Source organism: Nostoc sp. FACHB-892 (genome assembly GCF_014698795.1).
Taxonomy (GTDB): Bacteria; Cyanobacteriota; Cyanobacteriia; order Cyanobacteriales; family Nostocaceae; genus Nostoc.
This window is the reverse complement of the sequence record NZ_JACJTR010000011.1, coordinates 173,015-226,408: the sequence shown is the minus strand read 5'-3', so window position 1 is coordinate 226,408 and position 53,394 is coordinate 173,015. Positions and strand designations below refer to the sequence as shown.

The window sequence follows — 53,394 nt, the reverse complement described above, 5'->3', positions numbered from 1 at the left end:
GCTCTATTGGTTGGTCCTGATCCTGGGGTCCAAATTACTGCCATGATTGATTCTCCTAATTCTGGATTTCTAAGTGAACAATGAGCTACTAGTAGTTCAGTTTTAAGAAAAGTATGAAAATACTAGTTTCTATTTATGAACTACAAAACTTAATAGCTTTTAGCTGCTAAGTATTACTCAGGGGTGTATTCCTTTTTTATGCAGAATATTGGTTTTTGGAAAACTTCCTTACTATAAAACCATATGGTTAAGGTAAGGCTAAAAGTCTGTTATCAAAGTCAATTTTTTAACGTAGATGCCACAGGCTTCTGCTAACGAGCAGCGTCTTGCAGAGAAGGCGCAGAGAGAAGAAATAAATGTTTAATACGAGTATATTATACTATGACATTTGCAGACAGAACTTACTACATACTGAATTTTTAGGTCATGTAGAAAAGAAAAATGGCTCGTAAATGCCTTTGCTGAAGAGGCTTTCAGCTAATTGAATGATTTTAAATAAAGTTTGAACAATAAATAAGAATTAAATAGTAACCCGTGCTTATGTTGTGATTTTATTGACAAATAATTAATGAATTAACAGTATTAATAAGTGAGTATTTATCTGTAAAATATAGTGAGTTTTTATCCATAGTATATAAAAGTGCCAGTGATCTAAACGCAAGTATGAATTGGTATTCATACTTTTACTAAGGAAGGGTTTTTACTGAAGATTGAAGCATTCGTTTTTGCATTTACTCTCAAATGAGCATTTATTTAAGGAGTAAAATGTAATACTTTAAATATAATTAAATATTTTTTTCTAAAGTTAGTTCTAGTGGAGTGATATCATGTTCAGTAAATTGCTTTTCATTGTCGAAGAACCCCACCAAAGCTGTGCTTTATATCCCTTCATAGTTTGCAGGGAGCAGATTTATTTCATACGAAAAAAGAAAAATACATAAGTCTTGATTTCTCGTTTTGTGGCATAGCTTTTTACCCCGCTTCCATTCCTCTCCTCCACGGGGGGAGAGGCTTTGAAACGCAGTTTTAATTTTTCTCTGCTTGTATGAAACCACCCTGCTTCCCAGTTTCCAGGGAGGGGTTGGGTGTGGGGTGTTAAGATATGCAGCGATATAATAAGTAGTCAACCGAACTTGATATGAAGCGCCACTGAACGCACCACTTTATCGTTGCAAAGTACCTAGAGGTTGATAACCTGCAACTTGGGTTGATGATTAATTTTTGATGTTTTTATGGAGCGGTTATAAAATTATTGGCATTTTCTCATTCCCTGGCTGACAACCAGAGAATGAGAGAAACTAACTCGCGGCTAAATTGCCCCAACCCACGTAGGGTAATTTTGCAGCCGTTACCCGAACTTGGTCAGCATTCGCCACCAACTGACCGCAAGCGTCCCAAGTCCCAGAAATAAATGTGCTTCTTGTTCCTTCACCGATCGCAACTGAGGCAGTGTAATCACCAATTTGCACTTGCAAGGTTTCCAGATTTACTGTGACGGCGGCTTGGGGATTGGCAGCCACTAACTCTTGCAGTTGTTTAACAGTAACAGCATCGGCACTCACGCAAGGTATGCCCATTGCTACACAGTTACCGAAAAAGATTTCCGCGAAGCTTTCACCGATTAAAGCTTGGATTCCCCATTTTGCGATCGCTTGGGGTGCGTGTTCTCGTGATGAACCACAGCCAAAGTTGCGGTTGACTATTAAAATATTCGCGCCTTGGTACTGGGGTTGGTCAAAGGGGTGTTCACCTTTAAGTGCTGTCCGGTCATCAATAAATGCACCTTCACCTAACCCATCAAAGGTAACGGCTTTCAAATATCGCGCGGGAATGATGCGATCGGTATCTATATCATTCCCTACTAAGGGTATACCCCGCCCTGAAACTGTTTTAACTTCACTCACCATAAACTTTATTTACCCATCATTTCAATGACAGCCTGTTAATTTCTACAAATGACCAATGACAAATGACAAATGACAAATGACAAAAAAATTACAGCAACTCGCGTACATCAGAGACTTCGCCTTTTATCGCAGCAGTAGCGACCATTGCCGGACTCATTAACAATGTTCGACCGGAAGAGGAACCTTGTCTTCCTTTAAAGTTGCGGTTGGAGGAAGAAGCGCTGATTTGTCTTCCTTGTAGCTTATCGGGGTTCATGGCTAGACACATGGAACATCCCGGTTCACGCCACTCAAATCCGGCTTCCTGAAAGATTTTATCTAATCCTTCAGCTTCCGCCTCTTCTTTTACCCTTTCAGAACCAGGAACAACGAAGGCTTTGATTCCCTCCGCGACGTGGCGACCTTTGGCGATTTTCGCAGCTTCTCGCAAATCGCTAATTCTGCCGTTGGTGCAACTGCCAATAAAGCAGACATCTATTTTAGTGCCCTTGATCGGTTGACCAGGATATAAATCCATGTAGCGGTAAGCTTCTTCGGCAATAAATCGGTCTTCTTCTAGTAGTTCTTCCGGTTGAGGCACTGACTGGTTGACACCAATACCTTGACCGGGAGTAATCCCCCAGGTAACAGTAGGAGGAATTTCTGTAGCGTCGAATATCACCACATTATCGTACTGGGCATCAGCATCGCTTTTAATGGAATCCCACCAAACCACTGCTTTATCCCAATCTGCATCAATGGGTGCAAAATCTCTGCCTTTGAGGTAATCGTAGGTGACTTGATCTGGATTGACATAGCCGCATCTAGCACCGCCTTCGATCGCCATATTGCAGACAGTCATCCTCTCTTCCATGTTCATTTGCTCAAATGTCGTACCTGCAAATTCGTAAGCATAGCCCACGCCACCTTTAACACCAAGGGTGCGGATGATATGCAAGATGACATCTTTGGCGTAAACTCCTGGGTTGAGGGTGCCATTAACTTCGATTCTGCGGACTTTCAGTTTTGATAGGGCAAGCGTTTGGGAAGCGAGAACATCCCGGACTTGACTAGTACCAATACCAAATGCGATCGCACCAAATGCTCCATGACTGGAAGTGTGGCTATCTCCACAAGCGATCGTCATTCCTGGCTGAGTCAGCCCAAGTTCTGGAGCGATTACATGAACTATACCCTGACTACCAGAACCGATATTGTAAAAAGTTATGTTATTTTCTTGACAGTTATTTTCCAGCGCCTGAATCATTTCCTCTGCCAAGCTATCCACAAAAGGACGCGCCTGATTTTCTGTCGGCACAATATGATCGACAGTGGCAACAGTCCGTTCTGGAAATAGTACTTTTAGACTCCTCTCACGTAACATAGCAAAGGCCTGGGGACTGGTGACTTCATGAATTAGGTGAAGCCCGATAAATAGTTGCGTCAGTCCTGAGGGAAGTGTACCAACGGTGTGTAAGTCCCAAACTTTATCAAACAGGGTACCTTTGCTCATACGTCAATCAATATTTCAAGAGTCCGGTCTTAAATAGTATCAAAAAAAATCTCGGTTTTTGCAGATCACTTAAATATTACTTACAGTTTTGTACTCTTAATTTCTCTGTGCCTCTGTGGTTTTATTCTTCCTTAACGAACCGCAGAGGCGCTGAGAACACAGAGGAAGAGAGGTAAAAGCGAAAATTCTCCGAAATAGTGAGATGCAATGATGTAAGTAACTTTATCCTTTGGCACAAGGATATGTTAATAAAATACGAGATAGTTGCACTACCAGCATTATGCCCATAGATTTACGGGAATTTTATCAGGCTAGCGATCCCAGCAGAACTCTGTTTGTCAACCATAGCTCTGATAGCAAGTATTATATAGATTTTTCCTCAGTCCGAGGTGGTGATATTCTTGGCAAACTGAAGCAGAAGATTACTTTTTTTAAGCCTAATGAACCCACTTGCACGTTATTTACTGGGCATATTGGTTGTGGAAAATCGACAGAACTATTGCGATTACAAGCAGAACTAGAAAAGTTAGGCTTCCATGTGGTCTATTTTGAGTCCAGTGACGATTTGGAAATGACCGATGTTGATATTGCTGATGTGCTGCTAGCGATCGCTCGGCGTGTAAGTCAAAGTCTGGATAAAATTACTCTAGAGTCACCCAACAAGTTTAATGAGTTGCTGCAAGGTGCTTGGAAGGTCTTAAACTCCGAGGTGACTGGGGCAAAAGTTAAGGTTCCGGTGCTTGGTGATGTTGGTTTATCCGCAGATAAAGAAAAACTTTCTTTGTCTATGGGCATTGGTGAAATCACTAGCAAGATGAAAAATGACCCAACCCTGCGAGAAAAACTTAATCAGTATTTAGCACCGCAAAAAACTAAGCTGCTAGAAGCGATTAATCAAGAATTATTAGAACCTGCCGTGGCTAAACTCAAACAGCAGGGTAAAAATGGTCTAGTGGTAATTGTCGATAATCTTGACCGCATAGATAATCGTGTCAAACCTTGGGGTCGTCCGCAGCAGGAATATTTATTTGTCGATCAAGGTGAGTTTTTGACCAAGCTGAATTGTCATCTCATCTACACCATGCCCTTGTCTTTGAAGTTTTCCAATGATTACGGAATGCTGACTCAGCGTTTCCCAGAAGACCCCAAAGTGTTACCAATGGTACCTGTACAAAAGACTGATGGCAGTGTTCATACACAAGGAATGGCACTCATGCAGCAGATGGTACTTGCTAGAGCTTTTCCTGACATAACACCAGAGGAGCGTTTAAATAAAGTTACCGAAATTTTTGATAGTGCTGCTAGCCTAGAACGCTTGTGTCAAATGAGCGGTGGTCATGTGCGGGATGTGCTGAGGCTCCTAAATACCTGGATTATGGAAGAGATGAGCCTTCCCTTAACCCGTGAAACCTTAGAGGAAGTGATTCGTTCTCGGCGGAATGAAATCATGTTGCCAATTTCTGATGATGAGTGGCAATTGTTACGCCATGTCAAGGAAAGGAAAAAGGTGAGTGATGACCACGGATATCAAAAACTGATCCGCAGTCGGTTTGTCTTTGAATATCGGGATGGTGGCCAGTCTTGGTTTGATGTTAATCCCATCTTGGCGGAAGCGAAGGAGTTGCAGTGAAAACAATCCAAGAGTTAAAGACTCGGATTAAAGAACTCAGTCAACAAGCTGTTGAATTTAGTAGAAAAGCATCTGAAGTATGCTTAAGTAACCGTCAGCAAGCCAAGTATTTTAGACAACAAGCAAGAGAAGCTAGCAAACGCGCTCAAGTATTAATACAGGAGTTAAAATGCCAGGAAGTTTAATTTTGTAGTCAACTTAGAGCCTCCGGCATGCTGACGCGAACGTGGCTATACAAACATAGACGCTTTGCGGCTTCCCGGAGGGTAGTCCACAGAGGTGGACTAAGAAAAAATCAAGGGTTTGAAACCCACGGAGGTGGGTTTTGCCTGTGTAGACGCGGTTTCTAACCGCCCTTTTAACTTTTAACTTATGACAGACTCGCAATCACCAAAAAATGACCATATAAACAGCGATGTCTACGACGGGCTACGCCAACGCTCTCTGAAACAATTAGCTTGGGCGATCGAATCCTCCGTGGGACAGTTTAAGCTGATTTTGGCACGGTGTAATTATGCTAGCTTGCGCGATCGCTTAATCTCTAGACTGCGGGAAATTTGTCAAGTTGAAATTCGTGTCTTGGCAGTGCAGCAATCTAACAAAACTCTTTATACTGCGATTCAGGAAGAATTTGGCGCAGAAATACCAGCCTGTGTAATGGTTGTGGGTTTAGAATCAGTGCAGAATTTATCTGTGATGTTAACTTCTGCAAATCAGGTGCGGGAAGACTTTCGCAAGAATTTTGCTTTCCCCTTAGTATTGTGGATTGACGATGAAATCTACAAGCAACTAATACAGCTTGCACCAGATTTGGAAAGTTGGGCAACTACAAGAGATTTTGCCATATCAACACAGGAATTGATAGATTTTATCAGCGAAACGGCTAATCAATGGTTTAGTAATAACTTAAAGTTTAGTGTTGATGTATATATTAAACTGGAGAAGGAGTTAGAAGCAGCGCGTAAATATTTACTCAGCAAGCCAGATATTTATAATTTAGAAACTCAAGCTAATTTAGAATCTTTATTAGGATTTGTTAAACAAATAAATAATCAAAAAGATTCGGCATTAGAGCATTATCACAAAGCTTTAGAACTTTGGCAGCAAAATCATAATTTAGAACGACAGACAAAAATCCTTGGTGAGATTGGCTTTTGTTATTATTTAAAAGCTTTTAAACATCAAGATATCAATCATTCAGATTGGCAAACGACTTGGCATTATATTCAAGAGTATATAAATTTTATTAGCCAGTTTAGAAGTCCAGATTTAATTGCTAATGCAGTAGTTAAATTTGGTGATATCTTGCGAGAATTGCAAAAGTGGGAAACATTACAAAGTCTTTCAGAACAAGCTTTAGTAATCCATCGAAATAACAATCAATTAAGAGAACTAGCCAAAGATTACGGTTTTTTAGCTGAAGTGGCTTTGGCTCAAAATAATTGGGTTCAAGCAAATCAGTTAGTTAAGCAAGCCTTGGAAGTTTTTGCGGCAATTCCTAATCTGGAATCAGCGAATATATCAGGGGTTTTAGCTGCTGACTTTTCACAGGATCTGAAAAACCTCTCTCCAAACCTCTCTCCTGCAAGGAGAGAGGCTTTGAATTCTCCCCCTTCCCTCGTAGGGAAGGCGGCTGGGGGGTTAGGTTTCGCGGATGAGGTGAAAAGTCAGGTTTTATCTGATATTCCTGAAAGAGATTTCAAGTCAAAAGATTTGAGTTTATATCAGTTTATTTTAAGTCGTTCTCAATACCATTTAGGTCAAACTCAACAGGCAACTCTCAGCTTAGAAACTGCTAGGGATGTGGGTAATCCCCTAGAAGATGTCAGGCTTTACTTGGATATTCTCAGGTTTTTGCAGCAGCTTTACTTTGAGCAAAAAGAATATCTCAAAGCATACAACATCAAACAGCAACAGCGTTCTATTGAACAGCAATTTGGCTTGCGGGCTTTTATTGGTGCGGGTAGATTAGAAGCTACCAAACAGGCATTTGTAGAGACATTGCGCTCAAACTCTCCGCAAGGAAACATTGCCCCAGAAATTGCTGCATCTGGTCGCCTATTGGATGTAGAACGTTTAATTGAACGCATGGGTCGCCCTGATTATAAGTTGATAGTAATTCATGGGCAATCGGGTGTCGGCAAAAGTTCTCTGGTAAATGCGGGATTAATACCAGCTTTAAAGAATAAAGCGATCGGTATTCAAGATTATTTGCCCGTAGTAATGCGAGTTTACACCAACTGGGTAGAAGAATTAAGCAGGCTTTTAAGAAAAAGTGAGGAATCGAGAGTTTGTAGAGACGCGATTCATCGCGTCTTTCCTGATTGGCGACAGTCAGAACTCGGCACTTCAACCTCAGAACTCGGCACTTCAACCTCAGAACTCGGCACTTCGACCTCAGAACTCGGCACTTCAACCTCAGAACTCGGAACTTCAACCTCAGAATTCGGAACTTCAACCTCAGAACTCGGCACTTCGACCTCAGAACTCGGAACTTCAACCTCAGAACTCGGAACTTCGACTTCAGAACTCGGAACTTCGACCTTTGATATTCAAAATACCCACTCCTTAGTTCTCTCGTCTTCTTCACGTCCTAGTGCAGACGCGATGAATCGCGTCTCTACAAAGTTTCTAATCACTCAATTACGGGAAAACGAACAGCGCAACCTGCGAACGGTGCTAATTTTCGATCAATTTGAGGAATTTTTCTTTGTTTACACCGAACCTGCACAAAGAAAGCAATTCTTTGAGTTTTTGGGAGAGTGTCTGAATGTTCTATCGGTGAAAGTTATCTTATCACTGCGGGTAGATTACATCCATTACTTGCTAGAGTGCAATGATTTGTCCAGCCTCAAGATTATTGGCAATGACATTCTCAGTAATAATGTGCTTTACAAGTTGGGGAATTTCTCGCGTGCTGATGCGAAGTCAATTATTCAGCGTTTAACTGAAAATACTAGTTTCCGCTTGGAATGTGCTTTAGTTCAACAACTGGTGCAAGATTTAGCCGGGGAATTGGGTGAAGTTCGTCCCATTGAGTTGCAGGTTGTGGGGGCGCAACTGCAAACGGAGAATATTACAACTCTGGCAGAATATCGCAAGGGTGGCACTAAAGACGAATTGGTTAAGCGTTATTTGAATGAAGTTGTTAATGATTGCGGTGAAGAAAATCAGCAAGCAGCAGACATATTACTCTATTTGCTGACCGATGAAAAAGGAACTCGCCCTCTGAAGACTCGCGCTGAATTGGAACGCGATTTGTTGCCGTACTTATCGGAGATCCCCCCAACCCCCCTTAAAAAGGGGGGCTTTATTCTTTCTACCCCCTTTTTAACAACATTTGAGCGTTTAATTCCCCTACCTCAACCAATAGTATCTTTTGCAGTTAAGTTCAAATCTCCATTCCAAAACTTAATTACGAATTACGAATTACGAATTACGAATTATTTAAAGGCGGGGGGATCAGAGGCTAGGGCGGAACAAGCTTCTGAAATCAGTAAATTAGATTTAGTGTTAGAGATTTTTGTCCAATCTGGCTTGGTGGTTTTGCTACCAGAAAACCCCGCCGACCGTTATCAACTGGTACATGACTACATCGCCGCCTTTATCCGCCAGCAACAAGAACCGAAGTTAAAGCAGGTAATGGCGGAACTGGAAAAAGAACGAGAACAAAGAAAAATTAGTGAAGCGAAACTAAATAACTTTCTCAAACGCGCCTTTTTTGGTTCAGTTGCAGCCGGATTAGTCTTAGCTGGACTAACATTTACAGCCTGGGATGCAGCACAAAGGGCAGAAAAGGAAAAAAAACAAGCTGAAATCAGTGAAATTAACGCCCTTGTTAACTCTTCAGCCACCTTTTCTGCCTCTGGACAAACCTGGGATGCACTGACAGAAAGCTTAAAAGCACGCGGAAAACTGAAAAATGCCGGGAAGGTGGCGGTAGATACCCAGATGCGGGTTGTGGGAACATTGCGGAAAGCTGTGTACTTACAACCAGAAAACAAATTCCAAGAACTGAATACATTAGAAGGGCATAACAGTTCGGTCAGTAGCGTGGTGTTCAGCTCCGATGGGCAAAGGCTGGCTTCTGCAAGTGTTGACAACACCATCAAACTCTGGGATGTCGCCAGTGGTAAAGCTGTGCAAACCCTGACTGGGCATAGCAGTGCGGTCATTAGCGTGGTGTTCAGCCCCGATGGGCAAAGGCTGGCTTCTGCAAGTGCTGACAACACCATCAAACTCTGGGATGTCGCCAGTGGTAAAGCTGTGCAAACCCTGACTGGGCATAGCAGTGCGGTCTATAGCGTGGTGTTCAGCCCCGATGGGCAAAGGCTGGCTTCTGCAAGTGCTGACAACACCATCAAACTCTGGGATGTCGCCAGTGGTAAAGCTGTGCAAACCTTGACTGGGCATAGCAGTTGGGTCTATAGCGTGGTGTTCAGCCCCAATGGGCAAAGGCTGGCTTCTGCAAGTGTTGACAACACCATCAAACTCTGGGATGTCGCCACTGGCAAAGCTGTGCAAACCCTGACTGGGCATAGCAATACGGTCATTAGCGTGGTGTTCAGCCCCGATGGGCAAAGGCTGGCTTCTGCAAGTGCTGACAACACCATCAAACTCTGGGATGTCGCCAGTGGTAAAGCTGTGCAAACCCTGACTGGGCATAGCAGTTGGGTCTATAGCGTGGTGTTCAGCCCCGATGGGCAAAGGCTGGCTTCTGCAAGTTATGACAACACCATCAAACTCTGGGATGTCGCCAGTGGCAAAGCTGTGCAAACCCTGACTGGGCATAGCAGTTCGGTCTATAGCGTGGTGTTCAGCCCCGATGGGCAAAGGCTGGCTTCTGCAAGTTATGACAACACCATCAAACTCTGGGATGTCGCCACAGGCAAAGCTGTGCAAACCCTGACTGGGCATAGCAGTTCGGTCTATAGCGTGGTGTTCAGCCCCGATGGGCAAAGGCTGGCTTCTGCAAGTGCTGATAACACCATCAAACTCTGGCATGTCGCCACTGGCAAAGCTGTGCAAACCCTGACTGGGCATAGCAGTCCGGTCATTAGCGTGGTGTTCAGCCCCGATGAGCAAAGGCTGGCTTCTGCAAGTGCTGATAAGACGATAATTATATGGAATTTGGATTTAAATAAGTTAGTCAAAGATGGTTGTGGCTTGCTCAACAATTATTTGGTTGTCTATCCTGAAGTCCTGCAAGAACTAACAGAATGCCAAACTCCGCCTCGGCTGGTGCAAGCCGCTACAGTATTAGTCATCCAAGGTGAGAAATTAGCGCGAAATGAAGACATTGATAATGCTGTTGTCAAATTCCGCAAAGCACAGCAGTGGGATGCTAATTTAAGATTTGAACCTAACGTAAAAGCACAAGAGTTTCTCAACAAAGGCAAAGCTGAACGCTCAGTTGCTGAAGGAAATAGTCGCTTACAAGAGAACAAGTTTAAAGAAACACTAGCAGCTTATACCGCAGCCCTCAAGCTTGATCCAAAAGTCGAAATTCCTGCTGATTCTTGGAATACACTATGCTGGCGCGGGAGTCTGCAAAAACAAGCCGCCGATGTTTTACCAGCCTGTGAACAAGCCGTTGCCCTTGCACCTGAAGATGGCAATATTCGTAGTGTTCGTGGCTTGGCTAGGGCGCTAACAGGCAACTATCAAGGAGCAATTGAAGACTTTGAGGCATACATCGCCCAAACTGAAGATAAAGATAGTAAAGCACAACGGCAACGCTGGGTGAAAGATTTACGCGCCGGGAAGAATCCGTTTACAGATGCAGAGATTAAGAAGCTACAGAATTAGAGAATTGAGCCAAAAATTAAGTCATCTCACTTTTGCAAAAATAAGTCTATGACCTCTCCCCTAAGAGGGGAGAGGCTTTGAGTCTTACTCCCATTCCTTTGTAGGGAAGAGGGGTTGGGGGTTAGGTCTCTATTGAACTCAACCCAGAAGCGCTATAGATAATCACAAGGTGGAAGGATGCTATACAGCGATTTTAGTCTCGCTAAGGTGAAAAAGAGTTTTGACTTAACACTCGATGAAACTCGGAATTTATTTGCTGATACAAAACCTGTTATGGCGGTTCCCATTCAGATGCGGTACAAGATTATATTGCAAGGTGTAGGGGCACGGCACTGCCGTGCCCTTACGGGTGTACTCTCAAAACGATTTTAATAGATTACATCCCTTTAGCAACTGCAATCTCAACCGAAAAAGCAAGGTCGGAGTTTTTAATTGCACCAATCCTCGCAGAGGTCAGACGATTATTAAATAATAAAATCTCACTGTTCTCTGGAAATGAATTTAATGTTGATGCAACTCAAGGCTTACAAGGCTTTTGCGATTACATCATCAGCAATTCGCAAGAGCAATTATTTATTTCTGCTCCGGTAATGTTTATTTTTGAAACGAAAAAAGAAGATATTATCGGCGGTCTGGGTCAATGTGTAGCAGCGATGATTGCCGCGCAACTGTTCAATTAAAATCAAGGTAATGAAGTTGGGCGGATTTATGGCTCGGTTACTAGTGGAACTAACTGGAAGTTTTTATTTTTAGAAGATGCGACTGTTTATATAGATTTGACTGAATACTATATTAAAGAAGTTGATAAAATTTTGGCTATTTTATTGCAACCTTTTCAGCCTGTTTTAACTGCTATTTGAATACATATAGGAATCCTATAGCAGTCCTATTTGATTCGTGAAAAATATAAATAAGAAAACGTAGACGCATTCGCGGAGCGTCTCGTAGAGAAGCGGCTTGCCGCAGGCTACCGCAAAGTACTGGCTTTGGGCGCAAAGGGAAGAAAGAAGAAAGAGATATATAATTTTCACAAATGATTTAGGATTGCTATATGAGTCTATATTGTCTAGTTCACGGTGCTTTCCAGGCTACTTGGTGTTGGGATTTGCTAATTCCCTACTTAGAAACACAGGGTCACAAAGCCGTAGCAATGGATTTGCCAATTGAAAATGCATCTGCTACTTTGTCTCAATTTGCAGATACAGTAATTCAAGCGCTGCCAAAAACTGATGATGATATTGTCCTAGTCGGTCACTCAATGGCTGGTAGTATCATTCCCCTGGTTGCTGAAGCGGTAAAAGTGCGTCAACTAGTGTTTGTGGCTGCGCTGATACCTTATCCCGGAATCAGTACACTCGACCAATTTGCTCATCGTCTTGATTCTGATACGCTCAAATCATTCAATTACCAGCCAAAAGAGCCAAGTAAACTCCAACAGTTCTACGATGAGCCTGATATGTTTGAACCAGCTTCCGTAGGCAAAGATTATTCAGACGAAGCAGTATTAAGGGAGTTTTTCTATCATGATTGTCAACCGGATGTAGCACAGTGGGCAATCTCGAAAAGTCGTTCGCAACAATCTATGGCATATATATTTGAAACTAACTCTTTAAAAGCTTTGCCGCATATTGAACGTAAATATATTGTCTGTACCAATGACCGAATCTTGTCTCCTACATGGTCACGCTACGCTGCACGAAAACGCTTAGGAGTCGATGCCATTGAGCTACCTTCTGGACATTGCCCGCATCTGTCTTGTCCTGACCTTCTTGCTTCAGTATTAACTACTGATTAATTGTTTTAGGAGAGTCTAATTATTTTTTATGCCCTATCGGCAAGAGCAAGCATTCTCTATTCTGAAGATATGGAAGATGGGTTAGTAGTGGCTGGTTAATTAAATATTGCGAATCCATTTAAAAAAGACTAGAAACCACATATAAGTTGTTTCTAGCCTTAATTGACTTAATGGGCAGTACCAGACTCGAACTGATGACATCCTGCTTGTAAGGCAGGCGCTCTACCAACTGAGCTAACCGCCCGTTTGACTAATCCTTAATTAATATAGCAAAAGATTTCGCATTGCGCTAGTAGTTTTAAGAAATTCTTTTTTTCTCTTATACTGACTCATTATTCTGTTACTCAGAGAGGAAGGATTTAAGATGCCCTCTGGCCGAACGCACGATCGCATTACTATGTATACTCTGCCGTTCGTGGCGGGCATTACTTTCTGGCAAACTCGCAGTAGTAATGCGACTTTGTTAGTTGCAGCTGGGTTTCTCTTTGGCGGGCTGATGTTTGGCCCCGATTTGGATATTTACTCTGTGCAATTTCAACGCTGGGGTTTCTTGCGCTGGATTTGGCTACCTTATCAAAAAAGTCTGCGGCATCGTTCTTTTTTATCCCACGGGCCGATTATTGGCACGATTCTACGGATACTTTATCTGGGGTGTTTGCTTGCTATTGTGGCAATTTTCGTTTTGGCGGTCGCCGAAAGGTTATGGAATCTAAGCTTTACTTGGCAAGATTTGGGACAAAGTGTGGGGCGATCGCTCGTGCAATACGATACTGAATACATCGCCCTGTTTTTGGGGTTGGAACTCGGTGCAATGAGTCATTCTCTGAGCGATTGGGGGAGTTCGGCTTATAAGCGTTTTAAAAAGCAGGGGGTTCGGGGGTTGCTTCCTAGTGGCAAAATTAAGAGGCGGAAAGTGAGGGGTGGTGGTCGTCGGGTAAGAGTAAAGAAATAATTTTTTTAACGCAAAGGGACGCAAAGGAAAGCGCAGAGGTACGCAGAGGTATGGAAAATAAAAATGAGAGTTTGGCGGCGTTGCAGGAGTTGATTGAGGTGGTGGCGAAGTTGCGATCGCCTAATGGTGGTTGTCCTTGGGATTTGGCGCAAACTCCTGAAACTCTTACTCCTTATGTGATTGAGGAAGCTTATGAGGTGGTGGATGCAATTAAGAGTGGGGATAAGGGTGCGATCGCAGAGGAGTTAGGCGATTTATTATTACAGGTGGTATTGCAAGCCCAAATTGCTAGCGAATCTGGACAATTTTCTTTGAAAGAAATAACTCAGGGGATTTCCCAAAAGTTGATTCGCCGTCATCCCCATGTTTTTGGTGATGTTTCGGTGACAAGTGTGGATGAGGTGCGGCAAAATTGGGAACAAATCAAAGCTGCAGAAAAAGGCGAAGCATCTCCAGAGGCGCAAAAACTTAGTGCTAAACTCGGTCGTTATGGGCGCACTCTTCCCCCACTGACGGCGGCGATGAAAATTTCTCAAAAGGCTGCGGCTATCGGGTTTGAATGGGAGAATATTCAGGGCGTTTGGGATAAGTTTCATGAAGAGTTGGGGGAGTTTCAACAGGCTTTAGCTGAGGAAACACCAGAACGACAAGAAGCAGAATTAGGCGATTTACTGTTTGCAGTTATTCAGCTAGCCCGTTGGCATAATCTTGATCCTAGTGCTGCTTTGCAAGGCACAAATCAGCGATTTGTCCAGCGATTAGAAAAAATAGAGGCAGTTGTTGACCGCCCCCTTTCTGATTACAGTTTAGATGAGTTAGAAAAGTTGTGGCAACAGGCAAAAGCCCAACTTGCCAAAGAAAGTTGATGATTGACACTCGCCGTCAATAAATTGACGGCGATTCTAGCGGTTGTCTTAGCGGGGGATAAATCCACCCGCTAAGACGCAACGCCAGTTAACGGACTGTCATTGACCGCACCCTCTACATCAACTGTAGCCATTGCAACCACAGTTTCCTTAAGACCCAGAGGGCATGAAAAACCTAACCATTGACCAGTATTCTGAAAAGCATTCCAATCAGCATTGCACCTATAGCCATCAAATCCCCTAAACCAATCTCCATTTCGGACTTTGAGTACACCATTGCGGTGATCTGATTTACTGGTATATGGTGCTGGTACAGACTCAACAGGTATGCCTGCACGAATTGCTTTATATCTAGCAAACAATTCAAGCTGATAGAATGCCCATGCATCACGATTATTTGCAGCAGACGCTCGAAGACTCGCTACCGCTTCGCTATCAGATTTTGTCTTTTTATTTTGCCTCATCGTCTGACGACAACCAGACAAATCTTCAAACCGCAATCCCATTCCAAAATCAATAGCAAACTGTACTAATCCTTTTGAAATGACAATTTTTAATTTGGTGGCCCCAATTTAGGAGGGAGTTTGAATCCCCTACAAAACATTGAACCTCCTGCCTTCTGCCAACTGCCTCCTGCCTCCTTCAATCTTCTCCCTCCTGCCTCCTGCCTTGTCTACGACACGCTGCGCGATCTGCCTCTTGCCTCAAAACCAGTGACTTTGTACCTCATGCAAAAGAAAACTGCTGCATTGAAATTCTGCTACAGCCAGTTATTTACTCACTTCTGAAAAAATATTGTGCTACATTCCGTAAAATCTCATAATCAAGCTGTATCTAACATAAAGCCTCGTTTTCACCAGCCCAGCCATACCCGAGGATTTCATCCAGTCAAAGCTTGACTGGTGCAAACTTTAGACAAACGATACCAGAGTAAAAAAAGTATGCAAGATTGACAATTCCTAACTACTAACACCATTTTCCGAAAATCATGATCAGTTACCTTCACTTTGTTAGCTGCCACTCCAACTGCAACGCATGAGCAAGAAGAGACAAACGCTCAAAGCCACTCCCAAAGGTTTAGAACAAGCTGAGAAAGCTCTTAAAAGATTGCATGGAACACAATTAAGTTTTGCTAATTACTTAGCAGGTGTAGTCGGTCGCAGTACTATTCAAAAATTTTTTCAAGGACAGGAAATTAAAGTTGACAAGTTTAAAGAAATTTGTAAAGCACTAACGCTTGAGTCTGATTGGGAAGTAATCGCAGATTTGACCGATTTTCCTGACCAATTTGATTTCCCAGATAATCAGCCACCCAAAAATGGAAGTTTATAGGGAAACGATGGCTCAGTCTAGTACGTTACGGCATAAATAGAGCAACGATTGAAAATCCTCAAAGAACTTATCCTATAGTACTTTTGACTTTTGACTTCCGTCTTGTGGTACTAGGCTCCTCTTCCAAGCAGGGATTTTGACAAAATTAACCCCATATACTACTTATTGCTTACGTTTAGCAGCTTAGAGATATTGCTTGTAATTAAGCAATTGGAGCATAGTCTAATCAGTCAGGTTTCAGGTTATTACGCAAATGAGATATAGCAAAATATAAAGAATACATCAAGCTCAGGGCTTGTATAGTAAGTAAGTAAGCGAGAATAAATCAAACTATATTAAGTAATATAAAATATCTTGAAATTAGCTTTTATGTAAGAATTTCGCCCGCATTTAAGCACTAAGATTATCATTGTAAACCTTTAATTATTTACGCCAACATACTTAGATTTATTAGCCATAACATAAAGATTCTGCAAACATCTTTATTGAAATATAGACATACAAACAAGTTTTCGGTATTTAACTATTATCAGGTTATTTGGATGTTTCCTATTTTCAAGTGTCGAATAATAGATTATTTTTCTTTATTAACACTCTTAAAGAATGTTTTAAAATTTCCGAAGCGTATAATTTTGCACTTCTTACTTAAAACAACTGCAAGAAAAAATCTAGGTTTCAGCCATATACTGAGATGTTTTTTTGTGTTGGCATTTGAAAGCAAAAGACTTGAGTGCCAATGGGTACTAACACCGACGGCGGTGATTTTAGCAATTCAGGCACAGGTAACTACCTAACTATTTAGGTCATCTGCAAAAGCCCACGAAAAATCTAACCCCCTTCCCGATAGCAGAAGCAGAAAATTCAAAATTTCTCTTCTTCTATGAGAAAGATTTTCCAAATCCCGTGAAATTCAGATATAAAACGACCCAGGGTCGTTTTATTTTACACCGCCAAAAACATTGGAGTAACCTCAGTGTCTATATTTACCGTTACTAACGCCAAGAACAGTGATGCAGGTTCACTACGGCAGGCAATTCTAGATGCTAATGCCTTAGCAGGAAAAGACATCATCAATTTTGGTGGGCTGTTTAATGATGGACTCGCTCATACCATCAGTTTGAGTGGTAGTAGTCTGAGTATCACAGATGACTTGACTATTCAAGGCACAAATCCAGACTTACTAACTATTAGTAGTGATAGTGCTTCTCGTGTTTTTGACATTGGCAATGGTGTAACAGCTGCAATTAGCGGGCTGAATATTACCAATAGCTACAAAAAGGTTGGAGGAGGCGGTGCCATCTCTAATCAAGGCATCTTTAACTTGAGCAACAGTACTATTACTGGCAACACTGCGGAATACGGCAGTGGTATCTTCAACTCTGGCACCCTATCGGTGAGCAACAGCACCATTACTGGCAACTCGGCAACAAACAATGGTGGCGGCATCTTCAATTCTGGTACCCTATCGGTGGATAAAAGCACCATCGCTGACAACAACGCCAATCAGGGTGGCGGTATCTTCAACTATATCTTTAAGGAAGACGGCAGCCCCAATATCGGTATTGTTACTGTGAGTAACAGCACCATCAGGGGCAACACTGCGGAATACGACGGTGGCGGCATTTATGGTTCCGAATTTGGCACCATAACAGTGAATAACAGCCTCATCAAGGGTAATAGTGTCAACTTCCGATCCAGCTATTACGGTGGTGGCGGCATCTTCAGCTCTGGCATTCTATCAGTGGATAAAAGCAGCATCACTGGCAACACTGCGGAATACGGCGGCGGTATCTATGGTATCTATGAAGGCGCTATAACCGTGAGTAACAGCAGTATTACTGGCAATCACGCCAGCAACGGCGGCGGCATCTACAGTAGTGTTACTCTCACAGTGGATGAAAGCAGCATCACTGGCAACACTGCGGAATACGGCGGCGGTATCTATAATGGCGGTGGTGTCTATGAGGGTATCAGTCTTAACGAGGGTAATGGCATTATAACCGTGAGTAGCAGCACCATTACTGGCAACATTGCGGAATATGGCGGCGGTATCTATATTGGCGGCACTGCAATCGGTGGCACTACAATTGGTGGCACTATAACTGTGAGTAGCAGCACCATCACTGGCAACTCAGCGACAAACAACGGCGGCGGGGTTTACAGCGAAGGTACTATAACCGTTAGTAACAGCACCATTAATGACAACTCGGCAACAAATAACGGTGGCGGCATCTATAACGCAGGCGAGATCATCTTTGGTTACCGTGGACCAGATGTACTAATCTATGGCAGCGTTACGCTGGAAAATAGCACCATCAGTGATAATAATGCATCTACTGGAGGCGGCATCTATAACGCAGGCAGCCTATCCGTGAGTAAAAGCACCATCCGTAATAACTATGCCAATGATGAAGGCGGCGGCATCTATAATTCTAATTCTGCTCCGGGAGACGGCTACAATTTTGGCATCCTTGACGTGAGTTATAGCAGCATTAGCGGCAATCAGGCACATCTTGGCGGTGGCATCTATAATGATGCCACCCTAACAGTGGGCAATAGCACTATCAAACACAATAAAGCCTTCGGGATTGAACTTATCTCTGGTAGTTACGAGTCTGGGCATGGTGGCGGCATTTTCAACTCTAGCCCTGGTAATGCCACACTAGACTACAGCAGCATTGTTTCTAACTTTGAGATCCTACAACAGGATTCAACTAAGGTTATCAAGCTTGATAATCTCGTTGGTAAATTCATCACCCTAGGCTCATTCATGAGAGTTGAAAACAATAGCGCCAGGTCTTAAAGCTCAGTTAATGCCCTGATAGAGGAGTCGCACAGAAGCCTACACTTACCTGTTCGCGTAGCGTCTCGCAGAGAAGGAAAGTGTAGGGGATTTCACAGCTTGGATGGACTGAGAAATGCTTTGACAGCAGACTAGCTGCTCAACAACATAATCAAGACCACTCCCACGATAATTGATCCACCGCCAAGGATGAATGACCAGAAGCGATGGTAACTGTTGACAATAGTGCCATTTTTACTTTGGAGTTGAATCAGATCCATCCAAGGTGCAACACCTCGACGGAACCAACCCACAGCCCCTACTTGTTCACCAATCAAGCTTTGGACTCTCTTCATCCCAAACAGGAAATTGCCGATTGGCCCAAAGCGTGAGGCGTAGTGGAGATAAAGCATCCCACTACGATCCTGAATTTTTAAATCGGAACCAAACTTATAACCAGCGTCGCCACGACCAATTAGTAGACCTTCAAGTTTTGCTGGTTGTCCACGCAACGGACTGGCGTAAGGGTCTGACATCAGAGTGAGAATGTCAGTTTCTGGCGCTTGCTTGTAGTCGGGGAACATCACCAAGGCTTTAACAATAATCCCCATTCCTAAGCCAATAAATGGCGCACCAATTGCTAAACCTGTATTTGGCGAACTTGACCACAGAATCACACCCATTACCAAGCCAACGAAGAAACCTATAGTTTCAGCACCATACAGCACAACGTCTAAAAAGAAATTGCCGTAAAGCCTACTCTTACTCAGAGTTTTACCTTCTCCAATAACTCGCCCCATATCAAACTCAGTCGGTAAACCCAATTGTTCGGCATAGGTGCTCAAAGCACGAACTCGTTTACCTGTCAATGGGTGAGTTGAATTCAATTCCATCCACCAGCCCCAAGGGTTAAACATATCCCACAGAAAGACGCGACCAATTTTTTGCGTATCGGATGCAAGGCGGTAGGCGGTTCCTGTGGAAGCGGCGGCTTTATGGTCATAGATACCCAAGGCGCGAGTCCCTTCAATTAAACGACTGGGTTCTTGTGTCCGCGAACCTTCTTCTAATATCCCATAGGCAATCTTTACCAAAGCGCGAGATAATGCATTGGGATTACCTGTACTTTCGGCTGCAAAATGGTCAGCAAAGTATTCTCGTGTCCGAGAGAGGTACAGCAGTAGATAAGTACCAATGATATAAAATATGTAGGCAACTAGACCAGCAGTTTGCATAGCATCTTTAATTTTGCTATCGCCACCACGCCCAAATCTTCTGGCTGTGCTGTAAATTAGGTAGCAAATTTGCACTAAGGTAGAAGCTACAGTCATCACTGCAAAATCCCAGTGAACGATATGCCCTAATTCGTGGGCATAAACGGTAGCAATTTCATCGTCATCCAGATAAGTGAAAAGTCCTTGACTGACGACTAAACGGGCGCTGTTAGGTAACGAACCATAAGTAAAAGCCGTGGGGTTTTGGTCGTTAATGATTCCTAGTCGTGGGGTTTTCAGGTTTTTCTGCTGACAGACTTGGCGAATAACTTTAGCTGTCTCTGGACTGAGGGTTTCAACTTCTGCTAACTCTACCCAGCGAGTTTGGTAAAGCCATTTTTGGGTTAAGTCCATGAGAAAGGGAGACAGGAAAAAGGCAGCAATATTAAAAACTAGGGTAAAACCAATAGCGATCGCTAACCCTTGGAGTGGATCGTTACTACCCAAAATAAATACTAAACTCAAACCTAAAGCCAAGACCATGCCAAATAGTAAGGTCATGGTGACACCAGAAGCTAACACTAAACTACCACCCACACCGCCCATCGCTAATTTTATTCCAGTAGTAGTGGCGCGACCAGCTTTTTGTCCGGCGTTAGATTTGGTTGCTGAGGTTTGGCGGAAGGATTGACTAGCTTGTTCTGCCCAACTACGAGCCTGTGGGTTTTCACTCATCATTAACTTTTGACACAGCATCTTGGCTTTTTCGATTTCGCCTATGGCTTGATAGGCTTTCATCAGCCACATCTGTGCTGAAAGATAATCTGAGGAATCTTGCTCAACACAATCGCGGCAGAATTGTTCTAGTAATTCAACCGCTTCTTGATAACGTTTTTGTTTTAAGGCGTTTAATCCAGATTGCAATGACATAGGATCTCCCTAGCAAAGGAGTGGTATTTGATCTATCAATACTCAATAGATCCAGCGATCGTCACTGCAATTTCGTAAAAATTTAAATAATGGCGGTATAAATTATTTACTTAAGTAAAAAGGCTAGAAAAACATAAATTACGATGTCTCTCTAGCCCCTGGTACGCATAAATCATTTTTAATTTTTCAAATAAACTCTGCAATAATACCTAAAATATTTAAATAATGGTGAAGTTATCACCTCGTATTTCCCTGTGTTCGATAATCACAGAATAAATTTTTTGAACCAAGTCTTGCTTCACCCGATCAGAGTAATTATTGATTACCCAAATGGTTCACCCGATTGGGGGAAGACGATAAGCAATGATGAACTCACATTGATAAGATGAAGAAAAGGTAAAGATTTGTGCTATGACTATTTTTAACATTGCTACTCCCCTAATTGCGATCGCAGGACAAACTCGCCAAGCTGCAAGTAAGTTGGCAATTCTCTCGACTGAAGCAAAAAATCAAGCACTTGTTGCGATCGCTCAAGCTTTAGAATCAGCTAGAGATGAAATTTTACAAGCAAATATTGCTGATTGTGAAGCTGCTACTTCCGAAGGAATTCCTAAACCACTTTATAAACGCTTACAGTTGGATGAACATAAATTAAGAGACGCGATCGCTGGAGTAAGAGATGTTGGTAAACTAGCCGATCCAATTGGTAAAGTACAGATTCACCGCGAACTTGATACTGGCTTAATTCTCAAGCGGATTACTTGTCCTTTAGGTGTTTTGGGGATTATTTTTGAAGCACGTCCAGAGGCGGCGATTCAAATTGTCTCCTTGGCGATCAAATCGGGAAATGGTGTAATCCTCAAATGTGGAAAGGAAGCGGTGCGTTCTTGCGAAGCGATAGTTAAGGCAATTAAGCAAGGATTATCTCAAACTGCCGTTAACCCTGATGCGGTACAGTTGCTGACAACTAGAGAAGAAACTTTAGAACTTTTGAAGTTAGATAAATATGTAGATTTAATTATTCCTAGAGGTTCTAATTACTTTGTGCGGTTTGTGCAAGAAAATACACGGATTCCTGTATTGGGCCACGCGGACGGGATTTGTCATCTTTATATAGATAAAGCGGCTGATATTTCTAAAGCAGTTCCGATTACCGTTGATGCCAAAGCTCAATATCCTGCTGTTTGTAATGCAATTGAAACTTTGCTAGTTCACCAATCAATTGCTATAGAGTTTTTACCAAAAGTTGCTGAGGCTTTGCAAGAACGTCATGTAGAATTAAGAGGTGATAAACGCACCTTAGAACTTTTGCCTAATATCGTAGCTGCAACAGAGCAAGACTGGGAAACAGAATACAGCGATTTTATTTTGTCGATAAAGATTGTAGATTCTTTAGAAGGTGCGATCACGCATATTAACGAATATGGTTCTCGTCATACTGACGCGATTATTACTGAAGATTCAACATCTGTGGAAACTTTCTTTGGATTAGTAAATTCAGCTAATATATTTCACAATTGTTCTACCAGATTTGCTGATGGTTTCCGCTATGGTTTCGGTGCAGAAGTAGGGATTAGTACGCAACAAATGCCTCCCCGTGGCCCCGTTGGTTTAGAAGGGTTAGTGACATACAAATATCAAATGGCTGGTGATGGACATATTGTAGCTACTTACACTGGGGCCAATGCTAAAGCTTTTACTCATCAGGATTTAGTGTAAGATATCATCAAAAGTATATGCTTTAGTAATGCTAGAAATACACCGATTTCTCCGGTGTATTTTTTATATTAAATAGTTTATTTGAGTTGTCAAAAGTTTTAATTGGGCCATGCCATCGTTCATCATTTAAGAAAGCCTCTTTAAAAGCTCCATTAGTGTATTGACTAATTACCTTACTCCAAAAAGCTTGTGCGCCTAAGTTAAAAGCAGTCTGCCGTACCTCCCAATTGCCAAGAAACTGGTCGAAAATGTGAGTAGCTACTTGTTTACCAATATTCTGACTTCGATACTTCTTGAGGATAAAGAACTCAGCAATAGACATAGCATTGTTATCTTGATGAAGGCAAGTATGCTGATTAACAAGTACAAACCCTGCCAGTTTCTCATCAACTTTAACTAGAAATGGGTGTCGCTCAGGTTCTGTCCAATAGTAATCAAGATATCGATAGCCAAATAAGCCGCAGGCATCTACATCTTTAGCTTCTATCTCACTTAAATCATACTGGTATAGTTCCATTAAATTACACAGTACTGACTTCTGTTGTTGAGTAGCTTTTACCACTTCAATTTTCATAAAGCATCTACAATACTGGAACTAAAAGATATGCTTTCATGCAGAGAAATCTTTGGATGTTTTTTAATTTGGAAGTCTCTTTAAACTAACGCTTTCAATAACGCCTGAAGTTTCAGTTGCACCTCTGCAAACTCCTTATCAGGATCGGAGCCAGCCACGATACCAGCACCAGCATACAATCTCGCGCGATCGCCATCAATCAAGGCTGAACGAATTCCCACAATAAACTCGCAGTTCCCTTGAGAATCTATCCAACCCAGAGGCGCAGCATACAAACCCCTCTCAAAGTTTTCATAACGACGAATTTCAGCACAAGCAACATCTCGTGTTGCACCGGCAACGGCTGGTGTAGGATGCAACTGAGCAACAATCTTTAATGGATGGATGTTAGCGGGAACCATAGCACTTATTGGTGTCCATAAATGCTGGATATTCGATAATTGTCGCAGCCGTGGTGCTAATATCTGTGGTAACAAACCTAGTTGACATAGGCGTTGTGTAATGAAATCAAGTACCAGCGAATGTTCGTGCTTTTCTTTTTCACTATTAAGTAAGCGATTGGCATTAGCTGCATCTTCAGCAGGGGTTTTACCTCGTGGTGCAGAACCAGCCAAAGCATCCGTAATTAACTGTTGATTATTAATACTAATTAATCTTTCTGGACTTGCCCCAATAAAGTTTTGTCCTTTGCCATTACTTGTAGAAAAGATATAACAATTAGGATGTATTTGCCTAAGATTATTTAAGGATTGAACTAAGTCAAACTGATTGCTTGATTTTACATCTAATATATCTGCTAAGACAATCTTGCTTAAATGACTAGACCGAATTTTTTCCAAAACAGATGTTACTGAACGTTTAAATTGGGCAGGATTTGTGACGGATTTCTTGTATAACTTTGCTGAAAAAGGATTAATATTAGGAGAGTAATATTCTAAAGATTGGACAAAATCAATTTTATTTTGCACATTCTCCAATAATCTTTGAATATTTACACTTTTATTGATAATTATATTTGTTACTAATATGCAACGCTGATTTTTAACAGCTACTTGCCAGCGTGGAAGAAAGATGGTAGCAGATGGAAATGGATAATCTACTTGGGCATTTTTATCAAAAAAGCTGAAATAACAAAAAAAGTGAGGGCCAGAAAAACCTTGGCTAGTGTTACCAAAATTAATTATATTTTTTAGACAAGATTTGATAAAATGTTCAGCTTGAGTAAAACGATCTGCACCATCAATTTGTAACTTTGCTACAGCATCAATTGCTGCTATCGCTTCTCCTTTACTTTTGTCCTCAAAGTAAAAATTTATTTCATTTGCTTGTGTAAGTTTATCTAGTACAAGTAAAGGGTCAACTAAATCGATCTCCTGAGAGATACTGACAATTTGCCTGCAATTATTTTTGACGCACTTTTCTTGCACCGCTACCAAAAATTGATATAAATCTTTGTCCTCTACAAAGAGGTTGCTACGACATGGTGAAACTGTCATGGCTCTATAGTAAATTTTTTTTAAGTTAACTTCCTAAAGTGTAATAAATCGTGGTCGTATTTCTACAGGTAACATATTAAGTTGCTATTTCACCAGCGTAGAGTTTACCTTGTTTGTGGTGTTCCTAGACCCGGACAAGACAGTTCCAGCCTTAGACTGCCAAGGTGAGGGTGGAATGTTAACAACGCGATGTGAACGAGCCACAGTCAAAGTAGTAGTTGTTTTTAGCTCATGTATATCTAGCATCTCTTTAAATCATAAAATCTCAAGAGTGAGTAATATTCCGGCAATTTAATTAATCACAACTGATGACTACCAAGCAAATTTTATATCCCAACACTAAGTTATGGATGGCAGCGATTAAACCGCCAATGTACAGCGTTGCCATTATGCCCATTTGGGTAGGAACAGCAGTAGCATTTGCAGAAACTAAAATGTTCAATAGTACAGTATTTTCTACTTTTGTAGCTGCTGCGATTTTAATTCTTGCCTGGGAAAATATCAGTAATGATGTCTTTGATTCAGAAACAGGTATTGATCAAAATAAGCACCATTCTCTGGTTAATTTAACAGGCGATAAGCTATTAGTATTTTGGTTAGGAAACTTGTGTTTAGGTTTGGGATTGCTGGGCATACTAGCAATCACCTTTTGGCAACAAGACCTAACTGTTATCGGCATAATTCTACTATGCTGCGGATTGGGCTATATGTACCAAGGGCCTCCCTTTCGCTTAGGATATCAGGGTTTAGGCGAGATTCTTTGCTTTTTTGCCTTTGGTCCCTTAGCAGTAGAGGCAGCCTACTACAGCCAAACCCAAACTTGGTCACTCACAAGTTTAGCAGCCTCAGTGATTGTCGGGATTGCCACAACCTTAGTCTTGTTTTGCTCCCACTTTCACCAAGTTAAGGATGACATAGCCGCAGGTAAGCGATCGCCTATCGTCCGTCTAGGAACCCAAAAAGGGGCGCAACTCCTAGTTTGGTTCACTGGTAGCATTTATCCCCTCACCTTGCTGTTTGTACTGTGGGGGATTTCTCCAATTTGGACATTGCTGAGTTGGGTGAGTTTACCCTTTGCCTTCAAATTATGCCGCCACGTTCAAGAAAATCATAATCAACCAGATAAAGTTAGTAACTGTAAATTCATCGCTGTAGCCGTGCATTTCTGGGCTTGCTTGCTGTTCGGACTGGGATTTATTCTTTAGTTGGGCATGGGGCATGGGGCATTGGGCATTGAAACAAAGGGAAAATAACTAATGACTAATGACTAATGACTACAGATTTGAATTTCGTCCATATCAGCGAAAGTTTTTGCGATCGCTGACTACCAATCATGGTAAGTGGGATATTCGTGAAGGTATTATTCTTCGCCTTACCGATGAATCAGGTAAAGTCGGGTGGGGAGAAATTGCCCCTATTAGTTGGTTTGGTTCCGAAACCCTAGAACAAGCCTTAGACTTTTGTTGCCAACTCCCAGAAGAAATCACAGACAAGATAATTTTCTCCATCCCAGATAAATTACCTGCTTGTCAATTTGGCTTTGAGTCAGCGCAAGAGTGGGGGAGTGAGGCAAATATCATAACTCCTAACTTCTCACTCTTAACTCCTAATTCACTCTTCTACAGTGCTTTATTACCAGCCGGTGAAGCGGCTTTAAATCAGTGGGAAACTTTGTGGGAGCAGGGATATCACACATTTAAGTGGAAAATTGGTGTGTATGCGATCGCTAATGAACTAGAAATTTTTGAGTCATTAATACAGACATTACCAGCCTTTACCAAACTGCGATTAGATGCCAACGGTGGACTCAGCTATGACGAAGCAAACTTATGGCTGCGGACTTGCGACAATTTTAAGGCAAATCCAGAACTACCCCTAGAAATTGAATTTATCGAACAACCGCTACCCGTGGAGCAATTTCAGCAAATGTTGGAATTGAGTACGAGTTATGAAACTGCGATCGCTTTAGATGAATCTGTCGCCACACTTGGGCAACTCGCCTCCTGTTATCAACAAGGTTGGCGAGGAATTTTTGTCATAAAGCCTGGAATAGTTGGATCACCATCTCGGCTGAGAAAGTTTTGCCACCAACATCAAATTGATACTGTATTTTCTTCAGTATTTGAAACTGCGATCGGTAGACTTGCAGCACTCCAACTCGCAGCCGAATTATCCCGAAACAACAGGGCAATTGGTTTTGGTATCGACCATTTTTTTGAACAAGAAGAAACGTGGTTTCAAAGTTTATGGAACGACCTTTAGACTGCCTTAACAATCTGGCTCAGGATGATTGGCTTATTGGTTATGACAGCCGTCAATTTAATCAAATAGCTCAAAAATTATATTTAGAACTAACACAACTATCAGCGTCTGGAACACCACCAAAAATCATCTTAGCCGAACGCGAACCAGTGCGGTTTTTAGCAAGTTTTATTGCCGCTTGTGCAGCTAGTTGTCCAGTTTTTCTTTGTAACCCCGACTGGGGAACACAAGAATGGCAACAAGTCTTTGATTTAGTACAACCAGATATTATTTTGGGAATGGGGAATGGGGCATGGTGCATGGGGCATGGAAATAATAATATCCAATGCCCAATTCCCAATAGCATAATGATTCCTACAGGTGGTTCATCAGGAGAAATTAAATTTGCCATTCACACTTGGGAAACTTTCATAGCATCTGTAAAAGGATTTACTGAATACTTTCAACTAAAGCGAGTTAATTCATTTTGTGTATTACCGCTATATCATGTTAGTGGTTTGATGCAATTTATGCGTTCTTTCACCACCAAAGGTAAAGTAGCTATTCAACCATTTAAAGCCGTAGAATCTAGTCAAATATTAAATATTAAACAATCAGAATTTTTCATATCTTTAGTACCAACACAGTTACAACGCCTCCTGCAAAATCCAGAATTAACTGAATGGTTATCTCAATTTAATACCGTACTTTTAGGAGGTGCGCCAGCATGGAACGAACTACTAGAAAAAGCCAGATTTCATCGCATCCGGTTAGCACCTACTTATGGCATGACAGAAACCGCCTCTCAAATTGCTACCCTCAAACCGGATGATTTTCTCGGTGGTAAAATTAGCAGTGGTCAAATTCTTCCCCATGCAAAAGTAACTATTCGCAATCAGCAAGGCGAAATTTTAAATTCCAATCAAATCGGAAATATCACCATTCATGCTCAATCTTTAGCCCTTGGTTACTATCCTAAAACTAGAGAAAATCAAGCTGATTTCACAGTAGATGATTTAGGTTTTTTAGACGAACAAGGACATTTAAATATTTTCGGACGTAACAGCGAAAAAATTATTACAGGTGGCGAAAATATTTACCCAGTAGAGATTGAATCAGCTATACAATCAACTCAACTGGTTGCCGATATTTGTGTCATCGGTATCCCAGATAAACACTGGGGACAAGCTTTAACAGCGATTTACATTCCCAAAAAATCAGATATCTCTGCCTTAAAAATCCAAACCCTACTCAAAGACAAACTCAGCAAATTTAAAATTCCAAAATATTGGATTCCCCAGCAAAACTTACCCCGTAACTCCCAAGGTAAGATTAACCGCCAACAGCTACAGCAAATAGCCGCAGAATTCCTCCAAAATCCTATCACATAATCTCTCTCGACCTTCTTCTCTCTGCGCCCTCTGCGTCTCTGCGGTTCGTTTCCAACCACTGAATAATCTCATCAGGTAATTCCTGCTTACTTCGACTACTTGCATCAATACAAACATGCCTAGTAATAGCTTTAGCAACTACTACCTCAGCCACTGCAATTTCGTAAGTAATTTCAAACTTATCAGCACCTAGTTTTTGGGGAATTAAGCTAATCAGTAACTTGTCCCCGCCAAACATAGGGCGCAAAAAATCGACACTAGCATGAACAATGGGGAAAGCTACAGAAGGATTAGTAAAAAAATCTTTGAGATTAATACCTGATGCTTCTAGAGATTCTTCATAAGCTTCATGGCAAATACCCAAAACATTAGCAAAATAAACTACTCCAGCAGCATCAGTATCTTGAAAACGAACCGTGCGGTTATAAGTAAAAGACATTTTTGACAATTGAGTATTAAAAAAACAGCAGGTTTATACCCTGCTTTACAAACTAATTTTATTGCAACTAAGTTAAGTCGGTGAGAAAAATTAAATTCCCCCAATTCTGAGTTTATGTCGAGATGTTTAGTCTTATCTAATACTTTGGGGTTAAATATATGGTGAGGAAAGGCGATCGCTTCTACATTGACTCTAACGGCGGAACCTCGAAGTCATTAAACGAGCAAACATTATAAGACGAAGCTGCTAGAGCCTTCACCAGCTTACCGTCGAGAGTCAGCAAAGTAGCACCTACCTGTTGAGAAAGCGCGATATAAGATCCATCGTAGGCGGAGATTCCATAATTTAATGCGATCGCAACTGCATCCGCCATCAAGTCAGCCGTGGAGACAACACGCAAAGGGAAGCTTTTGAGAGTTGCTAAATCTGCTGGCACATCAGCAACAGCATAAAGTCTAGCGCGGACATACTTCCAAATGATGTTGCCACACTCAATGTAAAACAGGTCTGGGACAAAGATCGCAGTTTGAGGATTGCCAAGATGAGCAAACAGTTGATTAACTTTCGGAGTTAGTGGATCATCTGGTACAAATTGCTTGATAGCAACACTTGCGTCTACAACACACCTGAGAGGGATAGTCATCTGTCTCGGTCTTCTCGGATTAAGGCAGTACTATCAGGCCATTCGACATCAGTCTGGCGACTCTCACGGCGAAGGCGGATTTCCTCTAGCAGTTTTGGGACATTTTTTCGTCTTTCGTCTTCTGTCTGCTGTGCTTCAGTTTTTAAAGCTTGTTCTAACAGAGTTATAACTTGGGCGTTAATTGAACGGTGTTCAGATGCCGCTAACTCTTGCAGCTTTGCATACAAATCATCGGGTAAATTTCTTACATAAAGGGTAGCCATCGCTTTACCTCAAAGTAGAATTTATCAAAATGATAGCACAATGCAAGCATAAGGGAGAGTGGACTTGTAGGTTTTGTAAGTACGTACAGCAATTTTGACATAAAACTTTATTTATTTTACTATTTTTAACCTAGTTATTACTTAGTTAAACTGAAAAAATTATCTTAAAATAATTCCGAGTTTTTACAAATGTAAAAAAATAAACAGTACAGCTACTATTTCTAAAGTAGAGGCGTACTGTCAATAGTAACAGTCTAATTTTAAATAATATTTACTTTCATAAAATAGAGGACAAATGAGCATAGAAGACTTTGTTTTTGATGTTGCTGAAGAAGCTGTATTCAATGACTTTACGGGGAAAAATAAAGCAGGGGCTATTGCAGGTGGTGTGGGAGCATTATTTACAATAGGTGCTTTGGGTTTGACTGGCCCAATTGCTATCCCTATAGCTATAGCCACAGGAGTTTTAGCTGGTGCAAAAGGTGAATCTTCAGTCAAAAAGACAGCAAAAAATATAGGTTCTGTAGTCGAAAATGTAGCTAATGAAGCAGGTTCTCTTGCTGGCTATGTATCTAAGGGAATAACAGGAGGAATTTCCGGTTTACTTGATGTATTTAAAAGTGATGATGAATTTTTCAAGCGAGGTGTTGAAAGACTTGAAAATAAACAGTACATGGAAGCTATTGAGGATTTTTCTAAAGTTATCGCAATGAATCCTAAATATGCTGAAGCTTATTTTTTAAGAGGTTGCATCTATTCTGACAGGCGAGATTATCAAAGAGCAATTGAAGATTATACTCAGACAATTAAAATTAATCCAGATCATCTTGTGGCTTACCGCAATAGGGGACACATTCTATCTGGACAAAAAAATTATAAACGAGCAATCTTAGATTACACACAGAGCATCAGAATTGAACATAGCAACGACGATATTTACTACAGGCGTGGTATGCTATATATTCAAGTCGCTGATTATACAAGAGCCTTAGCAGACTTTTGCCAAGCTATCAATATTAATCCTCAAAATATTGATGCTTACTTAAACAGAGGTTATATCCGTTCGGGATTTAAAGACTACAAAGGTGCAATAGAAGACTATACTCAAGTACTTGCACTAAGACCTAATGAATGCAATATTTACTTGCATCGTGGCAATGCTCGTTTAGAGATCAAGGACTATGAAGGTGCAATTCAAGACTTTAATCAAGTGATTAACATAAATCCAAATGATCTAATCACTATAATGAATCGAGCAAATGCTTACACACATATCAAAGAATATAATCACGCTATTTCAGATTATAGTCAAGTCATCAATAAAAACTCAAATACTGAAGCATACTTTAAAAGAGGATGTGTTCGTAGCCTAATACAAGATTTTAAAGGCGCTATAGCGGATTATAATCAAGTAATTAAATTAGATTCAGATTACGTTTTTGCCTATGTAAAACGGGGTTGTATTCGCAAAAAAAATGGACAAAAGAAAGAGGCAATAGCAGATTTCAAGCAAGCATCTGCTATTTTTTCTAAACAATCGATGGTGAGTGAAGTGCAAACTCTTCAACAAGAAATTCAAAATTTAGAAAAGGAAGTTAAAAATACTCCTTGGTGGCAAACACGGCTGTTTTAGTTAGATTGGAACTTGCATCAAGTAAAGTGAAACCCAACATTACTCAGCCGCATCCGCAGAACTCAATATAATTTGCTGCGAACCATGTATGACAGCCAGTACATCAACTTGCTCTGGTTTAATGTAATAAATAATTCTGTATGAACCTTCAATAACTTCTCGGATTTGCTCAGTTTCAAACTCTGATACAATTCGACCTGACAAAGGAAAATTAGCAATTTGTTCAGAACGCCTAGTAATCTGGTCAACTATTCTAGCCGCATACTGCGGAGAAGTTTGGGAAATATAAGCATAAATTGCTGAGAGATTTTCTACTGCTGTTGCTGTCCAGTAAACGTTCACTCTGGTAGTCCAAATTTTTTCCGTACTTCTTGTACAGAAATAACATTACTAGCTTTGCTATCCGCTAGTCCAGCTTCAATAGTTTGTCGAACATAAATTTGGTACATCAAATCATCCCATGTGGAATTTTCTGGCAATTTGTCAATCAATTTGCGGGCTTCTTCTTTAATATTTAGATTTTTCATTAGTAGTTAACCAAATACTGTTTATGCATCTATTTGGATATATTGTAGATGCAAAACAGATGTACTACTTGATAACAACATTCATTCAACGGAGAGGGGGAGATTCGAACTCCCGGAGGTTTTAGCCTCATCCGATTTCAAGTCGGACGCAATCGACCACTCTGCCACCTCTCCAGTAAATCTGTCAAACTTGTGCTTATCCTAGTTTTAGAGGCGATTCAGGCGCTTTTGTTGGTTAGCACTAAAGCTGACAGATAATACTATATCGTATCATCTACGCAGATTGCACTACTGCATGCGAATATCTAGGACACAATACGCGATCGCTCGTACAAAATTTCCCCTTTAGCCACCTGAAAGTCATTCCCCACCCAAAGTAGGGAAACTTGCGAAACCACACCCGCCTCTAGGGTGACAATGGAAAAATTACGCAACTTCTCGCCGTCATTTTCCACAATCCTGGGGACACTAGCCGCATTTAAGTAAATTGTCCCCTCTGGACTTCTAAAGATGGGCTTGCGCTGTACCTTCTTGGTATGGCGTAAATCTCGGTGCATGTGACCAAATGTCACCAGAGGAATGGTTTTACCAGCAGTCAAGGCTTGAGAAATCGCCTCGCCCAAATCTGGATCGCCAAAGTCGCCGCCAATTGGATGCCAGTCTTTGCCGCAGGGGTCTTCGGGGCGATCGCCTAACCCACTAGGCCCATTGTGACCCAAAAATATAATTGTCTCGTAAGCGGCGCTTTTAACTGCTTTGAAGATGCGATCGGCGGATTCTTCCAAACTCGTCACACCGTAACGTTCTTTACAGATTTCCGCGAATTTCCACTCTGGGCCACCCCAAGTAAAGGGACGACCCCCCACTACAGTTAAATTCCAAGCGGGAAAATCCAATTTACCGTAACCGACATGGGACGAACCTAATAAATCGAGTTGTTCCTGTACCCAGTCTTCCTTAGAGCGGTCATAAGGAGCCTTTTTGCGTCCCCATTCGGTGGCGGTGTACCAGGCATCGTGGTTGCCCATCACGGCTGCTTTCGGAATATCGAGAGATGCGATCGCTCTGACCACTTCCACCGACTCGTTGCCAAAATCCCCGACAAACAGCACTAAGTCAACACCCAAATGCTTGAGTGCAACGCCATCTTCCACTTCCCATTGGTCGTGAATATCTCCAACTACAGCAATTTTGAGGTTTATCGATTGAGTTTTCTGACTGGTCATGCCACTTTCCTTGCCGTCTATCTCCAGGATATGAAACTCAGCCCGATTTGGACACAACCCCAAAATATCAACCGTCCACTATTTTTGGTAAAAACTACTATAATTGAATCCACAGGACATACATTTGCAACATAAAGCACCCCTAAACTGTGTTTACTACTGCACTAGCTCAACGCGAAAACACCCAACTGGGTGAACTACCACTAGATTTGTTTGCCGCAATTCAGAGTCTCAAAAAAGAACTCAACGCTGTTATCCTGGCGCATTATTATCAAGAGCCAGATATTCAGGATATTGCAGACTTTATTGGGGATTCATTACAACTAGCAAAAGCCGCCGAAAAAACCAATGCGGATGCGATCGTCTTTGCTGGTGTTCACTTTATGGCAGAAACAGCAAAGATACTTAATCCCGATAAATTAGTACTTTTACCAGATTTGGATGCTGGTTGTTCTTTAGCCGACAGTTGTCCAGCAGACGAATTCGCAGCTTTTAAAGCAGCGCATCCGAATCATTTGGTGGTGTCTTACATCAACTGTTCTGCTGATATCAAGGCGATGAGCGATATTATTTGTACTAGTTCCAACGCTGTGAAAATTGTGCAGCAGATACCGAAGGAACAGCCGATCATTTTTGCTCCAGATCGGAATTTGGGGCGGTATGTCATGGAACAGACTGGACGAGATTTGCTGCTATGGCAAGGTAGCTGTATTGTCCATGAAACCTTTTCGGAAAAGAAAATTGTTCAGTTAAAAATTGCCCATCCCGAAGCAGAGGCGATCGCACATCCAGAATGTGAAAGTAGTGTATTGCGCCACGCCAGTTTTATTGGCTCCACAGCCGCCTTACTCAAGTATTGTCAAAGCAGCCCTACCAAAGAATTTATCGTTGCTACGGAGCCGGGAATCATTCACCAAATGCAAAAACTAGCTCCTGACAAACATTTTATTCCTGCACCGCCGATGAATAACTGTGCTTGTAACGAATGTCCGTTTATGCGGTTAAACACGCTAGAAAAGCTTTACTGGGCAATGAAAAATCGTACTCCCGAAATTACCATGTCAGAGGATATTCGCCTTGCTGCACTGCGACCAATGCAACGAATGCTGGATATGAGCGTGTAACCAGTATTTTTTATACCGATGGTAGAGATGCATTTTTGTTGCGATCTCTACCTGCAAGTTATTTTTTATAATCACTTGCAATTTATAAAACATGGTGCTAAGATTTTAAATCGTGAGACAAATCGGGTCGGTGTCCGAGTGGTTAATGGAGACGGACTGTAAATCCGTTGGCTAGCGCCTACGCTGGTTCAAATCCAGCCCGGCCCACCACTTACGAAGTTATAAGTTATAATGACTGGGTTAAGAGCAAAGCTCCCAGCATTGTAACTTACAACTAAAAACCAAAGTTATATTTTGCCCGTGTGGCTCAGTGGTAGAGCACACCCTTGGTAAGGGTGAGGTCACGAGTTCAATCCTCGTCACGGGCTTTTTAAATTGACAGAATAATCAACGTAAATTCAAGTGTTTCAGCCTTTTTAATAGATTTAGATGTTTAAAAGCTAAGTCTCTTCCTTGCATTCGTGGCTATTCTGACTATGATTTTGCTATCAGGAGAGAAATTTGGGTATCAGATTGTTTTTTGGCTATGATTTGGTATTTTTTGTAGGTAGGGTGCGTCAGTCAGCCAAAACCTTAACAAATCAGCACAATTATTGTTACGGAACCACGATACAAGTATGATAGTACCGCCTCTTACCTAGAGAACGTTTCGTTATGGGTTGTTAACTGTCCTTCTACTTTTCCATAAGCCTTCTTCACCCAATACCCTCTAGGCGGCTTTTCTACCCCATAAGCCTTACACCATTTTTCTACAGCCTTATCAGACACGCCAAAGTCTCTCCCAATTTGTGCGGTTGGCTTTTCCCAAACTAGTTTTCCTAGTTCTTCTTTTGATGGTCTTTCAACTTTTCTGGTATGAATCCTAGAGTCTGGGTTAACCTTTCTACTTGTTAAATCAACGCCAAACTCCTTGTAGGTTCGCTTAGAGGCTGCTTCAGTAAAGTCTGTAAAATCCTCCCACCAGTAAAACGGTGTAGCTGAATTAGGTATCTGGGTAGTTATGTAGCAACCATCAAAGTTAATTGATGGATAAACAACTTTATCTATGTCAGGAAGATAAACCGCATAAAAGTCAAAGTCATTTACTTTGTACTTCTTTTGATGAGTTCCATTTTTATCTACCCAAATAGTTTTATTGACTACCCTATTGTCTGCTGCGTATTTAGCTTGTATTTTATAAAATTTATCGTCTTTGTAGACAACAAAATCAAAAGGTAAATGTTCACAAACAAGTGGCGTGAGGACTAAATAACCTTTAAGGGTTAGATCAGCGATTGCTTTTGTAGCAGCAATATCGCCTTTGTTCTTAGTATGATGCAGCAAAACGAACCCTCGAATGTGCAAATGATTGTATCACTTCACGGTGCTTGAGGGTACATATTAAGTTAAAACGAGCGCGGCAGGGTTCGAACCTGCGACCGATTGCTTAGAAGGCAATTGCTCTATCCACTGAGCTACGCGCCCAAAACAAAATAATGGCTCCCGAAGGAGTCACCTGCAATATTATATCGTGTTCACCTACTAAGAAGCAATCAAAAATTGCAGATTTACCACTAGCAAGGCTAAGATGCTAGTCGCTAGTTAGTTAATCTACACCGAAAACGAAACAGATGGGGTATTGGTTTAGATATATTGAGTTGTCAATGAGTTATTTGCCTGTTAATGCCAACGCCCTCTGGGCGGCTACCTTCGGGAAAGAACTGGCGATCGCTAGGCTCATTTCCACAGTATGCTAGGTAATTTCAGCCTTGGCGATGCTGCCAAATGCCATTATATATTCCATATTAAGAGTGCCCCTGTGAGGAGTTATTTGCTAGTGCCATGTTTATTCTCAAACGGCAGGATGTTGAAATATCAAGCATTCAGCACCCAAAAAAGGATCAGCAAGTGCCGATCCTCAGTTATCAAGGGCAGACTTTTCGCTTGATTAGTGTTTTCAAAGCTAGTCAAGAAGAAGAAGCTAGAGCCTTATGGAGAGAATTAACGGATAACCGAGGTAAAGCCTGTGTTTTGCTGGAGGAACCGGAACGCTTTAGTGTTTGGGGTAAAATCCGTTTAGAGCAGCTAGGTAATGACACAGGTAGTCATGGTAAAACGGGAATTTTAATCCAAGCCAGTATTTTGCTGTTGCAAGGTGTTTCTATCGACATTGAAGAGTTTTTGGGTACTAGGCAAGCTGCATTATTTGAAAAAGATATTGTAGAGGTATTCAAGCAGAAACAATTTCCCCAAACATCTTCCTTAGAAGCAGTTAAATATTTGGTATCTACTAATCCGTTACCGACAGCCAAAATACCTGATTGGCAAGAAAATCATGTAGTTATATTGTTACAAGAACTACATAGATTAGGAAAATCCTATTTTGGCAACGCTAATTTTACCAAACAAGTGATTTATAAGCTAGAAGATATGCCAGAAGCCGAGCGATCGCTATTTCTGGTTTGGTTAAATCAATCGTCACTGGGTAAACTATGGCAGTAGTATGGAAATTCTTTAACAAAGTTCCTGCCACTGGCACTTGCTTTTGGTGTCTGATTGTGCATTTTTTAGCAGACACACCACATATACAGTCCTTTAACTCAAAATACTGCCAGAGTGCATCTACATAGTCAAGTTTTATGAATAACTCTTACGAGAATTCGTTCCTTTCTAAATCCATTTTCACTACTCAGAACATTGTCTTAGCTAATATTGGCTGGGCCGTACTGGCACTGCTATACTTTTTGTTGTTTAGTGCCAAAGTTCCCGGAGCAGATGGCATAGAAAGCCGGGCCGAATGGTATGTGATTGGCACAAATATTTTTGAAGCTTTAGCTTATTTGGGTGCCAGTATCTTATGCTTGAGGAACTGGCTGAGTCCACAAATCGTCAGTGGGCGAAATGTTTGGCTCTTAATTGGCTTAGGCATGCTTTCCTATTTCGTTGGGGGGATAATTTTCGGATATACGGAAATAATTTTAAAAGATGAACCGGATGTGTCTGTAGGCGATATATTTTTTGTACTTAGTTATCTATTACTTGGCGCAGGCATGATTTTAGCTGTGGCTTCCAGGCGAATTAATCTGGAAAAATGGCAGTGGCTAATTGTGTTAGCAATTGCAATGTTTGGTAGTTTGTTAGCATGGTGGATTTCTATGCAACAGGGAACACCCTCAGAACTGCTAGTCGCTATTTTGAATTGGTTTTACGTAGTTAGCGATGTGGTTTTGTTAATTATTGCTACCACTCTGCTGCTAGCCTTTTGGGGGGGAAGAGTTTCCCAGTCTTGGCGAATGATTGCAGCAGCGGCCTTTTCGCTTTACATTGCAGATATGTGGTTTAAATACGCCCAAGGCCCCAATTATCAAAGTGGGGAAATATTAGAAGTATTTTGGGTGTTTAGTGGAGTGTTATTTGGCATGGGCGCTGTCTTAGAATATGACGCATCACTAAGACGAACGCGGCGTACCAGCGGACGAAAACGAGCTTAGTAAAGATTTTTGGTATCTACCGTGAGAAAACTAACAGACTCTGACAAGCAAGAAATTCTTAAGTTATATCGAGAGACTGCCGAAACAACCTCAACTTTGGCAGACCGCTATGGTGTGAGCAACTCGACAATTAGTCGCCTGCTCAAAAGCACTTTGCCAGAAGATGAGTATGAATACTTAGTCTCCTTAAAGCGGGCTGCGAGAACTCCTGAGGGTAGGGCGCAGGTAAGCTACGAGCAGTTACCTCTGCTGACTCAACCGGAACCGGAGCCGGAGATAGAAGTTCCACCCATCGACAGCCACCCCTTGGAAGTGCCAAAAGTGGAACCACTACCACGCCGGGTAATTCATGTAGAGGAGCAACTTCACTCAGAGGAAACGGCGGAGTCACTAGCTGCTAGTAGACGGGTGCGGCGACGCCCCTCGGCGACGGAAAAACCCAAGCTCCGAGTTACAGAGAAATTAGAAACTCCAGAGCAAAAGCCGCCGGAAATAGTCAGCATCCCCATCCCACCGCTAAAGAATGAGCATCCAGGAGCGGCCGTCATCGCGCAGATGCTGGGCGAAGATTTGCTAGACGAATCAGAGGATTTGGATGATTTAGAAGATGATGATTTAGAAGATGATGACTTTGAGGAAGAAGACTATGACGACGATGACCTGGATGACCAAAGACCGTTAGTCACAAAACGAAGACCAGGTGAAGCATCAGTTCAAGTTTTACCTCTGTCGATAGCCAATTTGCCAAAAACTTGTTATTTGGTAATTGACCGTTCTTCGGAATTAATTACCCGACCTCTCAAGGACTTTGGTGACTTAGGGCAAATTCCTAACCTGGAAACCCAGCAAAGAACTCTGCCGGTGTTCGATAACCATCGGGTGGCAAAGCGCTTTTCTACTAAACGCGATCGCGTGATTAAAGTTCCTGATAGTAAAATGCTCCATAAGGCTAGGACTCATTTGCAAGCTAAGGGCATCACGCGACTGCTGATTGATGGTCAGGTTTATTCCTTGTCCACGACGGTTTAGAAGTTATGGAAACACCTGCTGGCTATGGTGTGGTATTGGTAACGGCTGGCAATATGCAGGAGGCAGAAGCAATTGCTAATGCCCTTGTGGAAGCTAAACTCGCAGCTTGTGTCAGTCTGTTACCAATTCATTCAATTTATACCTGGCAAGGGGAACTGCATAAAGAGCAAGAATGGCAATTAGTGATTAAAACTGATTTGGCGCAATTTCCGGCAATGGAGGGCAAAATTAAGGAATTGCACTCCTATGAAATGCCAGAAATTATTGCTTTACCAATTGTTGCCGGTTCTCAAGCCTACTTGCAGTGGATTTCTCAACAAGTTAAAAATAAAGAGTGAAGATTTAGGATTTTCATAACTCCTCACTCTTTACTTTTAACTAATAACTCTAAGCGTAAACAGCCCTTGCAAAACGCTCTGCCAAGTAGATAATGTCTTGTCTACGAGCAATTTGGTTCATCCATTGTTTGGGAATATTTTCCACGCCGTAATAAATTCCTGCTAACCCACCAGTGACGGCGGCAGTAGTATCGGTATCTCCACCTAAGTTAACAGCTTTCAGCACCGCCTCAGAATAGGACGAGCTATTTAGTAAACACCACAGGGATGATTCTAAGGTATCAATCACATAGCCACCAGAATTAATCTCTTCCACTGGTAGCTTCGCAATCTCACCACTGAAAATTCTGCCAAAATGGGGCTTTTCTAACAAAAATTCTCGGACAGAATAAATTGTTTGGATATCTTGCAGTGCTTGTAAATAAGCTGTTTGCAGGTCAGCCCCTTCCAAGAGCGCCACTGCAATACTAATATAAATGCCACAGGCCATCTGCGATCGCGCATGAGCATGAGTAATTGCCGAAACATCATGCACCCGCGCTAGCAGTTCGCTTAAAGTTAAGTTTCTGTGACAATAAGCCATCGGCAAAATTCTCATTAAAGAACCGTTACCATTACTATTTTCAACCTTTCCACCCGCCTGATGGGGAACAACTCCCTGTTTCAGGCGCATAATTGCTGTGTGGGTAGTTTGACCAATATCAAAGACATCGCCACGGGGAGTCCAGTAAGCCTCCTTGTACCAGCGCCAGAAGGAATTAGCTATAGCATCCAACGAATACCCCCTACAAAGGCATTCTGCCAAGCAAAAGCTTAAGGAACTATCATCTGACCAAGTTCCTGGTGGTTGATTCCATGTGCCATAACCCTGCATCGTTGTCACTGGAGATTTTTCTCGTTCAGCACGGCTAGTAAACTCCACCGGCACACCCAATGCATCACCGACACATAAACCCATCAAACCAGATAACGTTTTTGCAGCGGTTAGCATTATTCAATCTCCACAATAATTGCTCAAAATTAACTTTATATATTCCTTCTATAGCTTGTTGCAACGAATGCTACAGCCTAATTTTTCATCCTATGTGAAAAGCTCCGCAAAAATGTTAATTGGGTATTTTATTCACCATATCCCGGCTTAGTTTTAGTTCCTAATATTGTGCCAGTTTTAAAAGCGTCTATTCTTGGAACAAAGAACCCGGATTAAAAGACGTTGAATCTAATTATAACAGCTAATTTATTATTCTCAGGGATAGTTAGCTGTAAACTTTATGCATCAACGGCAACATTCATTTAATAAAATCTGGGAAACATTTGGAACATTCTTATACGATTTTCGACCTTAATTATATAAGTAAAAAATACAAATTTTGGACACAATTATGAAACGCCTACTCAAATCTTTAGTGACAATTTCTGCATTGTCTTCCTTAATAGTTGCTCCTTTTCTTCTATCAGCAAGTCAAGCTTCTGCTGAAACCAAAAAAGGTACTGATGCTAGCTATATTGGTGCTGGTGTTGCAGGTGGCGTTACTAGTGGCGGACAAGGTATCAACGATGATGCCACATTTGGTGGTAATGTCACAGGTCGCGTGAAATTAGGAACTACCCCGTTTTCTGCACGCGGTAATGTCCTTTGGAGTGATAAGACAAGTGCTATTATTCCAGAAGTTTCTGTGGATGTGCCTATCGCTAATAGAACTAATGCCTATTTAACTGGTGGTTATTCTTTTGTAGAGAAAGATGGCTCACCAACTCCCATAGGTAACAAAGATTCAGTTGTGTTAGGTGCTGGTATTGAATCGGAAGTTGCTAACAATTTCCTCGTCTACACTAACGCCAAAGTAGGACTTGGTGCTTACCAAAATAGCGATACTCCTGCTGTTAGTATCAATGGTGGTTTAGGCTATCGCTTCAAATAAATGATTATTGAGTCCTCAGTCAGTCTATACTTTACTTAAGTACTCAGGACTCAGCACTTAAAACTCACTACTTCAAAAAGCTGGTTTTGTTAAGTGTTACATCACTGACAAAGCCTGCTTTTGCCGTGCTAAAATTAAACTATTCCTCATTATTCCGGCCGGATTACCGGGGATCAAGTAGCCGAAGGGTGCTGATTCGGGGTCTACTAATGCTTTATTGAGAATAATATACAAGTCTAATGGTTAAATCTGCTCCTTCCCCCATCGCAACCCGTAAGCCTTCTAAACTAGAAGGAATCAAGGAAAATAGCAATTTTTTGCGTGAACCTGTAGCAACTGAGATCCTTCAAGACACTACCCATTTTACTGAAAATGCGGTGCAACTCTTGAAGTATCACGGTTCTTACCAACAGGATAACCGCGACAACCGCACCAAGGGACAGGAAAAAGATTACCAGTTTATGCTGCGGACAAAAAATCCTGGTGGTTTAGTACCACAGCAGCTGTATCTAGCTTTAGATAAAATAGCTGATGAGTATGGCAACCACACCTTACGAGTAACTACCCGTCAAGGTTTCCAACTGCACGGAATTTTAAAGAAAAATCTTAAATCAGCGATCGCTACAATTGTCAAAAATTTGGGTTCGACTTTGGGAGCTTGTGGTGACATCAACCGCAACGTGATGGCACCACCAGCCCCCTTTAAGAATCGCCCAGAGTATCAGTATGCTTGGGAGTATGCCCAGAATATTGCTGACTTGCTGACAGCGCAGACAGGCGCTTATTACGAAATTTGGCTAGATGGAGAAAAGGCAATTAGTGCTGAAGAAGCCCCAGAGGTAAAGGCAGCCCGACAGCGCAATGGAAATGGCACAATTATCCATGACAACGAAGAACCGATTTATGGCACGTACTATATGCCCCGCAAGTTCAAAATTTGCGTGACGGTGCCAGGGGATAATTCGATTGATTTGTATTCTCAAGACCTAACGTTGGTAGTGATTACCAATAAAAAGAAGCAATTAGAAGGATTTAATATTTTTGCTGGTGGTGGTTTAGGTAGAACCCACGGTAAAGAAGAAACTTTTGCTAGGTTAGCAGACCCCATCGGTTATGTGGCGAAGGATGACGTTTACGACATAGTGAAAGCGATTGTTGCTACCCAGAGAGATTATGGCGATCGCACTGACCGTCGTCATGCCAGATTAAAATATCTAATCAACGATTGGGGTGTAGATAAATTCCGCACCCAAGTTGAAGAATATTTTGGTAAACCACTCGAAGCTTTCAAACCACTGCCAGAGTTTAAATATTATGACTTCCTCGGCTGGAATGAACAAGGTGATGGCAAGCTATTCTTAGGAATTTCCATTGACAATGGTCGAATCAAAGATGAAGGTTCGTTTCAACTGAAAACCGCTTTGCGGGAAATTGTCGAGCAGTTTAACTTGCCCATCCGTCTAACAGCCAACCACAACCTGATTTTTTACGATATCGAACCAGATAGCAAGGAAGCGATTCAAGACATTCTCAGCCGTCACGGTGTCGGAGACGACCCGAAAAAAATCGAACCTTTAGTGCGGTATGCAATGGCTTGTCCGGCTTTGCCCACTTGCGGCTTGGCAATCACGGAATCAGAACGAGCAATACCGGGTATTTTAGAGCGGGTTCGCGCTCTATTAGATAAAGTCGGTTTACAAAAGGAGCATTTTGTGGTGAGGATGACAGGATGCCCCAACGGTTGCGCTCGTCCCTACTTGGCAGAATTGGGCTTTGTCGGTAGCGCTCCAGAATCTTACCAATTATGGTTAGGGGGTTCGCCAAATCAGACTCGACTGGCGCAACCTTACATAGATAAGCTGCATCACAATGACTTAGAAATCTTCTTAGAGCCGATTTTTGTTTACTTTAAGAAATCTCGGAAATCGAAAGAAAAATTTGGTGATTTTTGCGATCGCGTTGGTTTTGATGCCATCCGCGAGTTTGCTGCCAGCTACGATCCCCAAACAGCCAATGGTGCAAACAAATCACGCCACCGGGTAAATTTGAAAGAAGAGGTTTATGGCAAATTGAAAGAAGTAGCAGAAAGCCAAGGGAAGCCGATGACTCAGTTGGTGACTGAAGCTCTAGAAGCTTACTTTCAGAATCTTTCGTAAGCCGAAAAGTTTAAGATAACTACAGATAGACACAGATGGATTTATCTGTGTCTATTTTGTGTAAGTCCTAATACAGTTAGGTAACACATCCACACGAAAACTGAACTATGGTAACAATAGCAAAATTCGCAGAAACTAGGGATGTGGTGCAAAACATCAGCGGCAAACATTCAAAGCTATGCTGGCAGATATGGGATGTGAGCGAAATAAAAGGCTAGCTTATGACAACGGAATAGTAGAAATTATGACTCCGTTAATGCCGTATGAGAACTCAAACCGTCTAATTGAAGGTTTTGTTCTCTACAGCAAGACAATAATTTATTAAGAAAAATGTCTCAACTGCAAAGAATTGCGATCGCACCCTCCCAACTCCAGCAAGGGCAAATTTTACTTACAAAAGAACAACAGCATTATTTAGGGCGGGTGTTGCGCTTGCGTGAAGGCGATCGCTTTATTGCAATGGATGGTAAAGGAAAATGGTGGTTATCACAGCTAGCAGGGGAACAAGCACAGGTTTTAGAAGCGCTTTTAGTAGAAACTGAATTACCTGTATCAATTACGCTGATGATAGCTTTACCCAAAGGTAATGGATTTGATGAAGTGGTGCGGTGTTGTACAGAGTTGGGAGTAACTTGTATTGCACCAGTGTTGAGCGATCGCACTTTACTTCATCCTAGTCCTCAAAAGCTCGAACGCTGGCGGCGCATCGCTGCGGAAGCCGCTGAACAATCAGAGCGCTCTTTTGTACCAACAATTTTAGAGCCTGTCACTTTTAATATGGGTTTGTCATTAGTCACTAGTCATACCTTGCGGGAAGGCGAAGCGCCTATGTCATTTGTAAACAGTCAACAATATATCTGTGAAGCACGTGGTGAGTTTCCCCATTTAAAAGATTGCTTACAGTACAAAGGACAAAGGACAAATGACATAGGACAAGAAACGATTGTCATTGTTACTGGGCCAGAGGGAGGATGGACAACACAAGAAATCGAGAATGCGATCGCATTTGGATTTCAACCTGTTTCCCTTGGTCGCCGTATCCTGAGAGCAGTTACAGCCCCAGTAGTAGCATTATCCTTAATTACCGCAAGTTGTGAAGTATAAATGATTTATAGCTCACGCAAAACATATTTTGCATGAGACATCACTCCAGCGTGTATTTAAAGTAAGTGATGATTGAGCAAGTTGCGATCGCCTTTGAGCATAAAGATTATCAAACAGCTGCTAAATTACTGAAACAGCTGCTAACAGAATCGCCAGAACATCCTTGGGTACAATATTATCTTGGTCGGTTGCATGAAGTATCTGAAAAGCGTCAGGATGCGGAAAAAGTTTATCGGCAACTGCTGCGAGATACGAGGAATACTAGAATAGTGACGCTCGCACGGCAAGGTTTGCGACGGCTACAAGAAATTGAACTAGAAGAAAGACAAAGAGCTATTTCCCAAGCTACAGCCGAAGGGAATAACACCGAACTTGGCGTACTAGTTTTAGAGCCACTTAGTAACGAACTAAAAACAGAAGCGTCTCGAAAATTTGCCCAGATCATGCAGCTAGACCCTTACACTGCACGGCTGTTACTACCAAGTCGTGGCTGGAGGTTGTACCGCACTGGCCAAGTAGGAGAACTACAATTTTACGGGAAACAGTTACAGCAGGCTGGCATTCCTTGCTTTTGGGCAACAATAGCTCAAATTCAGCAGATTCAAGTTTATCAAGTTAAACATTTTCAAGAATCTACCTTACAAGCTACTGTTGTTTGCCGTAATGAGAAAAATCAACTCGGTTCTCTCACCTTTGACTGGTCAGAAGTCACAGCAAGAGTAGTGGGACTGTTGCCGATTTTTGAGGAAGTGGTAGATATTGACGTGCGCGGTAAACTAGAAAGGAAAACTCAAACACAAGACTATGCACAGTTTTGTGATTTACACCTACCTGCTAGACGTTGCATTCTCCGATTTGATGATAACTGCTATGAATTTCAGCAAGGTTTAAAAATCATTCCCCAAGCTAGCCAAAATACAATCAGAATTAATTGGAATAGTTTATCGAGTTGGATTGACCAGCAATTACCTAAAGTAAAAATTTGGTCAGATTTCACATCGTTTGCAGATACAATATTAGATCAAACAGAAATGCTGGGTCATATCAAATCTTACATTTATCTATTTCGCAGGGAACAGACTAATTGGGACTCAGCTTTTCATTTATATAGTGGATTAGTGTTTGTTAAAGATGCCGATTAGTTAGACAAGAAATTATCTAATCCAAACCTAAAAAATGCAGTTGTAGTAGAGAAAATTAAGCGATCGCTCCTAATTTGGAGAGTTCCTCCATCTACAACTGGTAAACTTGTCTTAATACTGCGTATTCACATTTAACTCATCAGTAGTATAGAGACGCGAAATTTCGCGTCTCTGTGATTTAACCAGGGGTTTTAACCTGACGTGCCATATCTAAATAAGCGCTCATATTCGCCCCTGGACGGCGACGACCATTAGAGCTAGTCGCTGAAGGAGCGAGATATTTAGGCGCAAAGGTAGTTTCCTTTGGCTCCTCTTTGAGGACTTTGGCTGCTGCGGCTTTTGCCTTTTTGCCAGGTTCAACTTTAAGACCCTCAGCAGTCTGCACTAACGTAACATCGGCTGGTTTAGGATTTTTAGCTGGTTTTTCTTTAGTTTTAGCTGCGGCGGTTTTTGTTCCGTTCAATGAAGCTGGCTTGGATGCTTCTGCTGCTTCTGGTGCAGCTGTTCCCGTTACTTTTTTAGCATTCGATGAAACTGTCTCTGCTACCTTCTTTGCGTTCGATGCTACCTCTTTAGCAGCATCCTTAGCAGCATCTTTGGCTTCATCCAATTCCAAGAAATAGCCGTTGCTTTTCTTCCCTCGTAACAGTCCGGTAACAAAACTCAAAATACCCGAAATTAAGTTTTTGATAAAATCCATTACAATTACTCCTGCCTTTTACCTTTTATATTTGAAAATCAACCGTAATTGTTAAAAATTACGACAAAATGTTACATTTTTTGCTTTGTGCCACCCCATCAAGGTGACAACCGTTATAGGTTTGTGCTTAATCAACATTCTAGTAAAACCACAGGGCAAATGTTTTTTTGCAAGCACTTGCGACCTGCATACACGAGAACTAATTATTAAATTTTACTGTAACTAAGAGCAAGATTCTGAAAGCGAGCTTAACAAAAATTAACATTTCTTTGTTTGAAATTATTGATTAGAGAAAAGCAAGTGGTTTACTTTCAACCAGTGGAAGGAGTGTCATAGCCTGTTGGTTAATAGTGATAGTTATAAGTTAAATTTTATACGAACTAGCTTTGAGAGCAGTTCAGTTTTGCAAAAATCTCTTTTAAAGAATCTGAAAAGCAACAACTTCAGTTTGTAGAGCAGTAGTACCTACGAAATTGAAATACACCTTTTAATTCAGCTAGATTTTGTAAATGAACATTGAAAATCAACAACGCAATCCCGTTTTGTTAATCCACGGTATTGACGACACAGAGGCAGTTTTCCATAAAATGGCGGCTCAGTTAAGACTACAGGGTTGGTCTGTACATTCCCTAAATCTCGTGCCTAATAATGGCGATGTGGGTCTTGATGAGTTGGCAAAGCAAGTAGCAGATTATGTTACAGCTACCTTTGCGCCAGAACAACACCTGGATTTAGTAGGCTTCAGTATGGGAGGAATTGTGAGCCGTTACTATGTCCAGCGACTGGGAGGAATTAACCGCGTGCAGAGGTTTATCACAATCTCTTCACCCCATAATGGAACTGTGGTTGCTTATGGTTCCCGGCGTCCTGGTTGTTTACAAATGCGCCCCGACAGCATTTTTCTCAAAGATTTAAATTCTGATGCTGTAGTATTGGGGCAGCTAAATTTTACATCTATCTGGACACCTTATGATTTGATGATTGTCCCAGCAAATAGTTCACAAATGTCTGTAGGCAGCGAAGTCATAGTACCAGTTGCTCTACACCCTTGGATGCTAACAGACCCCAGGAGTTTAGCAGTAGTAACAGCAGCTTTAGCAGAGCGTATTAAGCTACCTTTCCTTAAAAAAGTATCCAGTTAGTAGCTAGGGTGCTTATTACGCTTGTCTTGTATTTTTTATTTTGAATTTTTTAAGTCCTATCCCCAATTTGTGTATGTTCGTAACTCCCAAAAATTGCCTCTGGGTAACGATAATATTTGAACTCCATGAGGTTATAAAAGGGATCTTCTAAAAAGAAAGTGCGATGCTCAAGAGGAGAGCCAACAAAACGGTTTTTGGTTTCCTCACGAAAAAATAGCTGCTGTTGTTGCGCCCTTTCTAGTAAGTCTTGCCAGTCACGTTCTTGGGTAAAAATTAGCCCGAAGTGTCTAGGATATATAGTATGTTGCGGTGTCAAAGGTTCTTTGGTGACGTGAGCCACTAGTTGATGACCATAGAGATTAAGAATCAAGGCGTGATGGTTTTCACGCCCAGGAATGCAGCCCAAGCCATCTACGTAATATGCTTTTGTTTTGGCAATGTCAGTTACAGGGAAAGCAAGATGGAATAAAGTTTGGCTCATAGCTTGTGTGGAAAAGACTAGTAGTTGGATTATCTACAGTTTATGCATTTATGCTGTTAAGTCTTAATTGTGGTCAACTTGAACACAGTTTTAATTGGCATTAACTTATATCCTTTATCTTTATGACATATTGCAATGTATATCTCAGACATAGTTTGTAATTTTATACTCAGCTTTCAAGGCGATGCCTACGAAATTTAGTTAATAATACAAACATATTACTTTAGTTTTGGAGGTGTCAGAAATTAAGTACTAATACAAGACGGTCTAAATAAAGCAACCATTTTAAATTCCTAAAAAGCTTATTCCATAATAGTTTTGAGTTTTGACTTTTTACACCTCGGCTTCTCTGCGGTATGCTACGCGACCACTCGGTGTAACCCTGAGTTTCGACTGCGTTCAACTGCCGCGTAGTCGAAGGGTTACTTTATGACTTCCGCCTTGCGTTACTAGGGGTAACAAATTAGTTATTCTGTTGATATTCAGACAAAATTACTTATTAATTGCTGATGTCATCTTTAATTAATTCTGTTAATCCTTGGTTGGTGGCGGTAGGATTAAACACAATTCTATTGGGTTTAGCTTGGATTGCTCCGAAAAAACTGCTTACCCCTGCTGGCTCATTCCATGCATGGTTTCTGGCCATCTTAATTTGGGTAACTCTAGGCTGGCAAGGATATGCAGTTGTCATGTTCTATTTTTTAGTTGGTTCTGGCGTGACTCGTATCGGTATGGCGCAGAAGGAGGCTGAAGGAATAGCCGAAAAGCGCTCTGGGGCAAGAGGCCCAGAAAATGTTTGGGGTTCGGCTTTGACTGGGGCGTTGTGTGCTTTGGGAGTAGGGATCATAAATTCGGGATTTGTTGTACCTAGTCCCCAATCTCTAGTCCCCAATCCCCAGTCTCTATTATTGTTAGGCTACGTAGCGAGTTTCAGTACCAAGTTGGCTGACACCACTGCTAGTGAAGTCGGTAAAGCCTATGGTAAAAGCACCTTTCTAATTACCACCCTCCAACCAGTGCCTCGCGGTACAGAAGGAGCGATAAGCTTGGAGGGGACTTTAGCAGGTATTGTGGCTTCTGTAGCGATCGCATTTGTTGGTTGGGCAGTTGGTTTAATTGATCTATTGGGAGTAGCTTGGTGTGTAATGGCAGCATTTATTGCCACTAACTTAGAGAGTGTGATTGGGGCAACATTACAATCTAAGTATAATTGGCTGACCAATGAAGTAGTAAATATTTTTAATACATTAATCGGTGCGATCGCAGCAGTGCTACTTGCCTGGGCATGGATAAGTCTAATTAAGTAGACCGGTGAGAATAAACAATTACTCGTTAAGGTTCCGCATGGGAAGGGTTTTCCATGTCAGTTGCTACAACTTTGGTCACATGAACAACGCAGTGGCTTGACTTTTAGCAACTGGCAAGAAACAATTCTTAATATGTTTTGCTTTATTTTCGCCTACATACCTAATTATTTATCTGAATCTATAAAGATTTGGTTACACAACTTATTTTGCCTTATAACTGATATTTTCAATCCTGTTCTGTCTCCAGTAGACCGTAAAAGTAATTATGGAAAATTATTTTATTTACTAGGTATATAATTTTTTGACCATTTAGATGTAATTAGTTCATAAAATCTTTATCATATTTATTCATCAATGACCAGATGATTTTTATATGATTTAATTTAAAAGTCTATAAGTGTTTAACCATTTTCACATAGTTAGTTCATGGAATCTTTATCATTTTTAACAATCAATGACAAAATAATTTCTATTGAGGAAGCAGTAAAGTACTTGCAAGCCTCTGGGAAATTGGGGCAGTTCATTGGAGATATTCTCCGCCAGTATGTAATTGAGGAAGAAATCCGAACCCGAGACGATGTTGAGATTGGTACAGCAATAACTGAACAGGCAATTATTGACTTTAGGCTGAAAAACCAACTGACTGACCCTCAAAGTTTCCAAGAATGGTTAAAAGCCAACAATACAGATTACGCTACCTTTCACACATCAGTGGCTTTTGGTTACAAGTTAGAAAAGCTAAAAGCTGTAGTGACCCAAGGAAAACTCCAAGAATATTTTATTGAACGCAAAATTTTTTTGGATCGGGTAGTACTTTCTCGGATCGTTGTTGATAATCGAGAATTGGCAGACGAACTACAAACCCAGATTGAAGAAGGAGGTAGTTTTGAGCAACTAGCTAAAGAGTATTCACTTTCAGATGACCGAATTGTGAACGGCATGATGGGAATAGTCAGCCGAGGAAGTATGCCGGATATATTGCGGGCAGCTATTGATGTGGCTAGTCCTGGACAATTGGTAGGCCCAATAGAAATCGTTGGCAAAGACTCTCCCCCAGGAGAAGGACCTTATGGTTTGTTTCGAGTAGAACAATTTCTGCCAGCGTCTTTAGAAGATACTCAACTAAACCAAGCACTACAAAATGAGTTGTTTGAGAAATGGCTAGCAGAGAAAATTCAAAAACTGACAGTCAAATTACAAGTGAGTTAAATATTCTGGATAATGAATCTTTACGATTAAAAGTGCTAGCTTCTTTACCTTGGAATCAGCCACCACTATGCTGGTTGACTCCCGAACAACAATCCCTTTTGGAAAAGGAGTGCCAAACTCGTCAGTATCGTCTTGGAGAGAAAATCTGGTCAAACGATGTCGGCGGTTACCAATTCTTAATTGTGGCTGGAAAAGTTCGCTTAAGAGAAGAAGGGGTTGGTAAACCAATAGCCGCCTTAGATGTGGGCGATTGGTTTGGTGATTTGCAAAAGCTGTCTGCGGATTTTAAAGCTGTAGCTGCTAGTAAAGAAGTAGTAGTAGTGTGTTGGCATACAGCACTGTGGGCAGAACTTTCTAATCCACAAATTCAGGAGTTCTGGCAAGTGTTACCGGTGAACACGGAGGGAGAAAGAGATACATTTTCCTTCTCTTCCACACCTTCACTAGCGTCAGCCTCAGAGAGAACTTCTAGCCCCCATAGCCTCCAACCCCAAAGAGGACTCCCATCTGCCAATCTGATCATCTCAAATTATCCCTTTGTTGCCAGCTGGAACACTGCTGCTGCTTGTTTAACAATGGTGGCGCAACAGTTAGAAAATTCTGTGCAATTGGAATGGGTGCAGCGCCAACTCAGAGGACAACGCCCAAAACAGGTTGTGGAAGCAGGAGAAAAGTTAGGGTTAGTGTTGCGGCGCTTACAAGTGAGTTGGGGTGAGTTGCGACAGTTGTCATTTCCAGCTTTACTGTTGTGGAATTCTGACTCACCTCAGAGTCCATCTTGGGTAGTAGCCTATGGAGTTAAAGGCGATCGCCTCATTATCGCTAACCCTCTAAATCCCGAACGGACTTGTGAAAGCTTACCGCAGTCGATAGTTGAAGCGTCTTGGGATGGACGATTGTGGCAAGTAGAACTCATATCCCAGCAAGAAAAATTTAACCTCAGTTGGTTCACTCCAGCAGTTTGGAAGTATAAGGGATTGTTAACAGAAGTATTGTTAGCATCTTTTACCTTGCAGCTTTTGGGGTTAACAACACCACTAATTACGCAAGTCGTCATTGATAAAGTGATGGTGCAGGAGAGTTTGCCGACTCTTGATGTAATGGCGATCGCACTTTTGTGCGTAGCTATATTTGAGTCCATACTTGGCATTCTCCGCCTATTCATCTTTACCCATACAGCTCGTCGTCTCGATTTGAGTTTATCAGCACAGCTATTTCGCCACCTGATGCGTCTGCCATTAGCTTATTTTGAGTCGCGGCGCGTCGGAGACACAGTAGCACGAGTCCAGGAACTCGAACAAATACGTCAGTTTCTCACAGGTACAGCATTAACTGTGATTCTGGATAGCATCTTTGCAGTGGTATACCTAGCATTGATGTTTTATTATAATATCCCACTCACCTTTGTTGCCTTAGCAGTACTGCCGCTATTTGCGACTTTAACGATAGTTGCAACACCAATTCTGCGTAACTGGCTCAACGAAACCTTTAACCGGAGTGCCGATAGTCAATCGTTTCTAGTAGAGACAATCACCGGAATTCACTCCGTTAAAGCCCATGCAGCAGAACCAGTAACCCGCGCTCGCTGGGAAGGCTTATTTGCTCGCTTCATCCGCACAGGTTTTAAAGCATCTACTACCTCCAATATCAGCAGCAATATTGGTGACTTTCTCACCAATTTTTCCACCATGCTGATTCTCTGGTTTGGAGCCAAGTTAGTCATCGAACAAAAGCTTACAGTTGGACAGCTTGTTGCCTTTCAAATGCTTTCTGGCAGAGTCACAGGCCCGCTTTTGCGCCTAGTACAGTTGTGGCAAAATCTCCAACAAGTGCTACTTTCTGTAGATCGCATTGGTGATATTCTCAACGTCTCCCCAGAAGCTGAACTTGGGACTGGTTTAGTTCTACCACCTCTGAAAGGACAAGTCACCTTCGAGCAAGTATTTTTCCGCTACCGGCCAAACTTTGAAGCAATTCTGCGGGGAATCTCTTTCACTGCTGAACCAGGGCAATTTGTTGGCATTGTCGGACGCAGTGGTTCTGGTAAAAGTACCCTGTCTAAGCTATTACAACGCCTCTATCAAATTGAATCAGGACGCATCCTTATTGATGGTTTTGATATTAAAAGTGCTGATTTAGCATCATTACGGCAACAAATTAGTGTAGTTCTCCAAGAAGACTTTTTATTTAACGGTTCTATTTTGGAAAATATCACTCTCGGTAGTCCCGACATTACCGCAGAGCAAGTAGTAGAGGCAGCAAGACTAGCAGTAGCACATGACTTCATCAGTCAATTACCCTACGGTTACGAAACCAATGTTGGTGAACGCGGTACTGCTTTATCTGGCGGACAGAGACAACGTATTGCCCTAGCAAGGCTATTTCTTTCCCAAGCGCCAATTTTAGTTTTGGACGAAGCTACCAGCGCTTTGGATAGTGAAACTGAACAACAAGTACTGCAAAACCTGCAAAAAATTTCTGCTAATCGTACCGTATTCTTAATTGCTCACCGATTTGCTCCCCTCAAACGTGCTGATTTGATTTTGGTGTTGGAGCAAGGTGTGATTGCTGAACGTGGTACTCACTCACAATTGTTGCAACAAAAGGGTTTGTATTGGTCACTATATCAACGGCAGCAAGCAAACATTTAGTAGATTTAACTAGCTCAAAGCTTGTGGAAAAAATAAACGTTTGCAAAGCGGCTTAATGATAGCCTTTGGCGAATGGAGTTATGCTCCATTCGCCATTTTTATTTTGATAATTCTGAGTAGTGTAAATACTTTTATAACGAGCGATCGCAGTATTTTTAACGTTAGTCTCCATTAATACAACTAAAACATTTAAGATTCAAATAATTAATTTATTCTTAATAAAAACCGCATTTATCAGAATGATTTTTGGTAATAAAATTAGCATTTTGTTATCAAATTTCATAGTAATTATTGAGAATGGAGCTTATTCATACATTGAAATCTTCTTATAAAGATTTTAAGGCTTCAAAGTGTCAAAAAAATAATTGCTATCTTTGAGAGAAAATACTTATGCTCATTGATGATGTTAATAAAAATGTGTTGTCAAATAAACAGCTAAATGTCACTTCAATCTCTTCATTAGATAGCATTAATACAAAGGATGACTACAGCCTCAACTTCAGCAGAAGTAGTAGCTATAACTCAGCCGATGCTGATGTGCAGTTGCTAAAAAATGGTGAATCAGAAAATAGCAGTAACGCTACTACTAATGCTTTTAGCACTCAAAATTATAACTCCACCAATGGCTATGGCTTAATTAATGGAGCAGCAGCAGTGGCTAGAGCTACTGGCCAGAATACCTTTGCTGATGTCCCTAATCTTGGTGGCAATAGTTGGGGAGCAGACCTTGTTAAAGCACCAGAAGTTTGGGCACAGGGA

Annotated in this window: 44 protein-coding genes, 5 tRNA genes and 2 pseudogenes (1 of these 51 running past the window's edge); 32 read left to right on the top strand and 19 right to left on the bottom strand. The window is 41.6% G+C overall.

The window, feature by feature from the left end:
- Positions 1-1,298 precede the first annotated feature (1,298 nt).
- Positions 1,299-1,907, bottom strand: coding sequence for a 3-isopropylmalate dehydratase small subunit (gene leuD / locus H6G96_RS17240; protein ID WP_190912583.1), 609 nt, complete (start codon positions 1,905-1,907; stop codon positions 1,299-1,301).
- 88 nt (positions 1,908-1,995) lie between these two features.
- Positions 1,996-3,399 (bottom strand): 3-isopropylmalate dehydratase large subunit, encoded by a 1,404-nt coding sequence (gene leuC, locus H6G96_RS17235; RefSeq protein ID WP_190912582.1) that lies wholly within the window; start codon positions 3,397-3,399, stop codon positions 1,996-1,998.
- Between the two features lie 280 nt (positions 3,400-3,679).
- Between leuC and H6G96_RS17230 the strand changes: the two genes are divergently transcribed.
- From H6G96_RS17230 to H6G96_RS17210, 5 genes and pseudogenes are all read left to right on the top strand, one after another.
- Entirely contained in the window at positions 3,680-5,029 is a 1,350-nt protein-coding gene (locus H6G96_RS17230) for an AAA family ATPase (protein ID WP_190912581.1), read from the top strand.
- Positions 5,026-5,214 (top strand): hypothetical protein, encoded by a 189-nt coding sequence (locus H6G96_RS17225; RefSeq protein ID WP_190912580.1) that lies wholly within the window; start codon positions 5,026-5,028, stop codon positions 5,212-5,214. The genes H6G96_RS17230 and H6G96_RS17225 overlap by 4 nt, the downstream gene beginning before the upstream one ends.
- Positions 5,215-5,401: 187 nt before the next feature.
- Positions 5,402-10,837 (top strand): ribosome assembly protein 4, encoded by a 5,436-nt coding sequence (locus tag H6G96_RS17220; RefSeq protein ID WP_242063300.1) that lies wholly within the window; start codon positions 5,402-5,404, stop codon positions 10,835-10,837.
- Between the two features lie 177 nt (positions 10,838-11,014).
- A pseudogene (locus H6G96_RS17215) lies at positions 11,015-11,697 on the top strand (hypothetical protein).
- Between the two features lie 191 nt (positions 11,698-11,888).
- The gene (locus H6G96_RS17210; RefSeq protein ID WP_190912579.1) at positions 11,889-12,632 is read left to right on the top strand and encodes an alpha/beta hydrolase; all 744 of its coding nucleotides are present in this window, start codon (positions 11,889-11,891) and stop codon (positions 12,630-12,632) included.
- A gap of 171 nt (positions 12,633-12,803) precedes the next feature.
- Here H6G96_RS17210 and H6G96_RS17205 read toward each other — a convergent pair.
- Positions 12,804-12,876 (bottom strand) — tRNA-Val (locus H6G96_RS17205).
- A gap of 120 nt (positions 12,877-12,996) precedes the next feature.
- Here H6G96_RS17205 and H6G96_RS17200 point away from each other — a divergent pair.
- Positions 12,997-13,584 carry a metal-binding protein gene (locus tag H6G96_RS17200; protein WP_190912578.1) on the top strand — a complete coding sequence of 196 codons (588 nt, stop codon included), beginning with the start codon at positions 12,997-12,999 and terminating at the stop codon, positions 13,582-13,584.
- Positions 13,585-13,634: 50 nt separating this feature from the next.
- The gene (gene mazG / locus H6G96_RS17195; RefSeq protein WP_190912577.1) at positions 13,635-14,450 is read left to right on the top strand and encodes a nucleoside triphosphate pyrophosphohydrolase; all 816 of its coding nucleotides are present in this window, start codon (positions 13,635-13,637) and stop codon (positions 14,448-14,450) included.
- A 71-nt stretch (positions 14,451-14,521) separates the two neighbouring features.
- Here the strand turns inward: mazG and H6G96_RS17190 are convergent, their stop codons facing one another.
- The gene (locus H6G96_RS17190; protein WP_199339574.1) at positions 14,522-14,956 is read right to left on the bottom strand and encodes a zinc ribbon domain-containing protein; all 435 of its coding nucleotides are present in this window, start codon (positions 14,954-14,956) and stop codon (positions 14,522-14,524) included.
- 529 nt (positions 14,957-15,485) lie between these two features.
- Between H6G96_RS17190 and H6G96_RS17185 the strand changes: the two genes are divergently transcribed.
- On the top strand, positions 15,486-15,782 hold the full coding sequence (locus H6G96_RS17185) for a hypothetical protein (protein ID WP_190912576.1): 297 nt from the start codon (positions 15,486-15,488) through the stop codon (positions 15,780-15,782).
- Positions 15,783-16,755: 973 nt separating this feature from the next.
- Positions 16,756-18,585 (top strand): right-handed parallel beta-helix repeat-containing protein, encoded by a 1,830-nt coding sequence (locus tag H6G96_RS17180; protein WP_190912575.1) that lies wholly within the window; start codon positions 16,756-16,758, stop codon positions 18,583-18,585.
- A 131-nt stretch (positions 18,586-18,716) separates the two neighbouring features.
- Here H6G96_RS17180 and H6G96_RS17175 read toward each other — a convergent pair whose 3' ends face one another.
- Positions 18,717-20,708 (bottom strand): zinc metalloprotease HtpX, encoded by a 1,992-nt coding sequence (locus H6G96_RS17175; RefSeq protein WP_190912574.1) that lies wholly within the window; start codon positions 20,706-20,708, stop codon positions 18,717-18,719.
- A 411-nt stretch (positions 20,709-21,119) separates the two neighbouring features.
- Between H6G96_RS17175 and H6G96_RS17170 the strand changes: the two genes are divergently transcribed.
- Positions 21,120-22,427, top strand: a complete 1,308-nt coding sequence (locus H6G96_RS17170; protein WP_190912573.1) for a glutamate-5-semialdehyde dehydrogenase — start codon at positions 21,120-21,122, stop codon at positions 22,425-22,427.
- Between the two features lie 31 nt (positions 22,428-22,458).
- Here the strand turns inward: H6G96_RS17170 and H6G96_RS17165 are convergent, their stop codons facing one another.
- Complete coding sequence (locus H6G96_RS17165) at positions 22,459-23,001, bottom strand: GNAT family N-acetyltransferase (RefSeq protein WP_190912572.1); 543 nt, start codon at positions 22,999-23,001, stop codon at positions 22,459-22,461.
- An 80-nt stretch (positions 23,002-23,081) separates the two neighbouring features.
- The gene (locus tag H6G96_RS17160; RefSeq protein WP_190912571.1) at positions 23,082-24,497 is read right to left on the bottom strand and encodes an isochorismate synthase MenF; all 1,416 of its coding nucleotides are present in this window, start codon (positions 24,495-24,497) and stop codon (positions 23,082-23,084) included.
- A 308-nt stretch (positions 24,498-24,805) separates the two neighbouring features.
- On the opposite strand from H6G96_RS17160, the gene menA reads away from it, so the two are divergent.
- Genes menA through H6G96_RS17145 form a run of 3 tightly spaced genes read left to right on the top strand, consistent with a single transcriptional unit; the run spans position 24,806 to position 28,129 of the window.
- Positions 24,806-25,702: a 2-carboxy-1,4-naphthoquinone phytyltransferase gene (menA, locus tag H6G96_RS17155; RefSeq protein ID WP_190912570.1), complete on the top strand. Its 897-nt coding sequence runs from the start codon at positions 24,806-24,808 to the stop codon at positions 25,700-25,702.
- 58 nt (positions 25,703-25,760) lie between these two features.
- Complete coding sequence (locus H6G96_RS17150; protein ID WP_190912569.1) at positions 25,761-26,759, top strand: o-succinylbenzoate synthase; 999 nt, start codon at positions 25,761-25,763, stop codon at positions 26,757-26,759.
- Positions 26,744-28,129, top strand: coding sequence for a 2-succinylbenzoate--CoA ligase (locus H6G96_RS17145; protein WP_190912568.1), 1,386 nt, complete (start codon positions 26,744-26,746; stop codon positions 28,127-28,129). Before H6G96_RS17150 ends, H6G96_RS17145 begins: the two co-directional genes overlap by 16 nt.
- Here the strand turns inward: H6G96_RS17145 and H6G96_RS17140 are convergent.
- The 3 genes from H6G96_RS17140 to H6G96_RS17130 form a co-directional block, all read right to left on the bottom strand.
- Positions 28,122-28,568 carry a thioesterase family protein gene (locus tag H6G96_RS17140; protein WP_190912567.1) on the bottom strand — a complete coding sequence of 149 codons (447 nt, stop codon included), beginning with the start codon at positions 28,566-28,568 and terminating at the stop codon, positions 28,122-28,124. The genes H6G96_RS17145 and H6G96_RS17140 overlap by 8 nt on opposite strands.
- Before the next feature lie 181 nt (positions 28,569-28,749).
- Positions 28,750-29,211: a type II toxin-antitoxin system VapC family toxin gene (locus H6G96_RS17135; protein ID WP_190912566.1), complete on the bottom strand. Its 462-nt coding sequence runs from the start codon at positions 29,209-29,211 to the stop codon at positions 28,750-28,752.
- Positions 29,208-29,474: an Arc family DNA-binding protein gene (locus H6G96_RS17130; RefSeq protein WP_190912565.1), complete on the bottom strand. Its 267-nt coding sequence runs from the start codon at positions 29,472-29,474 to the stop codon at positions 29,208-29,210. The genes H6G96_RS17135 and H6G96_RS17130 overlap by 4 nt, the downstream gene beginning before the upstream one ends.
- A gap of 295 nt (positions 29,475-29,769) precedes the next feature.
- On the opposite strand from H6G96_RS17130, the gene H6G96_RS17125 reads away from it, so the two are divergent.
- Positions 29,770-31,107 (top strand): tetratricopeptide repeat protein, encoded by a 1,338-nt coding sequence (locus tag H6G96_RS17125; protein ID WP_190912564.1) that lies wholly within the window; start codon positions 29,770-29,772, stop codon positions 31,105-31,107.
- A gap of 39 nt (positions 31,108-31,146) precedes the next feature.
- Here H6G96_RS17125 and H6G96_RS17120 read toward each other — a convergent pair whose 3' ends face one another.
- The 4 genes from H6G96_RS17120 to H6G96_RS17105 form a co-directional block, all read right to left on the bottom strand.
- Entirely contained in the window at positions 31,147-31,449 is a 303-nt protein-coding gene (locus tag H6G96_RS17120; RefSeq protein WP_190912563.1) for a type II toxin-antitoxin system RelE/ParE family toxin, read from the bottom strand.
- On the bottom strand, positions 31,446-31,634 hold the full coding sequence (locus tag H6G96_RS17115) for a hypothetical protein (RefSeq protein WP_190912562.1): 189 nt from the start codon (positions 31,632-31,634) through the stop codon (positions 31,446-31,448). Before H6G96_RS17115 ends, H6G96_RS17120 begins: the two co-directional genes overlap by 4 nt.
- Before the next feature lie 89 nt (positions 31,635-31,723).
- Positions 31,724-31,808, bottom strand: a tRNA-Ser gene (locus tag H6G96_RS17110).
- Between the two features lie 131 nt (positions 31,809-31,939).
- Complete coding sequence (locus tag H6G96_RS17105; RefSeq protein ID WP_190912561.1) at positions 31,940-32,860, bottom strand: TIGR04168 family protein; 921 nt, start codon at positions 32,858-32,860, stop codon at positions 31,940-31,942.
- Between H6G96_RS17105 and H6G96_RS17100 the strand changes: the two genes are divergently transcribed.
- From H6G96_RS17100 to H6G96_RS17085, 4 genes are all read left to right on the top strand, one after another.
- Positions 32,840-32,995 carry a hypothetical protein gene (locus tag H6G96_RS17100; protein WP_163937771.1) on the top strand — a complete coding sequence of 52 codons (156 nt, stop codon included), beginning with the start codon at positions 32,840-32,842 and terminating at the stop codon, positions 32,993-32,995. The genes H6G96_RS17105 and H6G96_RS17100 overlap by 21 nt on opposite strands.
- Positions 32,996-33,009: 14 nt before the next feature.
- On the top strand, positions 33,010-33,984 hold the full coding sequence (gene nadA, locus H6G96_RS17095; RefSeq protein WP_190912560.1) for a quinolinate synthase NadA: 975 nt from the start codon (positions 33,010-33,012) through the stop codon (positions 33,982-33,984).
- Between the two features lie 124 nt (positions 33,985-34,108).
- A tRNA-Tyr gene (locus H6G96_RS17090) sits at positions 34,109-34,194 on the top strand.
- Between the two features lie 86 nt (positions 34,195-34,280).
- Positions 34,281-34,352 (top strand) — tRNA-Thr (locus H6G96_RS17085).
- A 265-nt stretch (positions 34,353-34,617) separates the two neighbouring features.
- On the opposite strand, the gene H6G96_RS17080 is transcribed toward H6G96_RS17085, so the two are convergent.
- On the bottom strand, positions 34,618-35,307 hold the full coding sequence (locus H6G96_RS17080) for a group I intron-associated PD-(D/E)XK endonuclease (protein WP_190912559.1): 690 nt from the start codon (positions 35,305-35,307) through the stop codon (positions 34,618-34,620).
- 68 nt (positions 35,308-35,375) lie between these two features.
- Positions 35,376-35,448, bottom strand: a tRNA-Arg gene (locus H6G96_RS17075).
- A gap of 357 nt (positions 35,449-35,805) precedes the next feature.
- Between H6G96_RS17075 and H6G96_RS17070 the strand changes: the two genes are divergently transcribed.
- From H6G96_RS17070 to cutA, 4 genes are all read left to right on the top strand, one after another.
- Positions 35,806-36,465: an Npun_F0813 family protein gene (locus H6G96_RS17070; protein WP_190912558.1), complete on the top strand. Its 660-nt coding sequence runs from the start codon at positions 35,806-35,808 to the stop codon at positions 36,463-36,465.
- 137 nt (positions 36,466-36,602) lie between these two features.
- Entirely contained in the window at positions 36,603-37,454 is an 852-nt protein-coding gene (locus tag H6G96_RS17065; protein ID WP_190912557.1) for a hypothetical protein, read from the top strand.
- 21 nt (positions 37,455-37,475) lie between these two features.
- On the top strand, positions 37,476-38,483 hold the full coding sequence (locus H6G96_RS17060) for a transposase (protein ID WP_190912556.1): 1,008 nt from the start codon (positions 37,476-37,478) through the stop codon (positions 38,481-38,483).
- 5 nt (positions 38,484-38,488) lie between these two features.
- Positions 38,489-38,821, top strand: coding sequence for a divalent-cation tolerance protein CutA (cutA, locus tag H6G96_RS17055; RefSeq protein WP_190912555.1), 333 nt, complete (start codon positions 38,489-38,491; stop codon positions 38,819-38,821).
- 49 nt (positions 38,822-38,870) lie between these two features.
- On the opposite strand, the gene H6G96_RS17050 is transcribed toward cutA, so the two are convergent.
- Complete coding sequence (locus H6G96_RS17050) at positions 38,871-39,812, bottom strand: ADP-ribosylglycohydrolase family protein (RefSeq protein ID WP_190912554.1); 942 nt, start codon at positions 39,810-39,812, stop codon at positions 38,871-38,873.
- 391 nt (positions 39,813-40,203) lie between these two features.
- On the opposite strand from H6G96_RS17050, the gene H6G96_RS17045 reads away from it, so the two are divergent.
- From H6G96_RS17045 to H6G96_RS17030, 5 genes and pseudogenes are all read left to right on the top strand, one after another.
- Positions 40,204-40,743 carry an outer membrane beta-barrel protein gene (locus tag H6G96_RS17045; protein ID WP_190912553.1) on the top strand — a complete coding sequence of 180 codons (540 nt, stop codon included), beginning with the start codon at positions 40,204-40,206 and terminating at the stop codon, positions 40,741-40,743.
- Positions 40,744-40,982: 239 nt separating this feature from the next.
- Entirely contained in the window at positions 40,983-42,899 is a 1,917-nt protein-coding gene (gene sir / locus H6G96_RS17040; protein ID WP_190912552.1) for a sulfite reductase, ferredoxin dependent, read from the top strand.
- A 107-nt stretch (positions 42,900-43,006) separates the two neighbouring features.
- Positions 43,007-43,200 (top strand): annotated as a pseudogene (locus H6G96_RS41405) (Uma2 family endonuclease); the annotation flags it as partial.
- Positions 43,201-43,229: 29 nt separating this feature from the next.
- Positions 43,230-44,003: a 16S rRNA (uracil(1498)-N(3))-methyltransferase gene (locus H6G96_RS17035; protein WP_190912551.1), complete on the top strand. Its 774-nt coding sequence runs from the start codon at positions 43,230-43,232 to the stop codon at positions 44,001-44,003.
- Between the two features lie 68 nt (positions 44,004-44,071).
- A complete protein-coding gene (locus H6G96_RS17030; RefSeq protein ID WP_190912550.1) occupies positions 44,072-45,145 on the top strand; it encodes a tetratricopeptide repeat protein in 1,074 nt (357 codons plus the stop codon).
- 178 nt (positions 45,146-45,323) lie between these two features.
- Here the strand turns inward: H6G96_RS17030 and H6G96_RS17025 are convergent, their stop codons facing one another.
- Positions 45,324-45,845 (bottom strand): hypothetical protein, encoded by a 522-nt coding sequence (locus H6G96_RS17025; protein ID WP_190912549.1) that lies wholly within the window; start codon positions 45,843-45,845, stop codon positions 45,324-45,326.
- A gap of 509 nt (positions 45,846-46,354) precedes the next feature.
- Here H6G96_RS17025 and H6G96_RS17020 point away from each other — a divergent pair.
- Positions 46,355-46,987, top strand: a complete 633-nt coding sequence (locus H6G96_RS17020; RefSeq protein ID WP_190912548.1) for a triacylglycerol lipase — start codon at positions 46,355-46,357, stop codon at positions 46,985-46,987.
- A 49-nt stretch (positions 46,988-47,036) separates the two neighbouring features.
- Here H6G96_RS17020 and H6G96_RS17015 read toward each other — a convergent pair whose 3' ends face one another.
- A complete protein-coding gene (locus tag H6G96_RS17015) occupies positions 47,037-47,468 on the bottom strand; it encodes a VOC family protein (protein WP_190912547.1) in 432 nt (143 codons plus the stop codon).
- A 509-nt stretch (positions 47,469-47,977) separates the two neighbouring features.
- Between H6G96_RS17015 and H6G96_RS17010 the strand changes: the two genes are divergently transcribed.
- The 4 genes from H6G96_RS17010 to H6G96_RS16995 all read left to right on the top strand — a co-directional run.
- Positions 47,978-48,775: a TIGR00297 family protein gene (locus tag H6G96_RS17010; RefSeq protein ID WP_190912546.1), complete on the top strand. Its 798-nt coding sequence runs from the start codon at positions 47,978-47,980 to the stop codon at positions 48,773-48,775.
- Positions 48,776-49,201: 426 nt separating this feature from the next.
- On the top strand, positions 49,202-49,984 hold the full coding sequence (locus tag H6G96_RS17005; protein ID WP_190912545.1) for a peptidylprolyl isomerase: 783 nt from the start codon (positions 49,202-49,204) through the stop codon (positions 49,982-49,984).
- Complete coding sequence (locus H6G96_RS17000) at positions 49,933-52,635, top strand: type I secretion system permease/ATPase (protein ID WP_190912544.1); 2,703 nt, start codon at positions 49,933-49,935, stop codon at positions 52,633-52,635. Before H6G96_RS17005 ends, H6G96_RS17000 begins: the two co-directional genes overlap by 52 nt.
- Positions 52,636-53,025: 390 nt before the next feature.
- A protein-coding gene (locus H6G96_RS16995; RefSeq protein ID WP_190912543.1) for a S8 family peptidase crosses the window boundary here: on the top strand, positions 53,026-53,394 show its start. 1,512 nt of this gene lie beyond the right edge of the window; only the first 369 of its 1,881 coding nucleotides appear in the window; the start codon lies at positions 53,026-53,028; its stop codon lies off the right edge, out of view.

Coding starts and splice junctions, on each gene's coding strand:
- H6G96_RS17105 (WP_190912561.1), bottom strand. CDS start 32,860: ATGACCAGTCAGAAAACTCAATCGATAAACCTCAAAATTGCTGTAGTT.
- H6G96_RS17115 (WP_190912562.1), bottom strand. CDS start 31,634: ATGAAAAATCTAAATATTAAAGAAGAAGCCCGCAAATTGATTGACAAA.
- H6G96_RS17135 (WP_190912566.1), bottom strand. CDS start 29,211: ATGACTATCCCTCTCAGGTGTGTTGTAGACGCAAGTGTTGCTATCAAG.
- H6G96_RS17220 (WP_242063300.1), top strand. CDS start 5,402: ATGACAGACTCGCAATCACCAAAAAATGACCATATAAACAGCGATGTC.
- H6G96_RS17140 (WP_190912567.1), bottom strand. CDS start 28,568: ATGTCTTTTACTTATAACCGCACGGTTCGTTTTCAAGATACTGATGCT.
- leuC (WP_190912582.1), bottom strand. CDS start 3,399: ATGAGCAAAGGTACCCTGTTTGATAAAGTTTGGGACTTACACACCGTT.
- H6G96_RS17010 (WP_190912546.1), top strand. CDS start 47,978: ATGTCATCTTTAATTAATTCTGTTAATCCTTGGTTGGTGGCGGTAGGA.
- H6G96_RS17150 (WP_190912569.1), top strand. CDS start 25,761: ATGACTAATGACTACAGATTTGAATTTCGTCCATATCAGCGAAAGTTT.
- H6G96_RS17230 (WP_190912581.1), top strand. CDS start 3,680: ATGCCCATAGATTTACGGGAATTTTATCAGGCTAGCGATCCCAGCAGA.
- H6G96_RS17165 (WP_190912572.1), bottom strand. CDS start 23,001: ATGAAAATTGAAGTGGTAAAAGCTACTCAACAACAGAAGTCAGTACTG.
- H6G96_RS17065 (WP_190912557.1), top strand. CDS start 36,603: ATGAATAACTCTTACGAGAATTCGTTCCTTTCTAAATCCATTTTCACT.
- H6G96_RS17160 (WP_190912571.1), bottom strand. CDS start 24,497: ATGACAGTTTCACCATGTCGTAGCAACCTCTTTGTAGAGGACAAAGAT.
- H6G96_RS17025 (WP_190912549.1), bottom strand. CDS start 45,845: ATGGATTTTATCAAAAACTTAATTTCGGGTATTTTGAGTTTTGTTACC.
- H6G96_RS17145 (WP_190912568.1), top strand. CDS start 26,744: ATGGAACGACCTTTAGACTGCCTTAACAATCTGGCTCAGGATGATTGG.
- H6G96_RS17000 (WP_190912544.1), top strand. CDS start 49,933: ATGGCTAGCAGAGAAAATTCAAAAACTGACAGTCAAATTACAAGTGAG.
- H6G96_RS17130 (WP_190912565.1), bottom strand. CDS start 29,474: ATGGCTACCCTTTATGTAAGAAATTTACCCGATGATTTGTATGCAAAG.
- H6G96_RS17030 (WP_190912550.1), top strand. CDS start 44,072: ATGATTGAGCAAGTTGCGATCGCCTTTGAGCATAAAGATTATCAAACA.
- H6G96_RS17190 (WP_199339574.1), bottom strand. CDS start 14,956: ATGGGATTGCGGTTTGAAGATTTGTCTGGTTGTCGTCAGACGATGAGG.
- H6G96_RS17185 (WP_190912576.1), top strand. CDS start 15,486: ATGAGCAAGAAGAGACAAACGCTCAAAGCCACTCCCAAAGGTTTAGAA.
- H6G96_RS17200 (WP_190912578.1), top strand. CDS start 12,997: ATGCCCTCTGGCCGAACGCACGATCGCATTACTATGTATACTCTGCCG.
- mazG (WP_190912577.1), top strand. CDS start 13,635: ATGGAAAATAAAAATGAGAGTTTGGCGGCGTTGCAGGAGTTGATTGAG.
- leuD (WP_190912583.1), bottom strand. CDS start 1,907: ATGGTGAGTGAAGTTAAAACAGTTTCAGGGCGGGGTATACCCTTAGTA.
- H6G96_RS17170 (WP_190912573.1), top strand. CDS start 21,120: ATGACTATTTTTAACATTGCTACTCCCCTAATTGCGATCGCAGGACAA.
- H6G96_RS17210 (WP_190912579.1), top strand. CDS start 11,889: ATGAGTCTATATTGTCTAGTTCACGGTGCTTTCCAGGCTACTTGGTGT.
- cutA (WP_190912555.1), top strand. CDS start 38,489: ATGGAAACACCTGCTGGCTATGGTGTGGTATTGGTAACGGCTGGCAAT.
- H6G96_RS17015 (WP_190912547.1), bottom strand. CDS start 47,468: ATGAGCCAAACTTTATTCCATCTTGCTTTCCCTGTAACTGACATTGCC.
- H6G96_RS17050 (WP_190912554.1), bottom strand. CDS start 39,812: ATGCTAACCGCTGCAAAAACGTTATCTGGTTTGATGGGTTTATGTGTC.
- H6G96_RS17070 (WP_190912558.1), top strand. CDS start 35,806: ATGTTTATTCTCAAACGGCAGGATGTTGAAATATCAAGCATTCAGCAC.
- menA (WP_190912570.1), top strand. CDS start 24,806: ATGACTACCAAGCAAATTTTATATCCCAACACTAAGTTATGGATGGCA.
- H6G96_RS17045 (WP_190912553.1), top strand. CDS start 40,204: ATGAAACGCCTACTCAAATCTTTAGTGACAATTTCTGCATTGTCTTCC.
- H6G96_RS17020 (WP_190912548.1), top strand. CDS start 46,355: ATGAACATTGAAAATCAACAACGCAATCCCGTTTTGTTAATCCACGGT.
- H6G96_RS17125 (WP_190912564.1), top strand. CDS start 29,770: ATGAGCATAGAAGACTTTGTTTTTGATGTTGCTGAAGAAGCTGTATTC.
- H6G96_RS17175 (WP_190912574.1), bottom strand. CDS start 20,708: ATGTCATTGCAATCTGGATTAAACGCCTTAAAACAAAAACGTTATCAA.
- sir (WP_190912552.1), top strand. CDS start 40,983: ATGGTTAAATCTGCTCCTTCCCCCATCGCAACCCGTAAGCCTTCTAAA.
- H6G96_RS17005 (WP_190912545.1), top strand. CDS start 49,202: ATGGAATCTTTATCATTTTTAACAATCAATGACAAAATAATTTCTATT.
- H6G96_RS17035 (WP_190912551.1), top strand. CDS start 43,230: ATGTCTCAACTGCAAAGAATTGCGATCGCACCCTCCCAACTCCAGCAA.